This window comes from Blastococcus sp. SYSU D01042 (assembly GCF_054050515.1).
Window position 1 is genome coordinate 54585 of record NZ_JBJGZM010000003.1, and the last position, 55906, is coordinate 110490.

Below are 55906 nucleotides of genomic sequence, written 5' to 3' on the forward strand. Positions count from 1 at the left end.
GACCAGCAGCGCCGGGCCGTACTCGGCGGAGAACTCCTCGGCGAGCGCGGGGGCAGCGGCGGCCAGCTGCTGGAACTCCGCGTCGCTGACCGACCGGGGGGTGCCCGAGCGGTGCACCTCGCGCAGGAGCCCCTCCAGCGGTACCACCACGCCCTCGGCGTCCGCACCGTTCGGGCCGATGGCCGCCGTCACCCGCAGCACCTCGTCGTCGCCGGGCACGGGGACGAGGATCCCGGCCGCCTGCGCGGCCGACAGCTCCGCGATCCGGGCGGCCGCCGTGCTCATGACCTCCTGCGGGTCGCCGCCGGCCAGCAGGGAGGTGGAGAGGTCCATGCCGGTCTGCGCCCAGGCGCGCCGGCGCTCGGCCCGCTCCAGCAGCCGGGCGTTGTCGAGGGCCAGCCCGGCGACGGCCGCCAGCGCCTGGGTGACCTCCTCGTCGGCCTCGGTGAACGGCCCGCCGGAGCGCTTCTCGGTGAGGTAGAGGTTGCCGAAGACGGCGTCGCCGACGCAGACCGGGACGCCGAGGAACGAGCGCATCGGCGGGTGCCCGTCGGGGAAGCCGCGGAAGGCCGGGTGGTCGGCCAGGTCGTCCAGGCGCAGCGCGACCGGCTCGGCGACCAGCAGCCCGAGCAGGCCCTCGCCGGCGGGCGGCGAGCCGATGCGCCGGCGGGCCTCCTCGTCCATGCCCTCGATGACGAACCGGTCCAGCCGCCGTCCGTCGACGCTGAGCACGCCCAGCGCCCCGTAGGTCGCGTCCACGTGCCGGACCGCGGCCCGGACGACCTCGTGCAGCGTCGCCTCCAGGTGGCTGCCGGAGGCGGCGGCGAGGACGGCGGCCGCGAGCTCGGGTGCGCTGCGCGGTGGGTCGGTCACCCGCCCACCGCCCCGTCGGGCGGGGTCACGGCCCGACGGTAGGGGGGTCCGCCTCCGGCGGGAAGGGGGCGCTGCGGGGCCTCGGGCAGCTCAGGCGCCACGGGCGATGCGGCGGTGCGGCTGGCGCGGGACGGCGGGGCGGAGCAGGCGCTTGCCGTCGGCGCCCACGACCACGAGGTCGGCGCCGTGCATGGCGGCGTGGAGGGCGTCGAACACGGGCCGCTCGAGGATGGCGGTCCGGGTGCGGGCGGCGATGCCGGTCTCGGCGACGGCCCGCAGGACGGTCGCCTCGAGGAAGTCGCGGGCGGCCGTCTGCGTGCGCAGCGGCAGCCGGGCGGTGCCCTCGAGCGGGTCGCCGTCCGGGGCGTCGAGGACCGCGACGGCGACGACGGTCGCCTCGCGGCGGGCGGCCTCGCGGACCGCCCAGACGAGGGCGCGGTGCCCTTCGGGGGTGCCGTCGACCTCGACCAGCAGCCACGGGCTCTGCCGGCGGGGCGTGAGGGGGACCAGCTGGAGGTGCTCGACCGCGGTCGGGGGGAACGGGGCGGGAGCGGGATCGGGGGCGGAGTCGGGGGCCTGTCCCACGGCGCGCGGGTCGGCGTCGGGGAACCGGTACTGGCTCATGCCCGAATCGTGCAGTGCTGTCCAGCTCGCTCCCAGGGACCAAGGGCCCGCGGCCGGGAACTCGGCTGTGAGGGAGGGCGGCCGCGGCCGCGGCCCGGCGCGTGCGTGCGCTGCGTGAGCGCCGGCGTACGGAGCGCTCGAGGGGGACGCGCTGGAGTGAGGAGGGAGAGCGGGTGACGAGAATCGAACTCGCACTGTCAGCTTGGGAAGCTGATGTTCTACCATTGAACTACACCCGCGTACCGCTCTGACCTGCGCTTTCGCGGCGCCTGCCCTCGGCCGGCGGCCGAGCGAGCGATCGCGGAGAGACTACACGGTGCGTGTCGCCGACCGGGTCACGGGTGCGCTGGATGAGAACCGTCTCATCCACTTCTCACCCGGCGGTCACCCGCCCGGTGCAGGCTGTGCGGGTGCGGACCCGCCCGGCCCTCCTCCTCGCCTCGGCGGTCGTGCTCCTCGCCGTCGTGGCCGGCGGGTGGCTGCTGCTGCGCCCGGTGGACCCGGCCGGCCGCTCCGTGCCGTCGCCGATCACCGTGACCGAGCCTTCTCCCGGGCCGTCGCCCGTGCCCACCGAGCCGGCGCCGCCCCCGCCCACCCCGGACCCCGCCCCGCCGACGGCCGGCCCGAGCGACGTGGTCCCGCCGCCCCCGATCGACGACGACGACGATGACGACGACGGGCCCGACGATGACGACTGACCGCCGCTCCCTGCGGCGGTGGGGGCCGCGGGCCGCCCGCACGCGCATCATCGGCTGGGTCCTGCTGCTGGTGCTGCTCGCCGTCGCGCTGCTGACCTTCGTGACCTGGCGGCTGCTGGTGCGGTCGGTCGACGAGCGCATGGACACCGCGCTGCGGGCGGAGGTCGAGGAGTTCACCGCCATCGCCTCGGCCGACGTCGACCCCGGCACGGGCCGGCCCTTCGCATCGGTGGCCGACGTCCTGCAGACGATGATCACCTACAACCTGGCGCGGCCCAACGAGAAGTTCCTCGGCTACGTCGACGGCCGGTACCGGTTCCAGAGCCGGATCGAGGCGCCGGTCCTGCTGAGCCGGGACGCGGCCTTCACCGAGATCGTCGGCTCGGTCACCGAGACCGCGGCCGGCGCCTACGGCAGCGCTGCCGGCGAGGTGCGGTACCTCGCCGTCCCCGTGACGCTGGAGGGCGACCCGTCGCGGGGCGTCGCCGTCGTCGCCTACTTCGCCGACCAGGAGCGGGCGTCCGCCGACGACGCGGCCCGGATCATGCTGGCCGTCGGCGCCGGGACGGTGCTGCTCGCCGCGGCCGGCGCGTGGGTGGTCGCCGGCCGCGTGCTCCAGCCGGTCCGCGACGTCGCGACGACCGCGCAGGGCATCACCGAGACCGATCTCTCCGGCCGGATCCCGGTGGAGGGCCGGTCCGGGGACGAGCTCACCGAGCTGGCGCGGACGGTCAACGCCATGCTCGACCGCGTGGAGCGCGGCGCGGCCGCCCAGCGCCGCTTCCTGGACGACGCCGGGCACGAGCTGCGGACGCCGATCACCATCGTGCGCGGCCATCTCGACGTGCTCGACCCCGCCGATCCGGTCGACGTCGCCGAGACCGTGGCCCTGGTCGACGACGAGCTCGACCGGATGAACCGGCTGGTGTCGGACCTGCTGCTGCTCGCCCGCGCCGAGCAGCCGCAGTTCGTGCGGCCGCAGCCGGTCGACGTCGCGGAGCTGACCGCCGACGTCTTCGGCAAGGTGCGCCGCCTCGCCGAGCGCGAGTGGGTGCTCGAGACGGCCGCGGACGCCGACGTCGTCCTCGACCCCCAGCGGCTGACCCAGGCGCTGGTCGCCCTGGCCGACAACGCCGCCCGGTACACCGCGCCCGGCGACCGCATCGCGCTGGGCAGCCAGGTGTCGGGCGGGGAGCTGCGGTTCTGGGTGGCCGACACCGGGCCGGGGGTCGCCGAGGAGGACCGCGGCCGGGTGTTCGAGCGCTTCGCCCGCGGCGAGGCCGGTGCCCGCCGTTCCGACGGCGCCGGGCTGGGCCTCTCCATCGTCCAGGCGATCGCGTCCGCCCACGGCGGCCGCGTCCTGCTCGACAGCCGGCCCGGCGCCGGCGCCACCTTCACCGTCGTGCTCCCGGCCGACGTGCAGCCCCCCGAGGAGGACGACGCATGAGTCGCGTGCTGATCGCGGAGGACGAGCCCCGCATCGCCTCGTTCATCGAGAAGGGCCTGCGGGCCAACGGCTTCTCGACGGCGGTCGCGGCCGACGGCGCGACCGCCCGCGCGCAGGCCGCCAGCGGTGAGTTCGACCTGCTCGTCCTCGACATCGGCCTGCCGGCCATGGACGGCTTCGAGGTGCTGCGCCGGCTGCGCGCGGAGCGCAACCCCATCCCGGTGATCATCCTGACGGCGCGGGACAGCGTGCGGGACACCGTTGCCGGCCTCGAGGGCGGCGCGGACGACTACATGCCCAAGCCGTTCCGCTTCGAGGAGCTGCTGGCCCGGGTGCGGCTGCGGCTGGCCTCCGACCGGACCGCCGAGCTCACCGTGCTCGCCTGCGGCGACCTGTCGCTGGACCTGCGCACCCGCCGCGCCCGGGTGGGGGAGGCGACGGTCGACCTGTCCGCGCGCGAGTTCGCCCTCGCCGAGACCTTCCTGCGGCACCCGGGCCAGGTGCTGGCCCGCGAGCAGCTGCTCAGCCACGTGTGGGGCTACGACTTCGACCCCGGCTCGAACGTGGTCGACGTCTACGTGCGGTACCTGCGCCGCAAGATCGGCGCCGACCGGATCGAGACGGTGCGGGGGATGGGCTACCGCCTCGTCGAGGGCTGAGCCGGCCCGCACGCACGCGTGCCCGGCGGGTCAGTTCGGCGAGGCGGCCGACTGCGCGGACTGGGCGGTCTGGACGTCGTCCGGGGTCGCGTCGTCGGGGGTGGCGTCGTCCGGCGTCGCGGTGTCGGGGGTGTCGACGGCGCTCTCGTTGGGGGAGTCCGCGCTCTCCGGCGAGGCGTCCACGGGCGCGTCGACGGGGACGTCGGCCGGGGCGTCCGCCGCGGCGACGGTGATCCCGGCGGGGCGCGAAGCGTTCCGGTCGTCGTCGCCTGCGGCCGCGACGCCGATGCCGGCGGCACCCAGGCCGGTCAGCGCGGCGCCGAAGGTGACGATCTTCCAGGTGGCGGGGCGGTTGCTCATGTCGTTCTCCTCGCGGTGCGGGGGCTTCTCTCTCGGACGACTCCAGGTTGTCCACCGGAGGTGAGGGATCCGGGAGAGCTCGATGAGGGCCCTCTCATCCGCCGTCGGGTGCGGCCCAGCGCTCGGCGAGGGCGACGCGGGCCTCCGTGCCGGCCGCCCAGTCCGGCTGCAGCACGCGGAAGGGGCCGGTGGCCAGGCCGAGCAGCACGGCGGCCACGCGCGGCCGGAGCTGCGCGGCCGGCCAGCGCCGCAGCGCCGCCTCCTGGAGCTCGGTGCCGTAGCGGGCGGCCGTGGCCGGCGCCGGCAGGATGGTCTCCAGCAGCGCGAGGTGGCCCAGCAGCGTCGCCCAGTCGTCGATGCGGTGGCCGCGCCCGACGGTGTCGACGTCCAGCAGCCCGACCACCGACCCGCCGTCCACCAGCAGCTGCGACTCGTAGAAGTCCCCGTGCACCGGCACCGCGGGGTGCTCGCCCCGGTCGGCGGAGGCGAGCACGTCGACCAGCCGGTCCAGCCGCGGCGCGAGCTCCGGCGCGACCAGCGACAGGACGGCGGCGTGGTCGCCGACCCGCCCGTGCGCGTCACCGGGCCGGCTGCGGCCGGCCGGGGTCACCCGGGTCGCCGCCTCCGGCAGTGCGTCGAGCAGCGCGTCGAGCGTCCGGGCCCCCGGCAGGCCGTCGCCGTCGCCGGCCACGAGCCGCCGCATCGGCGTGCCGGGGAGCCCCGGGAGCACGACCACGCCGTCGTCGGTGCTCGCCAGCACCGACGGCACGGGGACCGCGCCGTGCAGGATCGCGTGCCGCTCCACCAGCCGCGCCACGGCGGAGGGCCGGACCACCTTGAGGAACAGCGTGCCCGTGCCGGTGGTCGCCTCCACGACCGCCCGCCGGCCGGGCCGGTACGCGCGCAGCCGCAGGCGCACGGGGCCCTCGGCGAGCCCCAGCCCGGCGAGCCGGGCGCCGGCGTCAGCGGCGCGGCTGGCCCAGGCCAGGGCCGGGAGGGCGGGGTCGAGCGGCCAGCGCCAGACGCCCACCGCGACCCGTTCGCCGGCGCTCTCGCCCTCGAGCACGGTGGCGCCGACGGGGATGCGCGCGCCGGTGGTGGCCGCCAGCGACTCGCGGGTCCGCCGTCCGCCGGGCCAGTGGACCTCGGCGCTGTACTGGACCGTCGCGGACCCGCCCGGCTGCACGGTCGTGCCGGTCGGCCGCAGCGCGGCCAGCCGCCCGCCGGCCGGCGCGAGGGCGGCGTCCCAGAGGGGGCGCGCCTCCTCGCCCAGCAGCAGGCGGAGGGCCGGCGGCCAGTCGGGGCGGACCACCGCGGGCAGGTCGAGCACGGGAGGCACCCGGCCACGCTAGGGGTCGTCGATGGCAGCAGGATGAGAAGCGGATGAGCCGCCCGGGACGACACCGCGCCCCGTCCGCATGGGGAAGTCGGACGGGGCGCGGTGGTCAGGGGGCGCCCGGGCGGGCGCGCGGCGCGATCAGATCGCGACGCCGGTGCAGGACGCGGAGCAGTTCACCGACCAGATCCCGCGCAGCGCGGAGAAGGTCGCCGACTGCACCAGCCGCTCACCGGACGGGCCGGTGCGCTCGGCGGGCCCGCTGGACCCCGGCGTGCTCGGCGGGGTGCCGGGCGCGGGGGTGCCCCCGGTCGGCGGGGTCGTGCCCGACCCCGGCGAGCTCCCGCCCGGCGTGGAACCGCCGCCGGGAGCCGTACCGCCCCCTGGCGAGCCGCCGGTCGGGGCGTCGGCGCGGTAGGTGAGCGCCTGCCCGAGCGTCGTCGAGCGGTCGCCGGCCGCGTTGAAGACCGTGACGTCGTAGACGCCGGCCACCCGGCTGGGCACGCTGAACCGGACCTGCGTGCTCGTCGACGAGACGACCGTCGCCGTCGCGCTGTCGCCGATGCGGACCCTCGCCCCGGTCGGCAGCGCGGTGCCGGTGATGGTCACCAGCGTGCCGCCGCTCGTCGAGACGGTGTTCGGGCTCAGCGAGGTGATCTTGAACTCGCCCACCGACGGGTAGGTCGTCGTGCCGTTGCCCGGCGTCGCGGGCGACGTGGGCGTGCTCCCGCCGCCGGAGCCCGGCGGGGTCGTCGGCGTGGTCGGGGCCGGCGTGGACCCGCCCGGGGTCGTGCCGGGCGCCGGGGTGCCGGGAGCGGGCGTACCCGGAGCGGGCGTGCCGGGCGCCGGGGTGCCCGGAGCGGGCGTGCCGGGGGTGCTCGGCGTGGTCGTGCCCGGAGCGGGCGTGCCCGGCGTGGGCGCCGGAGCGCCCGGGGTGCCGGGAGCGGGCGTGCTCGGCGTCGAGCCGCCCGGGGGCGGGGTGCTCGGCGTGCCCGGGGTGCCGCCGGACAGCGGTGGGGTGCCCGTGCCGGGCGAGGTGCCCGGCGCGGGGGTCGAGCCGCCACCGGAGCCCGGGGTCGTGCCGGGGGCCGGCGAGGTGGGCGTGGTGCCGCCGCCGGAGCCGCCGGTCGCCGACGTGCGGACCAGCAGCGGGGCGGCCGACGCGCGGCCGACGGGGGTGCCGTCGCGCAGGAGCTGGACGGTGAGCACGTAGCGGCCGTCGGCCAGCGGCACGGTCGGCGAGAGGCCGAGGCCGTCGAGCCGGGCGAGGGTGCCGAGCTCGAACACGGCGCTGCCGGTGTCGTCGGTCTCGACGGTGGTGCCCCCGAGGGTGACCGGCTTGTCCGCCAGGGCCCAGATGTCGCCTTCGTGCTCCATGCCCAGGCCGAGCGCGACGCTGTAGTCGCCGCCGGCCGCGGTGCCGCTGACCCCGATCCGGGGGGCGATCGTGCCGGCGGGGGCGGTCATCGAGGTGAAGGCGTACCGGACCGACTCGGCCGGGGTGCCGGTCAGGTGGCTGAGGGTCAGCCGGCCACCCGTCACCGACCGGCCCGTGAAGGCGGGCTTCGGGTCGACGTCGTCCAGGAGGGCCTGCTTGATCTCCGCGGCCGTCGCGCCCGGCATCGCGGCGCGGTAGAGCGCCACCGCGCCGGAGACGATCGGGGCGGAGAACGACGTCCCGTTCACCGGCTCGTAGCCGCCGGTGTTGGTCGTCGTGGTGACCCACGAACCGGGCGCGAAGAGGTCGACCGACGAGGCGCCGTAGGCGGAGAAGTCGCTGACCGTGTCCGCGGCGGTCGACGACCCGACGGTGATGACGTTCCACTCCGTGAGGCTGCCGGGGTACCGCAGGCTCGAGTCGCGGTCCGCGCTGTCGTTGCCCGCCGAGGCGATCACGAGGACGTCGTGGGCGGCGGCGTAGGCGACGGCCGAGCGGAGGGCGTCCAGGGCGTACCCGCTCATGGCCCCGCCCCACGAGGCGTTGATGACGTCCGCGCCGTTGTCGACGGCGTAGCGGATGGCCTCGATGGCGGCGGCGAGGTCGAGGGTGGAGCCGCCGCCGGTGACCAGCGGCATGATCGTGACCTCGGGGGCCACGCCGGCGAGGCCGACGCCGTTGTCCGCCCGCGCCCCGACGCTGCCGGAGACCATCGCGCCGTGGCTGCCGTAGCTGCCGTTGTCGATGTCGGGGCTGTTGGCGTACCAGTTCCAGCCGTGGCAGTCGCCGGCCTTGCCGTTGCCGTCGGTGTCGACCGGGATGCAGGGCTGGTCGGGGTTCACCCACAGCGAGCCGGCCAGGTCGGGGTGGTCGGAGTCGAAGCCGGAGTCGATGACGGCCACGGTCAGGCCGCCGCCCCGGCTGACGGCCCAGCCCTCGGTGATGTCGATGTCGGCGTCCGCGACGATCGGCCACTGGTGCACCGCGTTGGACCCGGTGTTCTCCAGGTGCCAGCCCCGGGTGTCGAAGTACGGGTCGGTCACGACCGAGTCCAGCTGCACCGACGGGCTCAGCGCGACGTCCGAGACGCCGGCCACCGCCGAGAGGTGCGCGGGCGAGAGCTCGTCGGTGGCGACCAGCGCCTTCCCGTCGCTCAGCGGCTGGGCGCTGACCACGCCGTCGACGGCGGAGAGACCGGCGAGGACGTCGCCGCCCACGGTCCCGGCGTCCGCGCTCACCACGTAGCGGGTCAGGCCGTCACCCGGGCCGAAGTCCGTGACCGTCGGGGTCGTGGCGGACGGGGCCGCCAGCGCCGAGTAGGCCGCCGCGCCGCCGTAGCCCGCCACCAGGGCCGCCGCCAGGACCAGTGCCTGGAGCCGCTTGCTCTTCATCCGTGGGTCCCCCGCACGCCCCCGGCTCCGGTCCGTCCGGAGCGCCCGGCGGCCCTCGCGGGCCGACGGCAGGCGTCTTCCCGCTGGCAGACGGCACGTGGGTGCGCCGGCTTGAGGGCAGCGGGCCGGGCTTCACCCGGAGGAGGTGGGCGGCGCGTTCCCTAGACTCCGCGGCATGCTGCTGAGCGACCGCGACATCACGGCCGCGATCGCCGAGGGACGCCTCGGCATCGAGCCCTACGACCGGGGTCTGGTGCAGCCCTCGAGCATCGACGTCCGCCTGGACCGGTACTTCCGCGTCTTCAACAACTCGCGGTACACCCACATCGACCCGGCCGAGCAGCAGGACGACCTGACCACGCCGGTCGAGCCCGAGGGCGACGAGCCCTTCGTGCTGCATCCCGGCGAGTTCGTGCTCGGCTCCACCCTCGAGGTGATCAGCCTCCCCGACGACCTCGCGGCGCGGCTGGAGGGCAAGTCCTCGCTCGGCCGGCTCGGGCTGCTCACCCACTCGACCGCCGGCTTCGTGGACCCCGGCTTCTCCGGGCACATCACGCTGGAGCTCTCCAACGTGGCCAACCTGCCGATCACGCTGTGGCCGGGCATGAAGATCGGCCAGCTGTGCATGTTCCGGCTGACCAGCCCGGCCGAGCACCCGTACGGCTCCGCGGTCTACGGCTCGCGGTACCAGGACCAGCGCGGGCCGACGCCGTCGCGGTCGTTCCGGAACTTCACCCGCGCGGAGACCCGTCGGCCGGGATGACCTGGGCGCTCACCGGCGCCTCGGCGCCGGCGCTCTCCAGCACCTCCGTCTCCTCGCGGGTGCGCCCCGCCGTCGACCAGCCCGGGACGGACCGGTCCACCTCGTCGTCGACGAACCGCGGCCGGGTGACCAGCCGGCCCAGCACCCACAGCCCCGCGACGCCGGCCAGCACGAGCACGAACATCCCGTCGTAGCCGCCGGTGGCCCCGCGCAGCACGCCCACCAGCAGCGGGCCGGCGCCGGCGATGAGGTAGCCCCAGCCCTGGGCGACCGTGGACAGCGCCGCGGTCGTCTCCGGCGTCCGGGCCCGCAGCCCGAACAGGGTGAGCACCATCGAGAACGTGCCCAGCCCGAGGCCGAGGAGCACCATCCACAGCCAGGGGGCGGCCAGCGGTGCCGTCCACAGCCCGACCCAGCCGGCCACGTAGCAGCACATGAAGAACGACAGCAGCGGCCACTGCGCGCGGGGGCGCACGGTCAGCGCGGGCACGATCGCGTTGACCGGGATGGCCACGATCGAGTTCACGCCGAGCAGCAGCCCGGCCGTGGCGGCGGACAGCCCCGCGTCGCGCAGGTACTGCGCCGACCAGCCGACGATCACGTAGGCCTGCATCGCCTGCAGGCCGAAGAACACCGTCAGGGCGATCGCCAGCCGGCTGTGCACCAGGTCCCGCATGCGGACGGTGACGTGCGAGGCGCGGGACACCCCGGGCGTGGCCCGGACGAACAGCCAGGAGACGGCGGCGAGCAGCGCGAGCGCGGCCCACACGCCCAGGCCCCACCGCCAGCCGTCCTCGGTGCCCACGGCGTCGGCGATCGGCTGCGTGCTCACCGAGACGACGGCGGCGCCGGCGCTCAACGCCGTGCCGTAGGCGCCCACCATCAGGCCGGTGCGGTCGGGGAAGTAGCGCTTGACCAGGCTGGGCAGCAGCACGTTGCCCAGCGCCCCGCCGGCCATGGCCAGCACCGTGCCGACGAGGAACAGCCAGAAGGAGCCGGCCACCGAGCGCAGCACCAGCCCGGCGGCCATCGTGAGCAGCGCCCCGCCCAGCACGTGCGCGTCGCGGAAGCGGGCCGACAGGGGCGGGCCGGCGAAGCCGATGGCGGCGAAGCAGAGCACCGGCAGCGAGGTGATCAGGCCGGCAACGCTGCTGGAGACGCCGAGCGCGGTCTCGATCTCCTCGAGCACGGGGCCGACGCTGTTGACGGCGGTCCGCAGGTTGAGCCCGGTGAGCACAATCGCGGTGCCGATGAGCACCAGCCCGGCGCTGCTGCTGCGGTCGCGGGGAGGGCGGTCGGCGGTGCGGGTCACGCGGGAATGGTCCACCGCCCCGCCTCCCGCGCCGTGCGCGGGGTCAGGCGCGCGTGCGGACCCGCGCCACGTCGGGCACCACCGTGGGCACCCGGTGCCAGACGGCCTTCTGCAGCGCGAGCGTGGCCATCGCGGCGGCGAGGATGCCCAGCAGGTTGATGCCCAGCTGGGTGGCCGCCCGGGAGAACTCGTGGCCGCCGCCGAGGGCCAGCGCGACGGCCATGTCGGCCGCCGCGGGCACCGTGGTGACCGAGATGAAGACGCCGACCAGCGCGCCGCTGCGCGCCGCGGTGAGCGAGAGGACGCCGGCGATCCCGGCGAGCACCGCCACCACGACCGACCACCGGTCGGGCTGGGTGATGAAGCCGGTCTCCGGCCGCTCGGCGCTGAGCACCTCGACGCCGAACCAGCCCAGCCAGCGCCCCACGAGCACGACCAGCGCGGTGACGGCGATGGCGACGAGGAACCCGACGACCAGCGAGACGGCGGCCCGACGGGCGATCGACGGGCGCCGGTGGACCACGGCGACCGCCAGCGCGGCCAGCGGTGCGAACTCCGGGCCCAGCACCATCGCGCCGATGACGAGGATGGCCGAGTCGTTGATGATCGCCGCCGCGGCCAGCAGCGTGGCGATGGTCAGGAACGCCAGGTAGGAGGCCGACAGCGAGGACTCGGCGTCCGTCGTCCGCACCACCTGCTCCCACACGACGGCGTCCGCGCCGTCGCCGGGGGAGCGCTCCTCGGCGCGGCGGGCGGCGCTGGACACGGCGGCGTCGACCGGCACCAGGACGATGCCGCCGTCCTCCGCCGCCCCGAGGCGCTTCAGCCCGTCGATGAGCCCGTCGGCCGCCTCGCGGGCGACCTCGGCGACCACCAGGTCGCCCTCCGGGCGCACCGAGGCGCCGGGGACGACCGAGAGGTGCGCGGTGCCGGCGTCGCCGGTGAAGAGCTCGAGCACCTGCGCCGTCCGGTCGGCCGGGACGGAGACCCGCAGCTGGATGAGCATGCGGCGATCCTGCACCGCAACGGCGACGGCGCGCGTCCCCCTCGCGGGGAACGCGCGCCGTCGGTCGGGCTCCGGTGCTGCTACTTCGGGTCGTGCTCCGTCGCGGCGGAGTCCAGGCCCACGACGTCGTCGGCCTTGGTGCCGACGTCGGCACCCTGCTCGGCGCCCTGGGCGCCGACCGCCACCGGCTGCATCGAGCGCAGCAGGATCTGGCTGACGTCGAGCACCTCGACGTGCTCGGGGGCCTCGCCGTTCTGCTTCTTCGACGTGAGGGCGTCGGAGAGCATCGTGATGCAGAACGGGCACGCGGTGGAGATGACGTCCGGGTCGAGCTCGAGCGCCTCCTCGGTGCGCTCGACGTTGATCCGCTTGCCGATCTTCTCCTCCATCCACATGCGGGCACCGCCGGCGCCGCAGCAGAAGCCGCGGTCCTTGCAGCGGTGCATCTCCTGCGTGGACAGGCCCTGGACGGACTCGAGGATCTCGCGCGGGGGTGTGTAGACCTTGTTGTGCCGGCCCAGGAAGCACGGGTCGTGGTAGGTCACCTTGCGGTCGATCGGGGTGACCGGGGTGAGCCGGCCCTCCTCGATCAGCTGGCCGAGCAGCTGCGTGTGGTGGATGACCTCGTACTCGCCGCCGACCTGCGGGTACTCCTTGCCCAGCGAGTTGAAGCAGTGCGGGCAGGTGGCCACGATCTTGCGGGTGCCGGGGACGCGGCCCTCGAAGACGCCGTTGAGGGTCTCGACGTTCTCCATGGCCAGCTGCTGGAACACGAACTCGTTGCCGAGGCGACGGGCCGGGTCACCGGAGCAGGTCTCCCCGTTGCCGAGGACGGCGAACTCGACGCCCGCGGTGTGCAGCAGCTCCGCGACGGCCTTGGTGACCTTCTTGGCGCGGTCGTCGACGGCGCCGGCGCAGCCGACCCAGAACAGGTACTCGACCTCGTGGGGCAGCGGGCCGTCGGCCATGCGGACCTCGAAGTCGAGCTCCTTGATCCAGTCCTCGCGGACGTTGCCGCCCATGCCCCACGGGTTCCCGCGCTTCTCCAGGTTGGTCAGCATCACGCCGGCCTCGCTGGGGAAGTTCGACTCGATGAGCACCTGGTAGCGGCGCATGTCGTCGATGTGGTCGATGTGCTCGATGTCCACCGGGCACTGCTCGACGCAGGCGCCGCAGTTGGTGCAGCTCCACAGGACGTCGGGGTCGATGACCCCGCCCTCCTCGAGGGTGCCGACCAGCGGGCGGTGCGCCTGCGCGTCGTTGGTGCCCTCGATGCGGGCGTAGCCGCTGGCCCAGACCTGCTCGTCGCTGGGCTTGAGGATGTCGTAGTCCGGCGCGGTCTCCGACGCCGTCTTCTCACCGAGGAGGTAGGGGGCCTTCGCGTAGAGGTGGTCGCGGAGGTCCATGATCACCATCTTCGGGCTGAGCGGCTTGCCCGTGTTCCACGCCGGGCACTGGCTCTGGCACCGACCGCACTCCGTGCAGGTGGTGAAGTCCAGCATCCCCTTCCAGGTGAAGTCCTCGATCTTTCCGCGGCCGAAGACGTCGTCGTCGCCCGGGTCCTCGAAGTCGATCGGCTTGCCGCCCGACGTCATCGGCAGCAGCGGGCCGAGCGCGGGCGCGCCGTCGGCGTTGCGCTTGGCGTAGATGTTCAGGAACGCGCTGAACCGGTGCCAGGCGACACCCATGTTCAGGATGCGGCTGATGACGACCAGCCAGGTGAGGCTGACGACGATCTTGACGAACGCGACGACGGTCAGCAGGTCGGGGCTGTCCGGGAGGATGTTCGCCAGGGCACCGGAGACCGGGTGCGACCAGCCGGGGGCGTCGGTGAGGTCGGAGGAGACCTTGAGCGCGCGGATCAGCAGGATGCAGACGCCGACCGTGGCGACGATGAACTCGACGAAGTAGCCGCGGCCCTCGTTGCTGCCCGCGAAGCGGCTCTTGCGGCCCTGCCGGCGCGGGTGGTCCTTCTGGCGCCGGTAGATCAGGTAGACGATGCCGAGGATCGTGCCGGTGCCGATGATGTCGGCGAACAGGTTCCAGATGCCCCAGTTGCCGATGAGCGGCAGGTGGAACTCGGGGTTCCAGACCTCGCCGAACGCCTCGACGAGCGTCAGGAACAGCCCGTAGAAGCCGACGAACACGAACCAGTGCGCGACACCGATGGACGACCACTTGAGCATCCGGGTGTGGCCCAGCGACTCGACCGCCGTCGTCTTCAGGCGGGTCTTCACCGGCCCCCAGCGGGTGCCGTCGGGCTGGCCGATCTGGATGATCCGCACCATCGCCCGGACGGCCCGGTAGGCCATCACGGATGCGACGATCAGGAACAGGACGCTGATCGTCCCGAGGACGATCTGCAGCGGGCCCGTCATCTTTTCCTCCCCCGCACGCCTGGCGGCGTCGGTTGACTCCCGTGCGCCGTTGCGCGACGGCGAAGCTGTGGTGGCACGCGCCGTCGTCCGCGCCGGTCGGGACCGGCGCGCGGAACGCATGCAGGCACGGCGTGCCTGCACGGATCGCACGATAGCTGGCGCGTCCGCAGGCTACTCGCGGCCGAGGAAGGGGCGGCGATCACGATCCGGACACCGCCCGTCCAGGCGCCCGTCACCGCCTCTCCCGGATCGTGATCGGGAGCTCGTCCGCGCGGTGTGGCAGCCGAGTGCGCGGTCGACGCCGCACCTCCCTGCGATGGGGCGAGGTCGAGGTCAGCCGGCGCGGACGAGGCCCTGCGTGCGAGCCGCCGTCGTGAAGCGGCGGCGGTCGGGGCCGGGCACGGCGAGCAGCGCGCGCAGCCGGCCCTCCACGGCAGCCCACCCGGGCTCGTCGTCGAGGTCCGCGTCGACGATGCGCACCACGCGGATGTCCTCCGAACGCATCCGGTCCTCTCGCCGCTTCTCCTCCCAGAGCACCTGCTCCGGCGAGCGGCCCCGCCACGGATCGGAGTACTTGACGCGGCCGTCGAACTCGACAGCCACGGCGGCCTCCTCGAACCACGCGTCGGCCACACCGAGCAGGCGACCGTCCAGGCGGATCTCGACCTGCAGTTCCGGGACGGGGAAGCCCGCGCCCAGCATGCGCAGCCGGCCGCGTGTCTCCAGCGGTGATTCCGCCCGCCCGTCGGCGAGGCCGGCGGCCCGTGCCGCCCGCGGCGCTCCGGGCCACGACCGCGCTGCGGCCACGGCGGCCGTGAGGTCGGCAGGGGTGACGAGCCCCTTCAGCAGCGCCGCGTCCATCGCGATGACGGTGTCCTCGAGCGGCCACTGGCGTGCGCAGTCGACCAGCGTGCGCGCCGGCGTCGTGAGCCGGAGCGGACCGCGCATCTCCACGTCACCCAGCGCGAGCGGCGCCCTGTTGACGGTGAAACCCTTGCCGCGCCGGTACAGCTCCGGATCGGTCAGCCGCACGGTGTCGGGCAGCAGCGCACGACGGGCGGGCAGGCCCACGAGGCGGAGCGCCGAGGAGTGGCTGACGGCGAGGGCGGGGCGGCCGAGGTCGAGGACCACGGCGGTGCAGTCGACGGCGTGCGCCCGTCCCGCGGCGCGCGCCACCGCCAGCTCGCCGGTCAGGGCGTAGACGCCGCGCCGCACCCGCGTCCACGCGCCGGACGAGCACAGGTGGCGGATCTCGCCGTGCTCGTAGCCCGCACGGCGGGCGTCGAGCGCGGTGAACAGGCCGAACTGGCGGTCGGCCCGGGCGCGCAGGAGTGGATGCACGGCCGGAAGTGTGGCGGCCAGGGTGCGCCTGCGGGGCGGGCCTGTGGACAGCCGTCGGCGCTCAACCGCGCGGGTCCGCCCCAGGTGCGCCGTGCGGTAGCCGACCGCGCCGTCGACCGCGAGCTCGGCTGCCACACCGCGAGGTCGAGGCCGCGCTGCGCAGGCGTCGACGGGAAGCCGTCCACGCCCCGGGAACACGTCGCCGGACCCTGCCGTTATGGTGGGCAGGAAAGTTGAGCGGACCCCGCGCAAGGCGTCACGCCCGACTCCCGTACACGGACCAGCACCACCCCAGCACACGGAAGAGAGGCCATCCCCATGGCTCGAGCGGTCGGTATCGACCTCGGCACCACGAACTCCGTCGTCACCGTCCTGGAGGGCGGTGAGCCCACGGTCATCGCGAACTCCGAGGGTTCGCGCACCACCCCGTCGGTCGTCGCGTTCGCCAAGAACGGCGAGGTCCTCGTCGGCCAGTCGGCCAAGAACCAGGCCGTCACCAACGTCGACCGCACCATCCGGTCGGTCAAGCGCCACATGGGCACGACCTGGACCACCGACGAGATCGACGGCAAGAAGTACACCGCGCAGGAGATCAGCGCCCGCACGCTGCAGAAGCTGAAGCGCGACGCCGAGACCTACCTGGGCGAGCCGGTCACCGACGCCGTCATCACGGTGCCCGCCTACTTCGAGGACGCGCAGCGCCAGGCCACCAAGGAGGCCGGTGAGATCGCGGGCCTCAACGTCCTGCGCATCGTCAACGAGCCCACCGCGGCCGCGCTGGCCTACGGCCTGGACAAGGGCGAGACCGAGCAGACGATCCTCGTCTTCGACCTCGGTGGTGGCACCTTCGACGTCTCCCTGCTCGAGATCGGGGACGGCGTCATCGAGGTGAAGGCCACCGCCGGTGACAACCACCTCGGTGGTGACGACTGGGACCAGAAGGTCATGGACCACCTGGTCAAGACCTTCAACGCGTCCAACGGCATCGACCTGTCCAAGGACAAGCTGGCCATGCAGCGCCTCCGCGAGGCCGCCGAGAAGGCCAAGATCGAGCTGTCCGGCGCGCAGTCGACCAACATCAACCTGCCCTACATCACGGCCGGTGCCGAGGGCCCGCTGCACCTCGACGTCACCATCACCCGCGCCGAGTTCCAGCGCATGACGCAGGACCTGCTCGACCGGTGCCGCGCGCCGTTCAACCAGGCCGTGCGCGACGCGGGCATCTCGGTCGGCCAGATCGACCACGTCGTCCTGGTGGGTGGCTCGACCCGCATGCCCGCCGTCACCGACCTGGTCAAGGAGCTGACCGGCGGCAAGGAGCCCAACAAGGGCGTGAACCCGGACGAGGTCGTGGCCATCGGTGCCGCGCTGCAGGCCGGTGTCCTCCGCGGCGAGGTCAAGGACGTCCTGCTCCTCGACGTCACCCCGCTGTCCCTGGGCATCGAGACCAAGGGCGGGATCATGACCAAGCTCATCGAGCGCAACACCACGATCCCGACCAAGCGCTCCGAGATCTTCACGACGGCCGACGACAACCAGCCCTCGGTGCAGATCCAGGTCTTCCAGGGCGAGCGCGAGATGGCGATGTACAACAAGAAGCTCGGCATGTTCGAGCTGACCGGTCTGCCGCCGGCGCCCCGCGGCGTCCCGCAGATCGAGGTCGCCTTCGACATCGACGCCAACGGCATCGTGCACGTCCACGCGAAGGACCTGGGCACGGGCAAGGAGCAGTCGATGACCATCACCGGCGGCTCGGCCCTCCCCAAGGAGGACATCGAGCGGATGATGAAGGACGCCGAGGCGCACGCCGAGGAGGACAAGAAGCGACGCGAGGAGGCCGAGACCCGCAACCTGGCCGAGTCGCTCCAGTACCAGACCGAGAAGTTCCTGGCCGAGAACGGCGAGAAGATCCCGGCCGACAAGAAGGAGGAGCTCGGCGAGGCGCTGACCGAGCTGCGCAGCGCCCTCGGCGGTTCCGACATCGAGGCGATCAAGACCGCGCAGGAGAAGGTCGCCCGGGTCTCCCAGGAGGTCGGCGGCGCGCTCTACGCCCAGGCCGGCGGCGAGGCCGGCGACGCCGGTGCGCCGGGTGCCGAGGCGGGTGGCGCGACCGGCGCCCCCAGCGGTGACGACGACGTCGTCGACGCCGAGATCGTCGACGACGAGGACACCGACCGCCGATGACCACCGGGGAGGAGCAGCCGCGCGTCGTCATCCGCGACAAGCGGCGCATCGACCCGATCAGTGGTGAGGTGCGGGCGCCGGCCGGCGAGCAGCCGGCCGGCGCCCCGCCGGGCCCGACCGTCTCAGGGGAGCAGATGAGCGAGCACGAGATGCCCGTGGACGACCAGCCGCAGGACCAGGCGCCGCCGGCCGCAGCAGCGGGCGGGGACGACCTCGCCCAGCAGCTGGCCGAGCGGACCGAGGACCTCCAGCGGGTCACCGCCGAGTACGCCAACTACCGGCGCCGGGTCGATCGCGACCGGACGCTGGTCGTCGACCAGGCGGCCGAGCGGTTCGCCACCGGCCTGATCCCGATCGTCGACGACATCGAGCGGGCGCGGGACCACGGCGACCTGACCGGCGCGTTCAAGCTGGTCGCCGACCGCATCCTGGGGCTGCTCGACGGGCTCGGCGTCGAGGCCTTCGGCACGGCCGGCGACGCGTTCGATCCGGCGTTGCACGAGGCGGTCATGCACGACACGTCCGCCGACGTGGCGGTCCCGACCGCGACGACGGTCCTGCGGCAGGGTTTCCGCCGCGGCGACCGGGTGCTGCGGACGGCGATGGTCGCGGTCACCGACCCGGAGAGCCCGGCACCGGCCGGCGACGGCGTGCCGGCCGACCCGGGCGCCGCGGCCACCGACTGACCCACGGAGAGGGGGGCACCCGATGAGCACCCGGGACTTCATCGAGAAGGACTACTACGCCGCACTGGGCGTCTCCCAGAGCGCCGACGCGGCGGAGATCAAGAAGGCCTACCGCAAGCTGGCGCAGGAGCTCCACCCCGACAAGAACCCCGGCAACGCCGAGGCCGAGTCGCGGTTCAAGGACGTCTCCGAGGCCTACGACGTCCTCTCCGACCCGAAGCGGCGCGGCGAGTACGACGAGGCGCGGCGGCTGTTCGGGGCCGGCGGCGCCGGCGCGCGCGCCGGCTTCCCCGGAGGCGGCGGCGGGTTCCCCGGCGGCGGGCAGACCTTCGACTTCGGCGACCTGTTCAACGCGGGCGCCGCCGGCGGGCCCGGTGCCGCCGGCGGTGGCCGCGGCCCCGGGGGGCTCGGCGACCTGCTCGGCGGCCTCTTCGGGGGCGCCGGCGGTGGTGCCCGGGCCCGCAGCCAGGCCGCCTCCGGCCCGGCCCGCGGTCAGGACGTCGAGACCGAGGCGACGCTCTCCTTCGAGGAGGCCGTCCTGGGCGTCACCGTGCCGCTGCGCATGCAGAGCCCGGGCAGCTGCCCGACCTGTGCCGGCAGCGGCGCCAAGCCCGGCACCAGCCCGCACACCTGCCCGGTGTGCCAGGGGGCCGGCGTGACCAGCCGCAGCCAGGGGGCGTTCGCGTTCTCCGAGCCGTGCCGCAACTGCCGCGGCACCGGCTCGGTCGTCGACGACCCTTGCCCGACGTGCTCGGGCAGCGGCATCACCAGCCAGACCCGCACCATCACCGTCCGCATGCCGGCCGGCGTCAAGGACGGCCAGCGCATCCGGCTGGCCGGCAAGGGCGCACCCGGTCGCCGCGGAGGGCCCGCGGGCGACCTGTTCGTCGTCGTCCACGTCGCCGAGCACGCCCTCTTCGGCCGCAAGGACGACGACCTGACGCTCACCGTGCCGGTCTCCTTCGCCGAGGCGGCGCTGGGGACGACGCTGACGGTGCCCACCCTCGACGGGACGGTCTCGCTCAAGGTGCCGGCGGGGACGGCCAGCGGCCGGACCCTGCGCGTGCGCGGCCGCGGCGTCCCCGCCAAGGGGCGCACCGGTGACCTGCTGGTCACGCTCGACGTGGCGGTCCCCGTGCGGCTCAACGCCGCCCAGCGGAAGGTCATCGAGAACCTCGCCGAGGAGATGGACGAGGACCCGCGCCCGCAGATCACCGCGGCGCTGCAGGCGGGAGCCGAGCGATGACCGGCCCGGCCGACCAGGGCGCCGCGCGCCCGGTCGCCGAGGACGCGCCGGTCTTCGTCATCTCCGTGGCCGCCGAGCTGGCCGGCATGCACGCGCAGACGCTGCGCCAGTACGACCGCCTCGGCCTGGTCAGCCCGGGCCGCACGGCCGGCGGCGGCCGGCGCTACTCGCCGCGCGACGTGGCGCTGCTCCGGGAGGTCCAGCGGCTGTCCCAGGAGGACGGCGTGAACCTCGCCGGGATCAAGCGGATCATCGAGCTCGAGTCGCAGGTCGAGGCGCTGCAGGAGCGGGTGCGCGAGCTGCTCGACGAGCTCGGGCGCAGCGAGCACCGCCGCGTGGCCGCCGAGACGGCGCTGGCGACCGGCTACCGCGCCGACCTCGTGCCGCAGGCACGGCCGGGCAACGCCCTGGTCGTCTGGCGCCCGCGGAGCGGCCGGTGACCGAGGTGGACGCGCACGAGGCCTTCGTCTCCCTGGAGCGGGAGATCGGGCTGCTGCTGCGCCGCTCGCGGGCGATCTCCTCGCGGCTGGCCGGCCAGCTGCACCCCGACCTGGACGGCGCCGCCTTCGGCCTGCTGGCGCTGCTCCAGGACGCCGGCCCGCTGCGCGCCAGCGACCTCGTCGCCCGGCTGGGCCTCGACAAGAGCACGGTGAGCCGTCAGGTGGCCAGCCTCGTGGGGCTCGGCCTGGTCGACCGCAGCGCCGACCCGGACGACGGCCGGGCGCAGGTGCTCACGCCGTCGGCCGAGGGGGCCGCCCGGCTGGCCGAGATCCGGGACGCTCGCCGCGAGCGCTGGGAGTCCGACCTCGGCCACTGGCCGGCGCAGGACGTCGCGACGCTGGCCGAGCTGCTGCACCGGCTGAACCGGCTCGGCGACGCGCGCGAGCGCGAGGCGGGGGACGAGGGCCCCGGCTAGGGGTTGCCCTGGCAGTCGGAACGTGACGGCGGTTTCGTTGCAGACCGCAACCAACAGGTTTATGGTTGCAGTCTGCACACGTCTCCGTCGTCAGGAATGCACCTCATGTCCATCAGCGCCGACACGCGGGACCGGCTGACGGCGAGCATCGCCCAGCTGATCCGCACGGGCCGCCACGTCAGCGCGCGCGCCGCCGCGCAGCTCTACGGCGAGCTGCCGTCCTTCGGCTCGCCGCTGCTGCTGCCGCTCGAGCAGGACGGTGACCAGCGGTGCAGCGCGCTGGCCGCTCGGGCCGGCATCGACGTCTCGGTCGCCAGCCGGCAGCTCGCCGCCCTGGAGCGGTCGGGCTACGTCGAGCGCCACCCCGATCCGCGGGACGGCCGGGCGTCCCTGCTCAGGCTGACCGCGCAGGGGGCGGAGGCGCTCGCCGGGACCCGCGCCGTGCGCGCCGACTGGGCGCTCACCGCGCTGTCCGGCTGGGACGAGCAGGACGCCCGCCGGCTCACCGAGCTGCTGGACCGGCTGCGCGCCGACATCGAGGTGGCCGCGCCGATCACCCGCGAGCCGCAGGGTGCCGCCCGGTGACCCGCGCCCGCCCCGCCACCCACGACCGTCCCGCCGCGCAGTCCAGGAGGACCATGACCAGCACCGTCGACCGGCCCGCCGTCGGCACCGCGCCCGGCGACGTCGCCCCCGTCGAGCAGCAGGGGCGCATGTCGCACCAGCAGATCCTGTCGGCGCTGTCCGGGATGATGCTGGCGATGTTCGTGGCGTTCCTGTCGGGGACGATCGTCTCGAACGCCCTGCCCACGATCATCACCGACCTGCGCGGCTCCCAGGGCCAGTACACCTGGATCGTCACGGCCACCCTGCTGTCCTCGACGGCGTCGACCCCGATCTGGGGCAAGCTGGCCGACCTGTTCAGCAAGAAGCTGCTGCTCCAGCTGGCGATCGTGGTGTTCATCGTCGGCTCGATGCTCGCCGGCCTGGCGCAGTCGGTGGAGACGCTGATCGCCTGGCGGGTGCTGCAGGGCCTGGGCCTGGGTGGCCTGCAGGCGCTCGTGCAGATCGCGATGGCGGCGATGATCAGCCCGCGCGAGCGCGGCCGGTACTCCGGCCTGCTCGGCAGCGTCATGGCCGTGGCCACCGTCGGCGGCCCGCTGATCGGCGGGCTGCTCGTGGACACCAGCTGGCTCGGCTGGCGCTGGTGCTTCTACGTCGTCGTCCCGTTCGCGCTGGCCGCGCTGGTGCTGCTGCAGCGCACGCTGCACCTGCCGGTGACCAAGCGCGACGTGCACATCGACTACATGGGCGCGGCCTTCCTGACCGCCGGCGTCTCGGCGCTGCTCATCTGGGTGACCCTCGCCGGGAACAGCTTCGCCTGGGCATCGACCGAGACCGCCTTCTACGTCGGTGGCGGCGTCCTGGCCGTGATCGCGTTCGTCGTGGCCGAGCTGCGCGCGAAGGAGCCGATCGTCCCCCTGCGGCTCTTCCGCGACCGGACGACGACGCTGGCCATCTCCGCGAGCGCGGCGATCGGTGTCGCGATGTTCGGGTCGACGGTCTTCCTGGGCCAGTACCTGCAGATCTCGCGCGGCTACTCGCCGACGGCGGCCGGCCTGCTCACCGTCCCGATGGTGGGCGGGATCCTGATCTCCTCCACCGGGTCGGGGCTGATCATCACCCGGACCGGGCGCTGGAAGCGCTTCCTGGTCGGTGGCTCGCTGCTGGTCGTGGCCGGGTTCGCGCTGCTCTCCACGCTCGACCACGACACGCCCATCGTCGCGATGTGCGGCTTCCTGTTCGTCCTGGGCATCGGCATCGGGGCGACCATGCAGAACCTGGTGCTCGCGGTGCAGAACACGGTCGCCGCGAAGGACCTGGGCGCGGCGAGCTCGGCGGTGGCCTTCTTCCGCAGCCTGGGCGGCACCGTGGGCGTCTCCGTGCTGGGCGCCGTGCTGTCCAGCCGGGTGGGCAGCATCATCGCCGACGGGCTCAGCGGCATCCCGGGCGCGGCCGAGGCGGCCAGCTCCGGCGACGTCGGCCTGGCCGACCTGGCGGACGCGCCGCCGGCGATCCAGACGCTCATCCGCGCCTCCTACGGCGACGCGACCGGCCGGATCTTCCTGATCTCCGCGGTCGTCGCGGTGGTCGCCGTCGCGGCCATCCTGCTCATCCGCGAGATCGCGCTGGGCACCGAGAGCGGCGAGGAGCGGCTCCAGCGGGAGACCGCGGGCTCCGGGCGCTGACCCCCGCACGACGACGGCCCGCTCCCCCCGGGGGGAGCGGGCCGTCGTCGTCGGTCCGGACTCAGCTCTCCAACGAGGCGTCCAGGCTGATCTCGGTGCCGGCGAGGGCCTTGCTCACCGGGCAGCCCACCTTGGCGGCCTGCGCGGCGGTCTGGAAGGCGTCGGCGTCCAGGCCCTCGACCTCGCCGCGGACGGTGAGCGCGATGCCGGTGATGGCCGAGGCGCCGTCCTTCTGGCCGAGGGTGACCTCCGCGGTGACCTCGAGGGCCGTCGGCGTCCCGCCCGCCTTGCCGATCTCGTTGGACAGCGCCATCGCGAAGCAGGACGAGTGGGCCGCCGCGATCAGCTCCTCGGGGCTGGTCGTGCCACCGGCCTCGTCGGCGGCGCGCTTCGGGAACGAGACCTCGTAGGTGCCGATCTTCGAGCTCGAGAGCTCGACCTGGCCGGAGCCCTCCTGCAGGGTGCCGTTCCAGGCGGTGCGTGCGGTGCGAGTGGGCATGTCACTTCTTCCGTGCCGGGCGCCGCCCGCTCCTGGACGGCGCGTCGACGCGGCCCATACCCGCGGTCGTGCCTGGTCAACGCCCGTCAGCAGACGGCTTCGCCGCCGTTCACCCGCTGGGTCAGGAGCTCGAGCCGGCCCTTGAGCTCGGAGAACTCGCCCGAGTCGAAGCCGATGGCGCCGATCATCTCCCCGGAGATGGCGGTGGCCTTCGCCCGCAGGGCGCGTCCGGCGTCGGTGAGCGCGATGGCGACCGAGCGCTCGTCCTCGACGCGGCGGTGGCGGGTGACCAGCCCGGCCGCGGTCAGCCGCTTGAGCAGCGGCGAGAGCGTGCCGCTGTCCAGGGCCAGCCGGGAGCCCAGCTGCCCGACGGTCTGGTGGTCCTCTTCCCAGAGCAGCATCATGACCAGGTACTGCGGATAGGTCAGCCCGATGGCCTCGAGCATGGGCCGGTAGCGCGCGGTCACCGCGCGGGAAGCGGCGTACAGCGCGAAGCAGAGCTGGTCGTCGAGCGCAACGCTCGGCGACGGCAGGGCGGTCATGGGACGAGTCTAGGGCGCCCGGCCGAGGAAGCGAGCGGTCTGCGCCGATACGACCCGACCGGGTCCGCTCCGGGGTGGACGACCGGGGTTGAGCGGAACAGACTCAACTCCTGGCTCGTTGCACCCACCGAGGCACGAGCCCCCGTCCGGGCGGCCCGTGCACGAACGGACGAGCGACGACACGAGAGGACGCGCGCCGCGACCATGGAGAGCAAGCTGACCACCCGATCGCAGGAGGCCATCGCCGCCGCGCAGCGGCTGGCGGTCGCCCGCGGGCAGGCCGCCCTGGAGCCGCTGCACCTGCTGGCAGCGCTGCTCGAGCAGGACGACGGCATCGCCGGCCCGCTGCTGAAGGCCGTCGGGGCCGACGCCGCCGACGTCCGCGCCAAGGCCGAGGCCGCCGTGCGCCGGCTGCCCAGCGTCACCGGGGCCACCGTGCCCGCGCCGTCGCCCAGCCGGGAGTTCCTGCGGGTCATGAACGACGCCGGTGAGCAGGCGGGGGCCCTGGGTGACGAGTACATCTCCACCGAGCACCTGCTGGTCGGCCTGGCCGGCTCGGGCGGCGAGGCGGGCGGGGTGCTGACCGGCGCCGGGGCGACCCGCGACGCGCTGCTCGCCGCCTTCCGCACCGTCCGCGGCACCCGCAAGGTCACCACCGCGGACCCCGAGGGCACCTTCCAGGCGCTGGAGAAGTACGCCGTCGACCTCACCGAGCGCGCCCGCGAGGGCAAGATCGACCCGGTCATCGGCCGGGACACCGAGATCCGCCGGGTGGTGCAGGTGCTGTCCCGGCGGACCAAGAACAACCCGGTGCTCATCGGCGAGCCCGGCGTCGGCAAGACCGCGATCGTCGAGGGGCTCGCCCAGCGCATCGTCGCCGGCGACGTCCCGGAGAGCCTCAAGGGCAAGCGGCTCATGGCGCTGGACCTGGGCGCGATGGTCGCCGGCGCGAAGTACCGCGGCGAGTTCGAGGAGCGGCTCAAGGCCGTCCTCCAGGAGATCACCGACGCCGAGGGGCAGGTCGTCACGTTCATCGACGAGCTGCACACCATCGTCGGGGCCGGCGCGACCGGTGACTCGGCCATGGACGCCGGCAACATGATCAAGCCGATGCTCGCCCGCGGCGAGCTGCGCATGGTCGGCGCCACCACCCTGGACGAGTACCGCGAGCACATCGAGAAGGACCCCGCGCTCGAGCGGCGCTTCCAGCAGGTGCTGGTGGGGGAGCCCAGCGTCGAGGACACCATCGGCATCCTGCGCGGGCTCAAGGAGCGCTACGAGGTCCACCACGGTGTCCGCATCACCGACACCGCGATCGTCGCCGCGGCCACCTTGTCGGACCGGTACGTCACGGCCCGGTTCCTCCCCGACAAGGCGATCGACCTGGTCGACGAGGCCGCCAGCCGCCTGCGGATGGAGATCGACAGCCGCCCGGTCGAGGTCGACGAGGTCGAGCGGGCCGTGCGCCGGCTGGAGATCGAGGAGATGGCGCTGTCCAAGGAGGACGACCCGTCGTCGGTCGAGCGGCTGGCGGCCCTCCAGGCAGACCTCGCCGACAAGCGCCAGGAGCTCGCGGAGCTGACCGCCCGCTGGCAGCAGGACAAGAGCGCGATCGGCCGCATCCAGGCCATCAAGGAGGAGCTGGAGCGGCTGCGGCTGGAGGCCGAGCGCGCCGAGCGCGACGGCGAGCTGGCCCGCGTCGCGGAGCTGCGCTACGGCCGGCTGCCGCAGCTGGAGAAGTCCCTCGCCGAGGCCGAGACCTCGGTCGAGACCGGCGACTCCATGCTCAAGGAGGAGGTCGGCCCCGACGACATCGCCGAGGTCGTCCAGGCCTGGACCGGCATCCCGGCCGGCCGCCTGCTCGAGGGCGAGACGCAGAAGCTCCTGCGCATGGAGGACGAGCTCGGCCGCCGGGTCGTCGGGCAGCCCGACGCCGTGCGCGCCGTCTCCGACGCCGTCCGTCGGGCGCGCTCCGGTGTCGCCGACCCCGACCGGCCCACCGGCTCGTTCGTGTTCCTCGGGCCCACCGGCGTCGGCAAGACCGAACTGGCCAAGGCGCTGGCGGAGTTCCTCTTCGACGACGAGCGGGCGATGGTCCGCGTCGACATGAGCGAGTACTCGGAGAAGCACTCGGTGGCGCGGCTGGTCGGGGCGCCCCCCGGCTACGTCGGCTACGAGGCCGGCGGCCAGCTCACCGAGGCGGTGCGGCGGCGTCCGTACACCGTCGTGCTGCTCGACGAGGTGGAGAAGGCCCACCCCGACGTCTTCGACGTGCTGCTGCAGGTGCTCGACGACGGCCGGCTCACCGACGGCCAGGGCCGGACGGTCGACTTCCGCAACACGATCCTGATCCTGACCTCGAACCTGGGGTCGCAGATCATCGCCGACCAGTCGGTGCCCGAGGAGCGCCGCCGGGCCGCGGTGATGGACGTGGTCCGCACGCACTTCAAGCCGGAGTTCCTCAACCGGCTCGACGACGTCGTCCTGTTCCGGGCCCTGGGCAGCGACGAGCTGACCGGGATCGTCGACATCCAGGTCGGCGTCCTGGCGCGGCGGCTGGCGGCGCGGCGGCTCACGCTGCGGGTCACCGACGCCGCCAAGGAGTGGCTGGCGCTCAACGGGTTCGACCCGGTCTACGGCGCCCGGCCGCTGCGCCGGCTGGTGCAGTCGGCCATCGGCGACCAGCTGGCCCGGGCGCTGCTGTCCGGCGAGATCCGCGACGGCGACGAGGTCGTCGTCGACTGGCCGGCCGACGTCGCCGACGGCGACGCCGGGCTGAAGGTCACGCGCGGCTGAGCGCGGGGCCCGTCGGATCCCCCCGGTGGTCCGGCGGGCCCGGCCTCGGCCATGATCGGGGCACACCGAGGCCGGGAGGCAGCACGATGACGTCCGACCAGGGGGGCCGGTACGGCGATCCCGCGGGCCGGCCCGAGGACGGCGCCGACGCGCCGCAGCAGGGCTGGGACGCGCCGCCTCCGCAGGGCTGGAACGCGCCGCCTCCGCAGGGCTGGGGCCCGCCCCCGCAGGGGTGGGAGGCCCCGGGGCAGCAGTGGGCCGGCTACGGCGCGCAGTACGTGCCGCCGCCCCCGCCCGGGTCGGCCGAGCAGCCGCTGACGGTGCGGGCGGGCATCGGCGCGTTCGTCGTGAACTTCGTGCTCGGCCTGGTCGTCTCGCTGGTCTCCTTCGCCGACATCGACGAGCTCGTGCGCGAGGCGGTGGCCAGCACCCGGGACCCCGAGATCACCGAGGAGGTGCTGCGGACCGCGATCCTCGTCGGCGCCGTCATCGGCCTGGTGCTGGTCGTCCTGCACGCGCTGTTCATCTGGTGGGCGTGGCGAGGCCGGCACTGGGCCCGCGTGACGCTGTGGGTGCTCGGCGGCCTCAACGTGCTGGCCGGGCTCACCACGCTGGGCGCCGACACCGCCGGCACCGACTTCCTGACCGCGCTCAGCGCCTTCCAGCTGCTCGCGCTGGTCGCGGGCATCGTGCTGCTGGCGCTGCAGCCCAGCAACCAGTGGTACCGGTACATGGGCTGGGCGCGCACCTACGGCCAGCAGCGCTGATCAGGCTGCCGGGGTCGCCCCCGGCAGCCACTCGCGCGTGCTGCGGGCCATCAGGCTCGTCACCCCCGCGATCGAGAGCACGAGCAGCAGCAGCGAGATCACGCTGAGCCCGCCGGTGGCCAGCACGCTGGTGACCGTGAGCAGGCCGAGCAGCGCGGTGGCGGCCAGCCCGGCCCAGCGCGCCCAGGTGCGGCGGCGGGGGAGGAACACCGCGGCCACCGCCTGCACCAGGCCCAGCAGCGCGTAGGGCACCAGCGACAGGACGACGAAGCGCTGCGCCTCGGCGCGGGTGACGTCGTCGAAGTCCTCGACGATCCGGTCGACGGCGGTGCCGAAGCCGAAGCCGAGCAGGGCGGCGTTCGACAGCAGCAGCACCGCCAGGACCGCCAGGACGACGACGGCGACGCGCACCGAGGAGGGCATGACCGGCGTCGCCGCGGGGTCACCGGCGGGAGGGGGCTTCGGCACGGGGCCCACGATCCCAGACCCGCTGCCCGCGGCGCCGCACGTCGCCCTCCGTGCGGCGGGCGATGATCGCCCCATGCATCCCGATGGGCCCGGCGCGCGAAGACAGGGCGTGACGACGTCCCCGCGCCGCCCGGAGAGCGCGACCGCGCCGGGCCGGGGGCGCCGGGTCCTCGCGGCCACGGCCGGGCTGCTCGCCGCTGCCGTGGCCCTCGGCGTCGCCGAGCTGGTCGCGGGCTCCGTCGGGGCGTCCTCGCCGGTCCTCGCCGTCGGCGACGCGGTCATCGCGCTGGCCCCCCGGCCGGTCACGGCCTTCGGCATCCGGACCTTCGGCGAGGACGACAAGACCGCGCTGGTCGTCGGCACCCTGGTGGTCGTCGCCCTGTACGCGCTGCTCGTCGGCCTGCTGGGGCTGCGGGACCGCCGGCTCGGCCTCCTCGGCGTGGTGCTCCTCGGGGCGGTCGGCGTGCTGGCCGCGCTGACCCGTCCCGCCGCCGAGGCGCTCGACGCGCTGCCGACGCTGCTCGGCACGGCCGCCGGCGCCGTCGCGCTGCCGGCGCTGCTCGCCCCCTTGACGGCGGCCGCGCCGGCTCCGGCGCGCGAGCCGGGAGCCACCGAGCACGCCCCGGTCGTCGACCGGCTGCGCGCGGCGCTGGGCTCCGGCGACCGGACCGGCCTGGACCGCCGCCGGTTCCTCCTGACCGGCGCGGCCGCCGTCGGGGTGGCCGCCGTGACCGGGGGCGCCGGCCGGGTGCTGCAGCGCGACACCGAGGTCACGGCGGTCCGGGCCGGCATCCGGCTCCCGGTGCCGGCGTCCCCCGCCCCGCCGCTGCCCCCGGGCGCCGACCTCGCCGCGGAGATCGAGGACCTGACGCCGCTGGTGACGCGGAACGGCGACTTCTACCGGATCGACACCGCGCTCGTCGCGCCGCGGATCCGGCCCGCGGACTTCCGGCTGGAGCTGTCGGGGATGTTCGACTCGCCGCGCACCTACACGCTCGAGGACCTGTTCGGGCGCGACGACCTCATCGAGCGGGACATCACGCTGACCTGCGTCTCGAACGAGGTGGGCGGGGCCCTGGCCGGCAGCGCCCGGTGGCTCGGCGTCCCGCTGGCGCCGTTCCTGCAGGAGAACGGTCTCCGGTCCGGCAGCGACCAGCTGCTGTGCCGGTCGGAGGACGGCATGACCATCGGCGCGCCCACCCGCAGCGCGCTCGAGGTCGAGGACGCGATGCTCGCCTTCGGCATGAACGGCGAGCCGCTGCCGGTGGTGCACGGCTTCCCGCTGCGGATGATCATCCCGGGGCTCTACGGCTACGTGTCGGCGTGCAAGTGGCTGACCCGCATCGAGGCCACGACGTTCGACGCCGTCGACGCCTTCTGGATCGAGCGCGAGTGGGCGGTCGACGGGCCCATCCGGATCGCCTCGCGCATCGACACCCCGGCGCTGCTGGCCGAGTTCCCGGCCGGGCGCCGGGCCGTCGCCGGTGTCGCCTGGGCGCAGACGCGGGGGATCGCCGCGGTCGAGGTCCGGGTGGACGACGGCGACTGGGTGCAGGCGCGGCTGTCCCCGCCGGTGGACGCCGACGTCTGGCGCCAGTGGGTGCTGCCCGTCGACTTCGCGCCCGGTCGGCACACCGTCACCGTGCGCGCGACGGGTGCCGACGGCGAGGTGCAGACCGACGCGCGCGCCACCCCGTTCCCGGCGGGCTCCACCGGCTGGCACTCGATCGAGGTCACGGCGCGCTGAGCCCTTAGGGTCGGTTCCATGACGGCCCCCGTTGCCCTGCCCGACCGCGACCGCCTGCTCGAGCTCATCGTCGACCTCGCGGTGGTGCACGGGAAGGTGACGCTCTCCTCGGGGCGCGAGGCCGACTGGTACATCGACATGCGCCGCCTGACCCTCCACCACGAGGGCGCGCCGCTGGTCGGCCGCGTGATGCGGCAGCTGACCGGCGACCTGCGCTACGACGTCGTCGGCGGGCTGACCCTGGGCGCGGACCCCGTGGCGACGGCGATGCTGCACGCCGCCGCGGCCGGCGAGGGCTTCCTCGACGCCTGCGTCGTCCGCAAGGAGGGCAAGGCGCACGGCCTGCAGCGGCGGATCGAGGGGCCCGACGTCGCCGGACGCGCGGTCCTGGTCGTCGAGGACGTCTCGACCACCGGCGGCAGCCCGCTCACCGCCGCCCAGGCCCTGCAGGAGGCCGGCGCCGAGGTGATCGCCGTCGCGGTGATCGTCGACCGCGGCGCCCGTGCGGCGGTCGAGGCGGCCGGCTTCGAGTACCGCGCGGCCTTCGACCTCGCCGACCTCGGCCTCGCCTGACGCCCGCTGGGATCAGGTGACCTGATCCGCGTCGCTACGGTGTGACGGTGACCACCGCGTGGCTGGCCGACCTGCAGGACGCGCTCGGTGCGGACGCGGTCCTCACCGACCCCGACGTCACCGCCGGGTACGCCCGGGACCAGGCGATGATGGCGCCCGCGGGCACGCCGGCCGCCGTCGTCCTGCCGCGGAGCACCGAGGACGTCGTCGCGGTCATGCGGGTGGCGAGCCGGCACGGCGTCCCGGTCGTGCCGCGCGGCGCGGGCTCCGGGCTGGCCGGGGCGAGCAACGCCGTCGACGGCGCGATCACGCTGGTGATGACCCGGATGGACGCCGTCCTCGAGGTCTCGCCCGCCGACCGGCTCGCCGTCGTGCAGCCGGGCGTGGTGAACAAGGCGCTGCGCGACGCCGTCGCCGGGGCCGGGCTGTTCTACCCGCCGGACCCCTCCAGCTACGACTGGTGCACGATCGGTGGCAACCTCTCGACCGGCTCCGGCGGCCTGTGCTGCGTGAAGTACGGCGTCACGACCGACTACGTCATGGGCCTGGAGGTCGTGCTCGCCGACGGTCGGGTGCTGCGCACGGGGCGGCGCACGGTCAAGGGCGTCGCCGGCTACGACCTGCCGCGGCTGTTCGTCGGCTCCGAGGGGACGCTCGGCGTCATCACCGAGGCGACGCTGGCGCTCCGCCCGGCCCCGCAGCGGCCGGTCACCCTCGCCGCCTCCTTCGCGACGACGGCGCAGACCGGCCAGGTGGTCGAGCGCGTCGTCACCAGCGGCCTGGTGCCCAGCCTGCTCGAGGTCATGGACAACACCTGCATCTGCGCGGTCGACGACCTGCTCAGGGCCGACCTGGACCGCGGCGCGCACGCCCTGCTGGTGGCGCAGTCGGACGCCGGGGGCGCCGTCGCGGCCGCCGAGATCGAGGCGCTCGCGCAGCTGTGCCGCGAGGCCGGCGCGGAGCTCGTGCACACCACCGACGACCCGGCCGAGGGCGACCTGCTGCTGCAGGCCCGCCGGATGGCGCTGCCGGCGCTCGCGCAGCTGGGCAGCACGATGATCGACGACGTCGCCGTCCCCCGGTCGCACATCGCCGCCTTCCTCGACCGCTGCGACGCCATCGCCCGGGACCGCGGGCTCACCATCGGCGTCGTCGGGCACGCCGGCGACGGCAACATGCACCCGACCATCTGCTTCGACGCGGCGGACGCCGACCAGCGGGAGCGCGCCTACGCCGCCTTCGACGACATCTGCGAGCTGGGGCTCTCCCTCGGCGGCACGATCACCGGCGAGCACGGCGTGGGCTCGATCAAGGTCGACTGGCTCGAGCGGGAGATCGGGCCGGTCGCCCTCGACGTGCACCGCGCGATCAAGGACGCGCTCGACCCGCAGGGCCTGCTCAACCCGGGCAAGGTCTTCCGCCGCGCGAGCGTCCGCGACCTCACCGCCGTCAGCGAGCTGACCGCGACCTGAGGGCCCTCAGGTCGGGTGGTCCAGGGACTGCCGGAGCACCTCGATCCACATCGCCTGGTCCGGCACCAGCTCCTGCGCGGCCTCGTCCAGCGCGAGCCAGCGGAGCGCGAAGCGGTGCTCCACGACGTCGCCGCCGGAGCGTTCGGCCCACTCCCAGCGCTCGCGGTCCGGTGCGTGCGGGAGCGCCAGGTGGACGGCGTGCTGCACCCGTTCCTCCAGGCCGGCGGGCACCAGACCCGGCCGGACGCGTGCCCACGACTCCCCGAGCTTCCGGACGACGACGGCGGACCGCAGCCCCGACTCCTCCTCGAGCTCGCGCAGGGCAGCCAGCTGGGCCGACTCCGCGGCGTGGATGCCGCCCGCGGGCACCTGCGTGCCGGCGTCGACGTCGACGTGGTCGAACACGAGCAGCCGGCCCCGCGGATCGGTGAGGAAGGCGGCCGCGCGCTGGTAGCAGTCCGGGTGCCAGTCGGCTCCAGCTCCACCGTCGGCCACCCGGCGACCCTAGGGGCGTCCGCGGAGGGCGCGCACGCCGTGGCGCGGCGGGTGCTGCGGGTCGTCGGTCCCGGGTGACACCCTGTCGCGGTGAGCACCGATCGGCTGGTCGTCATCGGCGGGGACGCCGCAGGGATGTCGGCCGCCGCGCAGGCACGGCGGCTGCGGCCGGGGTCGGACCTGGAGATCACCGTCCTGGAGCAGGGCCCGGACATCTCCTACTCCGCGTGCGGCATCCCGTACTGGATCGGCGGCCAGGTCCCCGACCGCGACGCCCTGCTCGCCCGCACCCCCGCCCAGTTCGAGGCCGACGGCATCACCGTGCACACGCACGTGCGCGCCGAGGAGATCGACCTCGACGCCGGCAAGGTGCGCGGCTCGGACGGCCGGCAGTACGGCTACGACCACCTGGTGGTGGCCACCGGAGGCCGCCCCGCGCGCCCGTCCGTGCCCGGCCTCGACGCCGACGGCGTCTTCGGGGTGCACCGGCTCGCCGACGGCGCCGACATCCGGGCCGCGATCGCCGCGGGTGCGCAGCGCGCGGTCGTCCTCGGCGGCGGCTACATCGGCCTGGAGATGGCCGAGGTGCTGCTGACCCGCGGGCTGTCGGTGACCGTCGTCCTCGCCGACCCCTTCCCGATGGGCCAGCTCGACGCCGACATGGGTGAGCGGATCTGTGCGGCCATGGGCGACATGGGCATCGACGTGCAGAACGACCAGCCGGTGCGCGAGATCGAGGTCGACGCCGACGGCGTGGCGCGGGCGGTCCGCACCGACGAGGGCAGCTACCCGGCCGACCTCGTCGTCCTCGGGCTCGGCATGGGCCCGGAGGTGGAGCTGGCGCGCGCGGCGGGCCTGCAGATCGGCGTCACCGGCGCCATCGACGTCGCGCACACCCAGCGCAGCCGCTCGCACCCGGAGGTCTTCGCCGCCGGCGACTGCGCGCAGACCTTCCACCGGCTGACCGGCGAGGCGATCCACGTCGCGCTGGGCACGCACGCGAACAAGCAGGGCCGCGTCGCCGGATCGGTCATCGGCGGGCGCGCGGCCCGCTTCGCCGGCGTCCTGGGGACGGCCGCGACCAAGGTGGGCGACCTCGAGATCGCGCGCACCGGCCTGTGCACGACCCAGGCCGAGGAGGCCGGGTTCGACTGCCGCACCGAGACCATCGAGGCGACGACGAGGGCCGGCTACTACCCCGGCGCCGAGCCCATCGCCGTCAAGATCATCACCGAGCGCGGCTCCGGCCTGCTGCTCGGCGCCCAGGTCGTCGGCGGCCCGGGCAGCGCCAAGCGCATCGACGTCCTGGCGACCGCCATCTGGGCCGGCATGACCGCCGAGGAGCTCGCCGGCTCCGACCTCTCGTACGCGCCGCCGGTCTCGCCCACCTACGACCCCGTGATCGTCGCCGCGCGGGTGGCCAGCCGGATCGAGACGGGCTGACCGGTGGGCGGCCCGACGCAGACCGAGGTCCACGACGCCGACTGGTATGGCGAGGACCTCTCCGGCCGCGAGCACACGGGGGTCCGGTTCACCGGCGTGGACCTCACCGAGGCCACCGGCACCGGCGCCGTCTTCACCGGGTGCACGTTCGTCGACTGCCGGCTCACCGCCACCCGCTTCACCGACTCGGCCTTCGTCGGGTGCACCTTCACCGGCTGCTCGTTCTCCCAGGCGGAGCTCACGCGGTGCAAGTTCGTCGGCAGCCGCTTCCAGCGGTGCTCGTTCGACCTGCTGTCCGTCGACGGCGGCGACTGGTCGTTCACCGTGCTGGCCGGCGCCGACCTCTCCCGCACGACCGTCACGGGGGCGCGCCTGCGCGAGGCCGACCTCACCGGGGTGCGCGCCGCGGGCGCCGCGCTGCGCAGCCTGGACCTCTCCGCCGCCGAGCTGGCCGGCGTCGACCTCCGCGAGGCGGACCTCCGCGGCAGCGACCTCAGCGCGCTGGACCCGCGCGACGCCGAGCTCGCCGGCGCGCGCATCGACGTCACCCAGGCGGTCGTCCTCGTCACCACCCTGGGGCTGGTCGTCGCCCCCGACGCCCCGGAGTAGCGGGGGCGACGCGATACTGGGCGCCAGCCAGCCCGGACGCCGCACGGAGGAGTGCCCCGCATGCCCATCGCGACCCCCGAGGTCTACGCCGACATGATCAGTCGGGCCAAGGAGGGCGGCTTCGCCTACCCGGCGATCAACTGCACCTCCTCGGAGACCATCAACGCGGCCCTGCGCGGCTTCGCCGACGCCGGCAGCGACGGCATCATCCAGTTCTCCACCGGGGGCGCGGAGTTCGGCTCGGGCACCAAGGTCAAGGACATGGTCACCGGCGCGGTGGCGCTGGCCGAGTTCGCGCACGTCGTCGCCGAGAAGTACCCGGTCAACGTCGCCCTGCACACCGACCACTGCCCCAAGGACAAGCTCGACGGCTACGTCCGCCCGCTCATCGCGCTGTCGCAGGACCGCGTGGACGCCGGCCAGGAGCCGCTGTTCCAGTCGCACATGTGGGACGGCTCGGCCATCGAGCTGGGCGAGAACCTCGACATCGCCGAGGAGCTGATGGAGAAGTCCGCCGCGGCCAAGCTGGTGCTGGAGCTGGAGATCGGCATCGTCGGCGGCGAGGAGGACGGCGTCGTCGCCGAGATCAACGAGAAGCTCTACACCGCCGACGGCGACTTCCTGCGCACCGCCCAGAAGCTGGGCCTCGGCGAGCGCGGCGTGTACCTGCTGGCCGCCACCTTCGGCAACGTGCACGGCGTCTACAAGCCGGGCAACGTCAAGCTGCGGCCGGAGATCCTCAAGCAGGGCCAGGACGTCGTCGCCGCGGAGTTCGGCCTGGGCGAGGGCGCGAAGCCGTTCAACCTGGTCTTCCACGGGGGCTCGGGCTCCGCGGAGTCGGAGATCCGCGAGGCCATCTCCTACGGCGTCGTGAAGATGAACGTCGACACCGACACCCAGTACGCCTTCACCCGCCCGGTCGCCGCGCACATGTTCAGCAAGTACGACGGCGTCCTCAAGATCGACGGCGAGGTCGGCGACAAGAAGGCCTACGACCCGCGCAGCTACCTCAAGGCCGCCGAAGCGGGCATGGCCGCCCGCGTCGTCGAGGCGTGCAAGCACCTGCTGTCCGCCGGCCAGTCGCAGGGCGCCTGAGATGACCCACTCGCACAACCTGCTGGGCGAGCCGCCGGCCACGCTGCTGCCGGCGAACCCGGAGGCCGACGGCGAGCTGGCCGCCGGCACCCCGGCCGCCGAGGTCGCCGCCCACCACCCCACCGTCAGCGCCGCCTGGGCGGCGCTGGCCGAGGCGGCGCTGAACCGGACCGAGCGGCAGCTCACCGACACCATCGAGGCCTACGCCTACGCCCGCACCGGCTACCACCGCGGGCTGGACGCGCTGCGCCGCAACGGCTGGAAGGGCTTCGGCCCGGTGCCGTGGTCGCACGAGCCCAACCGCGGCTTCCTGCGCTGCGTCACGGTGCTCGCCGCGGCCGCCGAGGCGATCGGGGAGCACGACGAGCAGGAGCGCTGCACCCAGCTGCTGCGCGACTGCGACCCGAGCCTGGCGCCGTAACGCAGAGTCACAGTAACCGGGGCTGAGGCGGGGCTCCGACCAGCACATTCGGCGACGACGTTTCGTTGTTGATCGTGATGGACATCACCGTCCGTGCCCGGCGCCGTGTCCCGGCGCCCGTTCGGACGGAGACATCGCATGGAACTCCTGCTGTGGATCCTCGCTGTCGTCCTGGTCGTGGCGGGCATCCTCGCCATCGTCCGCAGGCAGATGCTGTGGGGCATCGTCCTCATCGTGGTCGGGCTGCTGGTCGGCCCGGGCGGGGTGAGCGTCTTCACCTGACCGAGGGCCCCGGGTCCGGCTCGCGCCGGGTCCGGGGCCCCGCTCGTCTCAGCGCTCGCCCAGCTCCGGGTGCAGCGCGGTCAGCGCCTCGGTGAGGACGCTCAGCTGGTCGCCGCCGGCCATGAGCGCGGTGAGGCCGTCGGCGTCGACGTCCTCCCGCGAGAGCGTGCCGGCCACGTGACCGCCGGCCAGCAGCAGGAACCGGTCGCCGACGAGGTGCGCGTAGCGCGGGTTGTTCGTGATGACGACGACGGCCAGCCCCTGCGCGCGGGCGTCGAGGATGGTCTGCCCGAAGAGGGTCTGGCGGGCCACCGTCATCGGCGTCGTCGGCTCGTCGATGACCAGCGCCCGCGCGCCGAAGTGCAGCGCCCGGGCCACCGCCAGGCTCTGCCGCTCGCCGGCCTGCAGGCGGCTCGCGGGCTGGTCGGGGTCCAGGCCGGGGACGCCCACGCGCGCCATCGCCCGCACCGTGGTGGCGCGCGCCGAGTCCAGGTCGAGCCGGCGCAGGGGCCACACGCCCCGCGTCGGCTCGGCACCGAGGAAGAAGTTGCGCCAGACCGACAGCAGCGGGGCGACCGCCAGGTCCTCCCACACCGTCGCGATCCCGGCGGCGCGCGCCGCCGTGGGCGAGCGGAACCGCACCGCCGTGCCGTCGACGAGCAGCTCGCCCTCGTCGTGGCGTCGCAGCCCGGACAGCAGCTGGACCAGCGTCGACTTGCCCGAGCCGTTCTCGCCCAGGACGCAGCTGATCTCGCCGGCGGGGAAGACCGCGCTCACCCGCGACAGCGCGGGCACGCTGCCGTGGCGCACGGTGACCCCGCGCAGCTCGAGGCCGCCGCTCACGAGCGGGGCACCCCCTTGAGCCGGTGGCCGACGACGCCGTTGGCGACCAGGGCCACCACGAGCAGCACGCCGAGCAGCGCCTGGAACCACGGCGGGTCCCAGCCGGCCAGTGCGATCCCCTGCCGGGCGACGGCGTAGAGCAGCGCGCCGATGGAGGCGCCCAGCGCCGAGCCGTAGCCGCCGGCGAGCAGGCAGCCGCCCAGGACGGCCACCACGATGAAGTCGATGCCGGTCGCCAGCCCGCCGGTGCCGACCTGCACGCCCGCGAACCGGACCAGGCTCAGCGTGCCGATCAGCCAGCCGGCGGTCGCGGACAGGCAGAAGAGGGCGACCGTGGTGCGGCGGACCGGCACGCCCAGCTCGCGCGCGGCCGTGCGGGCGCCGCCGCTGGCGAAGACGGCGTTGCCGAACTTGGTGCGCCACAGCGCCCACGTCGCGAGCGCGGTGACGCCCAGCCACCACAGCAGCGAGACGCGGAAGCGCCCGTCGCCCAGCTGCTGGGTCGAGCCGAAGACCGCGGCGGCCGACGTCCAGCCCGGGGCGTCGTCCAGCCCGGCGATCCGGCTGGACCCGGCGAACGCCTGCACGCCGGCCAGCGTCGTCCCCTGCAGGACGAGGAACGTCGCGAGCGTGACCAGGAAGCTGGGCAGCCCGGTGTTGACGACGAGCACCCCGTTGACGACGCCGACCAGCAGCGCGGCGACCAGCGAGGCGATGAGCGCGGGCCAGGTGCCCCAGTCAGCGTGCCCGACCAGGAGCGCGGTCATCGCCGCGCTGGAGATGGCCAGCACCCCCACGGAGAGGTCGAACTGCCCGGCGATCAGCAGCAGGGCGACGGCGACGCCGCCGATGCCGAGCGTCGCCGCGACGTCGAGCACACCGGCCAGGCCCTGCGCGGTGAGGAGCTCCGGCGCCCGGACGGCGAAGAACGCGAGCACCAGCGCCAGGCCGACCAGCGCCGGCAGGCTCGGCCGGGTGAGCGCCCGCCGGAGCACCCACCGCCCGCGGGCGGCCGGCGGCGTCGCGGTGCGGGAGATCCCGGGCGCGGTGAGGCGGTCGACCATCACCGGCGGCGACCGGCGGGGCGGGGGGACGACGGCAGCGGATCCTCCTCGACGAGCGTGCCGCCCAGTGTCCACCACCTCAGGGGTGGAGCAGCCAGCGGACCCGGTCGTCGGCGTACCAGGTCCAGCGCTGCACGGCCCGCGGGTAGCGGACGCCGTCCCGGATGATGCGCGCCGGGTCGGAGGCCACCTGCAGCGCGCGCCCGCTGGTCCGCCGGGTCGGGCGCAGCGGCTGGGTCATGACGGTGACGCCGATGGTGTCGACGGCGGTCCAGTCGGGCCGCACGTCGATGCGGGTGATCTCCCCGTCGGCCACCCGGATGTCGTCGTGGTGGGCCTGCAGGCCCAGCCGGCGGCTCAGCGACCGGCGGCCGTCGCCGTCGGCCTCGATCCGGCCGTGGTGCAGCAGCACCCCGCCGTGGTCGTCGCGGACCAGCGTCAGCTCGCGCGGCCCGCCGGTGCCGATGCCCAGCTCGCGGGCCAGGCCGGTGGAGTCCTTGTCGGCGGCCGGCTCCCAGGACACGGGGACCTCCGCCGTCCGCCCGGCCTTGAGCAGCACGCCGAGGACGGCGGCCAGCCCGGCCACGGGCCCGCGCACCCGCACGGCGGTGGCCTCGGCGGCGCCCGCCACGGAAGCGGCGCGCGGGGCCTCACCGGCCGCCAGCCGCCGCAGGTCCAGCTCCACCGACGCCATGCGGATACCCTGCCATCCGATCGGTCCGCCAGCCCCGAAGCACCCGAGGAGACCTTCCCCCATGCCCGCAGTCGTGCTGATCGGCGCCCAGTGGGGCGACGAGGGCAAGGGCAAGGCCACCGACCTGCTCGGTGGGCGCGTGCCCTACGTCGTCCGGTACCAGGGCGGCAACAACGCCGGCCACACGGTGATCACCCCGGACGGCGAGAAGTACGCGCTGCACCTGATCCCGTCGGGGATCCTGACGCCGGGCTGCACGCCGGTCATCGGCAACGGCGTGGTCATCGACCCCGAGGTGCTCATCCGCGAGCTCGCGGGCCTGGAGGAGCGGGGCGTGGACACCTCGCGCCTGACCATCTCCTCGGACGCGCACCTGATCATGCCGCACCACCGGGCGCTGGACAAAGTCACCGAGCGGTTCCTCGGCAAGCGCAAGATCGGCACCACCGGCCGCGGCATCGGCCCGGCCTACGGCGACAAGGTCGCCCGCACCGGCATCCGCGTGCAGGACCTGCTGGACCTCTCGATCCTGCGGCAGAAGCTCGAGGGCACGCTGCAGGAGAAGAACCAGATCCTGGTCAAGGTCTACAACCGCAAGGCGATCGACGTCGACGAGGTCGTCGAGGAGTACGCCGCCTACGCCGAGCAGCTCAAGCACCGCATCGCCGACACCCGGCTCATGCTGGGCCGGGCCCTCGACGCCGGCGAGTGGGTGCTGCTCGAGGGCTCGCAGGGGACCCTGCTCGACGTCGACCATGGCACGTATCCCTTCGTCACGTCGTCCAACCCGACGGCGGGCGGCGCGGCGGTCGGCGCGGGGATCGGCCCCACCCGCATCGAGCGGGTGGTCGGCATCCTCAAGGCGTACACGACCCGGGTGGGCTCGGGTCCCTTCCCGACCGAGCTGTTCGACCAGTGGGGCGAGTACCTGCGCAAGCAGGGCGGCGAGGTCGGCGTGACCACCGGCCGGGACCGCCGCTGCGGCTGGTTCGACGCCGTCGTCGCCCGCTACGCCAGCCGCGTCAACGGCATCACCGACTACTTCCTCACCAAGCTCGACGTGCTCTCCGGCCTGGAGACGGTGCCGATCTGCGTCGCCTACGAGATCGACGGCGTCCGGCACGACGAGATGCCCATGACGCAGACCGACTTCCACCACGCGAAGCCGGTCTACGAGGAGATGCCGGGCTGGTTCGAGGACATCCGGCACTGCCGGACCTTCGACGAGCTTCCGGCGAACGCCCAGGCCTACGTGCGGCGGCTCGAGGAGCTCGCCGGCGCGCGGATCAGCGTGATCGGCGTCGGCCCGGGCCGCGACGAGAACGTGGTCGTCCACGACCTGATCGGCTGAGCCGCCCGCGGAGCGGGACCCACCGGTCCCGCTCCGCGGCTCAGGCGGCCGCGGACTGGCGGGTGCGCGACCGCAGCGCCGTGACGGCGTGGTCGGGGGAGTCGGTGATCAGGCCGTCGAGCCCCAGCTCGAGCAGCCGCCGCGCCTCGCCGACGGCGTCCCCGTGCGCGCCCGGCAGGTCGCCGCGGCGGAAGGGGGCCGGCAGGAAGGCGTTCTCCGCCCGGAGCGTCCAGCAGAAGACCGACAGCGCGGCGCGGTGGGCCTCGTCCACCAGCGGGCAGCTCGTGGCCGCCGCGGCCTGCAGGATTCGCCGTCGGCTCGGTGCGATGCCCTGGGCGTAGGTGGAGATCTCGCGCAGCCCCGAGGGGGTGACCATCCGGTCGCCCTCGGCGCAGTCGTCGACCAGCTGGACCAGGCGGACGCCGCGGGGGCCCAGCCGCTCGCGCAGCTCCCGGAGCAGGCCGGCGTCGAAGGCCTGCACGATCACCGGGCCCGCCGCGTGCGCGGCGCCCAGCCGCTGCAGCTCGGCGGCGGCGAGGGCGCCCAGGGTGGGCCCGTCGCCGTCGGGCCAGGTGACGCACTTGAGCTCCACCAGCACCTGCACGGGCCGGGCGGGGGTGGACCGGCGGCGCGCGAGCTCGACGACCTCCGCCAGGGTCAGGATGCCGAAACGGCCGTCGTAGGCGGTGTTGAGCGGCCGCACCGTCGGCATCCGCTCGACCGCCCGCAGGCGCTGCAGCTCGGCGAGGGTGAAGTCCTCGGTGAACCAGCCGGTGACCGGCTCGCCGTGCACCACGCGGGTGGTCCGGCGGTCGGCGAACTCGGGGTGGTCGGCGACGTCGGTCGACAGCGACAGCTCGCTCTCGTGGCGGACGACCAGCACGCCGTCGCGGCTGACCACGACGTCGGGCTCGATGAGGTCGGCGCCCTGGTCGATCGCCAGCTCGAAGCTGGCCGACGTGTGCTCGGGGCGGTAGGCGGGGGCACCGCGGTGCCCGATGACGACGGGCCGGGGAAGGCGGGTCACGGGCGGCATGGCCAGCGACTCGGTCGCGTGCATGCGTTCCATGCCACCCCACCGAGGTGGCCGAGAGGCGAACGCCGAGGGACGTGTTGCGCACCACCGGGCGCACAGCTCGCTGACCAGCGGAAGTGCATGCCGGTAGTGACGCATGTCTCGTCTTTGAGATCGTGTTGCGCCGCGGGTCGTGCGCACCCCGCCCTCCCCGCCCGTCCCAGCGGTCCCGCACGGCCGCACCCGCCCCGCCCGTGCCGGCCCGGAAAACCGCATGACGCCGGGCGAGGAGCGCGCCCACCATGGCCGTCGTGACCTCTCTGCTCTCCCTGGGCTGGCGGCCGGAGCTGGCCGGCCAGCTGCCCGCCGGCACCGTGCCCGCGCGCGTGACGCGCGTGGACCGGGGCCGCCTCGGCGTGCTCACCGAGGACGGTGAGCGGCGCGTGCACCCCGGCACCGGCCTCTACGCCGACGGCGCCCTGGGCGGACCGGCGGTGGGGGACTGGGTGGCGCTGCGCGACGAGCTCGCGGTCGCCCTGCTGCCCCGCCGCAGCGCGTTCACGAGGACCGTCGCCGGGCGCAGCTCCGCCGCGCAGGTGGTCGCGGCCAACCTCGACGTCGTCCTCGTCGTGGACGCGCTGGCCGGGCCCTCCCGGCTGCGGCGGGTGGAGCGCTACCTGGCCGTGGCGTGGAGCAGCGGGGCCACCCCGGTCGTGGTCCTCACCAAGGCCGACCTGTGCGACGACGTCGCGGCGGCGGTCGCGGAGGTGGCCGAGGACGCGCTCGGCGTCGAGGTGATCGCGGTCAGCGCCGTGACCGGGGAGGGCCTGGACGCCGTCCGCGCCGTGCTCGCCCCCGGGGCCACCGCGGCGATGGTCGGCCCGTCCGGGGTCGGGAAGTCCAGCCTGGCCAACGCGCTGGCGGGGCGGGAGCTGGCGGCCACCCGCGGGATCCGGGACGACGGCCGCGGCCGGCACACGACGACCGCGCGCGAGCTGCACCTGCTCCCCGGCGGTGCGCTGCTCGTGGACACCCCGGGGATGCGCGAACTGGGTCTGTACGACGACGCCGAGGGCATCGAGGCGGCGTACGCCGACGTGACCTCGCTGGCCGGGGAGTGCCGGTTCCGGGACTGCGCGCACCGCACCGAGCCCGGCTGCGCCGTCGCCGCGGCCATCGAGGACGGCCGGCTCGACCCCGCCCGTTTCGCCGCGTGGCGGAAGCTGCAGGCCGAGGCGCACCGCCAGCTGCTGCGCGTCGACGCCCGGGCCCGCGCCGAGGAGCGCGCCCGGCTGCGGACCCTGCACCGCTCGCTGCGCGACCAGCCGTCCCGGCCGCGCTGACCCGCCGTCGGTAGCGTGCGCCCCGTGCGCGTGCTCGTGATCGGCTCCGGTGCCCGGGAGCACGCCCTGTGCGTGGCTCTGACCTCCGACCCCGCCGTCGAGGCGCTGGCCTGCGCGCCCGGCAACGCCGGCACCCGCGCGCTCGCCGAGCCGTTCCCGCTCGACGTGCGCGACCCGGACGCGATCGCGGCGCTGGCCCGCACGTGGGGCGCCGACCTCGTCGTCGTCGGCCCGGAGGTGCCGCTGGTCGCCGGGGCGTCCGACGCCGTCCGCGACGCCGGCATCGCCTGCTTCGGTCCGTCGGAGCAGGCTGCGCAGCTGGAGGGCAGCAAGTCCTTCGCCAAGCACGTCATGACCGCCGCCGGCGTGCCCACGGCGCAGGCCTGGCCGGTCGGGGGCCCCGCCGAGCTCGAGACGGCGCTGGACGAGGTCGCCGCGCTGACCGGCGGCGCGCCGTACGTGGTCAAGGACGACGGCCTGGCCGCGGGCAAGGGCGTGCTCGTGACGCCGGACCGCGACGCCGCCGTCGCGCACGGCCGGGCGGTGCTCGACGCCGGGGGAGCGGTGCTGGTCGAGGAGTTCCTCGACGGCCCGGAGGTCTCGCTGTTCGCCGTCACCGACGGGACGACGGTGCTGCCGCTGGTGCCCGCGCAGGACTTCAAGCGCCGCGACGACGGCGACGGCGGCCCCAACACCGGCGGCATGGGCGCCTACGCCCCGCTGCCCTGGGCGCCGGCCGGGCTGGTCGACGAGGTGCTGGCCACCGTGCTGCAGCCGACGGTCGACGAGATGGCCCGCCGCGGCGAGCCGTTCAGCGGCCTGCTCTACGCCGGGCTGGCGCTCACCTCGCGCGGCGTGCGGGTCGTGGAGTTCAACGCCCGCTTCGGCGACCCCGAGACCCAGGTCGTGCTGCCGCTGCTGGCCACGCCCCTGGCCGGGCTGCTGCACGCCGCCGCGACCGGCACGCTCGCCGCGCACCCGCCGCTGGAGTGGCGCCCCGGCTCCGCCGTCACCGTGGTGGTCGCCGCCGCCGGCTACCCCGAGGCGCCGCGCACCGGCGACCCGGTGACCGGAGCCGACGGCGAGGGCGTGCTGCACGCCGGCACCGCCCTGGCCGACGACGGCACGGTGGTGTCGGCCGGCGGCCGGGTGCTCGCGGTGACCGCCGTGGGCGCGGACCTCGCCGCCGCGCGGCAGACCGCCTACGAGCGGGTGGCCGGCGTGCGGCTGGCCGGCGCGCACTGGCGCACCGACATCGCCCTGGGCGCCGTCGAGGGGCGGATCGTCCTGCCCTGACCGGCCTGCGGGAGACTGGGGGCGTGCTGATGGCGACGAGGTGGCCCCGATGATCGAGCGCTACACGCTCCCCGAGATGGGGCGGGTCTGGAGCGACCAGCACAAGTACGAGCTGTGGTGCCGCGTGGAGACCCTCGTGCTCGAGGCGCACGCCGCCGCGGGCCGGGTGCCGGCCGAAGTGGTCGAGCCGGTGCGCAACGCGGCCCCGCCCACCCCGGAGCGCGTCGCGGAGATCGAGGAGACGACGCAGCACGACGTCATCGCCTTCCTCACCGCGTGGGCCGACAACACCGAGCCGCGCTCGGCCGCCGCGTACGTGCACCACGGCATGACGTCGTCGGACCTGCTCGACACCGCGCTGGCCGTGCAGCTCACCGACGCGACCGACGTGCTGCTGGCCAAGGCCGACCGGCTGGTGGCCGCGCTGCGGGACCACGGGCTGGCGCACCGGTCGACGATCCGGGTCGGGCGCACGCACGGCGTGCACGCCGAGCCGGTCGTGTGGGGGCACCGCGTCGCCGACCTCGCCTTCGCGGCCGCCCGGTCGCGGGACCGGCTCCGGGCGGCCCGCGAGCGCGTCGGCGTCGTCGCCATCTCCGGCGCCGTCGGCACGTACTCGCTGATCGACCCCGCGGTCGAGGTGACGGTGGCCGAGGCGCTGGGCCTGCGACCGGCTGACGCGTCGACGCAGGTGGTGCTGCGCGACTCGATCTCGGAGTGGGTGTCGGCGCTCGCCGTCCTCGCCACCGTGTGCGAGACGGTCGCCCTGGAGGTCCGGCACGGCCAGCGCACCGAGGTGCGTGAGCTCTCCGAGGCGTTCGGCTCGGGCCAGAAGGGCTCGAGCGCGATGCCGCACAAGAAGAACCCCATCCGGTCCGAGCGGATCGCCGGCCTCGCGCGGGTCGTGCGCGCCGCCATCGTGCCGGTGATGGAGGGCATCCCGCTCTGGCACGAGCGCGACATCTCGCACTCGTCCACCGAGCGGGTGTTCCTGCCCGACGCCGCGATCACCACCGACTACCTGCTGCACCTGACCACCGGCCTGGTCGAGAACCTGGTGGTGGACGCCGACCGGATGCGGGCCAACCTGGAGTCGACCGGCGGGCTGATCTACACCTCGTCGGTGCTGCTGGAGCTGGTCGAGGGCGGGCTGTCCCGCGAGGACGCCTACGCGCTGGTGCAGGCGGCGGCGATGGAGACGTGGAACAGCGGCACGCCGTTCCAGGAGACGCTGCGCGCCCGGGCCGCCGCGTCGGACGTGGCGCTGGACGAGGCCCGGCTGGACGAGATCTGCCGGCCCGAGCGCTACGTCGCGAACCTCGGCCCGCTGTTCGACCGGCTCGCGGCGCTGTCGTGAGCGTCGACCTGCCCCTCGTCGCCCGCGGCAAGGTGCGGGAGGTCTACGACGCCGGGTCCGACCGGCTGCTGCTGGTGGCCTCGGACCGCATCTCCGCCTACGACTGGGTGCTGCCCACGCCGATCCCGGACAAGGGCCGGGTGCTCACGCAGCTGTCGGTGTGGTGGTTCGAGCAGCTGACGCCGGTGCTGGCGCAGTTCGGGGCGACGCACCACCTGGTGTCGGCGACCGACGTGCCCGCCGACGTCGCCGGGCGGGCGATGCTCGTGCGCCGGCTGGAGATGCTGCCCGTCGAGTGCGTGGCCCGCGGCTACCTTTCCGGCGGCGGGACGGCGGAGTACCAGCGCACCGGCTCGATCCGCGACGTCGTCCTCCCCGAGGGGCTGGTCGAGGGCTCGCAGCTGCCGGAGCCGGTGTTCACGCCCTCGACCAAGGCCGGGATCGGCGACCACGACGAGCCGATCGACTTCCCGCGGGTGGTGGCGCTGGTCGGCGCCGAGCGGGCCGAGGAGCTGCGCGAGCTGACGCTGGCGCTGTACCGGCGGGGTGCCGAGATCGCCCGGGATGCCGGCATCGTGCTCGCGGACACGAAGTTCGAGTTCGGGACCGGGGGCGGTGCCCTCGTGCTCGGCGACGAGGTGCTCACGCCCGACTCGTCCCGCTTCTGGCCGGCGTCGTCCTGGTCGCCCGGCTCCGTGCAGCCCTCGTACGACAAGCAGTTCGTCCGCGACTGGCTGACCTCGTCGGGCTGGGACCGCGCCTCCGAGCCGCCCGAGCTGCCCGCCGACGTCGTCGCCGCCACCCGCGAGCGGTACGTGACCGCCTACGAGCGCCTCACCGGGACGCCCTTCGCCTGACCCCCGGCGAGATCGCCGTCCTCGCACGCTTTCCGCGACGAAGGCGTGCGAGATCGCCGATCTCGTCGCGGCCTGTGGACGACGGCGACGCCGGTGGCCGTCCAGTCGGCAGGCTGCCCGGATGCCCGGCCGCCGACCTCGGTCCCGTCTGACCTCACCCGCGACGCGTTCCATGGCCCACGCGGCCGGTATCAACGACCGGCAGTTGCGGCACCCCGCCGTCGAACGGCTGTCCCGCGACACCTACCTGCCCCGGGCGCTCGCGGGTGATCTGCGCCAGCGCCTCGCGGCGATCATGCTCACGGCCCCGGAGGGCGCGGTCCTCAGCCACGTCACGGCCGCCGTGCTCTGGGGCATCCAGATCCCGCTGCAATCGGCGCAGGACCGGCGCGTCGACCTCATCGTGCCGGCCGCATCGCGAGCCGAGAGCCGCCGGGACCGGCGCGTCCACCGCATCCCGCTCGCCGACGAGGAGGTCACCCGGGCCGGGCCCTTCCCGGTGACCGTGATGGCGCGGACCTGGCGCGATCTCGCCGCGCGCCTCGAGCCGCCCGCGCTCCTGGCGGTCACCGATCAGCTGCTCGCCCGCGGTTGCCCGGCCGGCGAGCTGCGAGCGCAACTGGAGCGCCGGCCCACCGGGCGGGGGTCCGCCCGGGCGCGTTCGGTGCTGCCCGTCGCCGACCCGCGGGCCGAGTCGCCGATGGAATCGGTCCTGCGGTGGCTGATGCACGTGGCCGGACTGCCGGTGCCGGACCTGCAGTTCACGGTCCGGTCGGCGGGCGGCACCTTCCTCGCCCGCGCTGACCTCGCCTGGCCGGACCGCCGGGTGGTCGAGTTCGACGGCGACGTGCACCGGGAGCGGGACGTCTTCGTCAACGACGTCCGTCGCCAGAACCAGCTCGTGGCGGAGGGGTGGGTGGTGCTGCGCTTCACCTCGGCCGACGTGCTCGGCCGGCCCCATGAGGTCGTCGCGCAGGTCCGTCGGGCTCTCGCCGGCTGACGAGATCGGCGATCTCGTACGGACGGGGCCGGCAAACCGTGCGAGATCGGCGATCTCGCCGCTGGGAGGGGGGAGACGAGGGTCACCGGGGACGGCGGGGCGGCCCCGGTACCCTCGTCGGCGTGTCCCGGGTCGTCGTCGATGTGGTCCTCAAGCCGGAGATCTCCGACCCCCAGGGGCAGGCGGTCCTCGGCGCGCTCGGCCGGCTGGGGCACGACAGCGTGCGCAGCGTCCGCCAGGGCAAGCACTTCGTGCTCGAGGTCGACGGGACGCCCGACGAGGCTGAGCTGAAGCAGATCGCCGAGACGCTGCTGGCCAACCCGGTCATCGAGGACGTCGAGCTGCACCTCCCCAAGGACTGAGAGAGCAGAACCGTGCGCATCGGTGTCATCACCTTCCCGGGCTCCCTGGACGACGTCGACGCGGCCCGTGCGGTGCGGCTCGCCGGGGGTGAGCCGGTCGCGCTCTGGCACGGCGAGCACGACCTCAAGGACGTCGACGCCGTCGTCCTGCCCGGCGGCTTCTCCTACGGCGACTACCTGCGGGCCGGCGCCATCGCCGCCCGCTCGCCCCTGATGCAGGACGTCGTGGCCGCCGCCAAGGGCGGCCTGCCGGTGCTCGGCATCTGCAACGGCTTCCAGGTGCTCTGCGAGGCGGGCCTGCTGCCGGGTGCGCTGACCCGCAACAGCCACCTGCACTTCCGCAACCGCGACCAGCTGCTCCGCGTCGAGCGAGCCGACACCGCGTGGACCGGCGACTACGCCGACGGCCAGGAGATCCTCATCCCGGTGAAGAACGGCGAGGGCCGCTACGTGGGCTCCGACGCCGACCTCGACCTCCTCGAGGGCGAGGGCCGCGTGGTGTTCCGCTACGTCGGCGGCAACCCGAACGGCAGCAGCCGCGACATCGCCGGCGTGACCAGCGAGAACGGCCGGGTCGTCGGCCTGATGCCGCACCCCGAGCACGCGGTCGAGGACCTCACCGGCCCGAGCACCGACGGGCTCGGTTTCTTCACCAGCGTCCTGAAGGCGGTCGTTTCCGCGTGAGTATCGACACCGTCGACCTCGCCGCCCAGCACCCCGACGACGAGCAGCCCTGGGCCGAGCTCGGGCTGAAGGAAGACGAGTACGCCCGCATCAAGGAGATCCTCGGCCGCCGCCCCACCACGGCCGAGCTGGCGATGTACAGCGTCATGTGGAGCGAGCACTGCTCCTACAAGAGCTCCAAGGTCCACCTGCGTCAGTTCGGCGATCTCCCGCCGAGCGACGCGCTGCTGGTCGGCATCGGCGAGAACGCCGGGGTCGTCGACGTCGGCGACGGGCTCGCGGTCACCTTCAAGGTGGAGAGCCACAACCACCCCAGCTACGTCGAGCCCTACCAGGGCGCGGCCACCGGCGTGGGCGGCATCGTCCGCGACATCCTGACCATGGGCGCCCGCCCGATCGCGGTCATGGACTCGCTGCGTTTCGGCCGGGCCGACGCCCCCGACACCGCCCGCGTGCTGCCCGGCGTCGTCGCCGGGGTGGGTGGCTACGGCAACTGCCTGGGCCTGCCCAACGTCGGCGGCGAGCTGCTGTTCGACGAGTGCTACACCGGCAACCCGCTGGTCAACGCCCTGTGCGTGGGCGTGATGAAGCACGAGGACGTCCACCTGGCCAAGGCCGAGGGCGCCGGCAACAAGGTCATCCTGTTCGGCGCCCGCACCGGCGGCGACGGCATCGGCGGCGTCAGCGTCCTGGCGTCGGAGACCTTCGACGCCGAGGGCCCGGCCAAGCGCCCGGCGGTGCAGGTGGGCGACCCGTTCACCGAGAAGCTGCTCATCGAGGCCTGCCTGGAGCTCTTCGCCCAGAAGCTGGTCACGGGCATCCAGGACCTCGGCGGCGCCGGCCTGTCCTGCGCCACCTCCGAGCTGGCCAGCGCCGGCACCGGGGGCATGCACGTCGACCTGGACACCGTCCCGCTGCGTGACAGCACCCTGACGCCCGCCGAGATCCTGATGAGCGAGTCGCAGGAGCGCATGTGCGCGATCGTCGAGCCGGACAAGGTCGAGCAGTTCCTCGCCGTGTGCCGGAAGTGGGACGTGCGCGCCGCCGTCATCGGTGAGGTCACCGACGGCGACCGGCTCACCGTCGACTGGCACGGCGAGCGCATCGTCGACGTCCCGCCGCGGACCGTCGCCCACGAGGGCCCGGTCTACCAGCGCCCGATGCGGCGCCCGGCCGACCTCGACGCGCTGCAGGCCGACGACCCGGCCCGCCTGCCCCGGCCCACCACCGCGTCCGAGCTGCAGGCGCACTGGCTCGCCGTCGTCAGCAGCCCGGACGGCGCGGACAAGAGCTGGGTCACCGAGCAGTACGACCGCTACGTCCGCGGCAACACCGTCCTGGCCCAGCCCGAGGACGCCGGCGTGATCCGGATCGACGAGCAGAGCAACCGCGGCATCGCCCTGGCGCTGGACGGCAACGCCCGCTTCGCCCGGCTCGACCCCTACCTCGGTGCGCAGCTCAACCTCGCCGAGGCCTACCGCAACGTGGCCGCCACCGGCGCGAAGCCGCTGGCGGTCACCAACTGCCTGAACTTCGGCTCGCCGGAGAACCCCGAGGTCATGTGGCAGTTCGCCGAGGCCGTGCGCGGCCTGGCCGACGGCTGCCGCGCGCTGGGCCTGCCGGTCACCGGCGGCAACGTGAGCCTCTACAACCAGACCGGCGACGTCGCGATCAACCCGACCCCGGTCATCGGCGTGCTCGGCGTGCACGACGACGTGCGCACCCGCGTGCCCTCGGGCTGGCGGACGGCGGGCGAGACCGTCCTGCTCCTCGGCGAGACCCGGCCCGAGTTCGGCGGCTCCGCCTGGGCCGGCGTCGTGCACGGGCACCTCGGCGGCAGGCCGCCCGCTGTCGACCTCGCGGCCGAGCGGGCGCTGGCCGAGCTGCTGGCCGCCCTCGGGAAGCAGGGGCTGGTCGGCTCCGCCCACGACCTGGCCGACGGCGGCCTCGCGCAGGCGCTCACCGAGTCCGCGCTGCGGTACGGCACGGGCGCGCGGCTGGCGCTCGGCGAGGACGCGTTCACCGCGCTGTTCAGCGAGTCCGCCGGCCGCGTCGTCGTCACCACGTCGGACCCGGGCGGCGTGAAGACGACGGCGCGCTGGGCCGGCGTCCCCGTCACCGAGCTGGGGACGACGGGCGGCGACGCGCTCGTGCTCGAGGGGCTGCTCGAGCTGCCGCTGGCCGAGCTGCGGGCCGCGTGGAGCGCCACCCTGCCGGCGCTGTTCGGCGGCCCGGAGCACAGCACCCCGCTCACCGTCCCGGCGGGCACCGTCCCGACCAGCTGATGGCCGGCACCGCGCCCATCCCGGCCGACGAGCTGCGCGCCGTCCTGGAGCCGGTGCGCGCCTGGCTGGACGGCGAGGCGGAGCAGCCCCCGCGGTCGGTCGTGGGTGCCGCGGTGAAGACCAGCGCCCGCTGGCTGGCCCAGCAGGTGCCCGGCCGCTCGGTCGAGCTGCGGGTGCCGCCGCACGTCGCCGTCCAGTTCATCGAGGGCCCCCGGCACACCCGGGGTACGCCGCCGAACGTCGTCGAGACCGACGCTGCGACCTGGCTGCGGATGGCCCGCGGCGACCTGAGCTGGGCCGACGCCCTGGCCCAGGGCGCGGTGACCGCCAGCGGCAACCGCGCGGACCTCGCCGCCCACCTCCCCCTGCGGCCGCTCACCCGGGCCTGAGCGCCGTCGGGCATGCTCGACCCCCGGGCGGATCGGCCGCCGGAGCGCACGGAGGTGTCATGCAGGCGTCGTTCACGCCGGACGGGGACCGGCTGGTGCCGTCGCCGACCGCGGCCAGCCCGTGGTCGGACGAGATGCTCAACGGCCACCACATGGGCGGTCTGATCGGGTGGGGCGTCCAGCGCGACAGCGGCGACCCGGAGTTCCAGCTCTCCCGCATGACGGTGGACATGGTCCGTGCCGTGCCGATGCGCCCGCTGCGCGTGGAGACCCGGCGCACCCGCGACGGGCGCCGGCTGCGCGCCGTCGACGTGAGCGTGCTGGCCGACGACGTCGAGGTGCTGCGCGGCTCGGCGGTGCTGCTGCGCCGCTCCGAGCACCCCGACTCGGAGCCGTGGACGCCGGAGCCGTGGGACGTCCCCCCGCCCGAGGAGATCGAGGGACCGCCCGGTGGACCCATGTCGTGGGAGATCCGGCGGATCAACCCGTGGGGGGCGGCCGGGCCGGGCCGGGTCTGGATGCGCGAGACGGCCGACTTCGTGGCCGGCGAGCCGCTCACCCCGCTGCTGCGCGCCGCTCTGATGGCCGACTTCACGAACCCGCTGTCGAACTCGGGCCCCGACGGGCTGGCCTTCATCAACACCGACGTGACCATGTACCTGACCCGCGATCCCCGGGGCGAGTGGATCGGGATGGAGAGCGCCGGGCACCTCGGCGCCGACGGCGTCGCGTTCGGCACCACCTGGATGCACGACCGCGACGGGCTCATCGGGCACTGCGTGGCCGGGGCGCTGCCCGACCCGCGGATCCAGGCCCGGCACGCCGCCCGCTGAGGCCCGGACGGCACAGGGCCCCGTCCGCCGGTGGCGGACGGGGCCCTGTGCTGGTGCGGAGGTCAGCCGCCGAACAGCGAGCTGGCCGTCTTCACGGTCTGGTACAGGCCGTAGGCCAGCGGCACGCCCACGAAGGTCCACGCGAACGCGATGAGCGCGGTGGGGGTGTGGGTCGGCCGCTGGTCCCCGGTGGAGCCCGGGGTGCCGGTCGACGCGGAGGAGCTCATCGGACGGCGCTCGCTTCCTTGGTCTCGGGGGTGGGGGCGGACGTGGGCTCGTGCCACTTGTCGGCGACCGGCTTGACCAGCAGGTTGGCGACGAACCCGATCGCCAGCAGCCCGACCATGATGAACAGCGCGGGCCGGTAGTCGCCGGCGACGAGCTCGCCGGGCTCGCCCTCGGCCATGTCGAGCACGCCGTTGATGATCAGCGGGCCGGCGATGCCGGCTGCCGACCACGCGGTCAGCAGGCGGCCGTGGATGGCGCCGACCTGGAACGTGCCGAAGAGGTCGCGCAGGTACGCCGGGATGGTGGCGAAACCGCCGCCGTAGAAGCTGATGATGATCGCCGCGGTGAGGACGAAGATCCAGGTCGCGCTGCTCCCCAGCGTCGCCAGGATCAGGTACAGCACGATGCCGACGCCGAGGTAGACCATGTAGATCGGCTTGCGGCCGATGTAGTCCGACGTGGACGACCACACGAACCGGCCACCCATGTTGAACAGCGACAGCAGCCCGACGAAGCCGGCCGCCGTCGCAGCGGCCACGGCCGAGGTCTCGCCGTCGCGGAAGAAGTCCTGGATCATCGGCGCGGCCTGCTCCAGGATGCCGATCCCCGCGGTCACGTTGCAGAACAGCACGATCCACAGCAGCCAGAACTGCGGGGTCTTGATCGCGTTGTCGGCCGAGACGTTGTCGGTGGTGACCAGGGCCTTCTGCTTGACCGTCGACGGGTCGAAGCCGGCGGGCTTCCAGCCGTCGGCGGGCACCCGCACGATCAGGGCGCCGAACGACATGAAGATGGCGTAGAGCACGGCGAAGGTCAGGAAGAGCAGGGCCACGGACTCCCCGCTGGGCACGGTGCCGGCGGTGCCGTCGTAGTCGGAGTCGTAGAAGTTCATCAGCTGGCGGGACAGCGGCGAGGCGATCAGCGCGCCACCACCGAAGCCCATGATCGCCATGCCGGTGGCCAGGCCCGGGCGGTCCGGGAACCACTTGATCAGGGTCGAGACCGGTGAGATGTAGCCGATGCCCAGGCCGATGCCGCCGATGACGCCGTAGCCGAGGTACAGCAGCCACAGCTGCTCGGTGGCGATGCCGAGCGAGCCGACGAGGAAGCCGGTCACCCAGAAGGCGGCGGAGGTGGCCATCGCCGCGCGGGGGCCGTTGCGGTCGACCCACTTGCCGAAGACGGCGGCGGAGAGCCCGAGCATCACGATCGCGATCGAGAAGATGATCCCGATCGAGGTGAGGCTGGCGTCGAAGTGCTCGACCAGCGCGGTCTTGTAGACGCTGGTGGCGTACGCCTGGCCGATGCACAGGTGGACGGCGAGGGCGGCCGGCGGGATCAGCCACCGGTTGAAGCCTGGGCGGGCGATGATGCGCTCGCGCGCCAGGAAGGCGGGTACGGCCACGGACGGGACCTCCGGGGGCGGGGGAGCGGTGCGACCGGTCGGACGCGACCCGGCCGCGCACCGTCGTCTGTGCCGCAGCCGTGGGGAACGTACGTCCGCGCCGGGTTACCCGCAGGTTCAACCCGCATCCGTGACGTGCGCGTGACCCGGGGGCTCACCGGGAACGCGGCCGCGTTCGCCCTTAGGCTCGCGCCATGGCCTACGAGGTGAAGGGCGTCGTCGCCCGCAGCAAGGGTGCTTCGGTGACCATCGAGACGATCGTGGTGCCCGACCCCGGCCCCGGGGAGGCGGTCGTCGACATCGCGGCGTGCGGGGTCTGCCACACCGACCTGCACTACCGCGAGGGCGGCATCAACGACGACTACCCCTTCCTGCTCGGCCACGAGGCCGCCGGCACCGTCGCCGCCGTCGGCGAGGGCGTCACGAACGTCGCCGTCGGCGACTACGTCGTCCTCAACTGGCGGGCCGTCTGCGGGCAGTGCCGCGCCTGCCTGAAGGGTGAGCTGAAGTACTGCTTCAACACCCACAACGCCGCGCAGAAGATGACGCTGGCCGACGGCACCGAGCTCTCCCCGGCGCTGGGCATCGGCGCCTTCGCGGAGAAGACGCTGGTGCACTCGGGCCAGTGCACGAAGGTCGACCCGGCCGCCCCGCCGGCGGCCGCGGGCCTGCTCGGCTGCGGCGTCATGGCCGGCGTGGGTGCGGCGATCAACACCGGCGCCGTGCAGCGCGGCGAGAGCGTCGCCGTCTTCGGCTGCGGCGGCGTGGGCGACGCCGCGATCGCCGGGGCGAAGCTGGCCGGGGCGGCCACGATCATCGCCGTCGACATCTCCGACACCAAGCTCGAGTGGGCGAGGAAGTTCGGCGCCACGCACACGGTGAACTCGAAGGAGGGCGACCCGGTCGAGGCGATCAAGGCGCTCACCGGCGGCTTCGGTGTGGACGTCGCGATCGACGCCGTCGGCCACCCCGCCGTCTTCGAGCAGGCGTTCTACGCCCGCGACCTGGCCGGGCGGGTGGTGATGGTCGGCGTCCCGACGCCGGGCATGGAGATCACGCTGCCGGCCATCGAGGTCTTCGGCCGGGGCGGGTCGATCAAGTCCTCCTGGTACGGCGACTGCCTGCCCAGCCGCGACTTCCCGATGCTCGTCGACCTCTACCTGCAGGGCCGGTTCGACCTCGACGCGTTCGTCTCCGAGACCATCGGGCTCGAGGACGTCGAGGAGGCCTTCGAGAAGATGCACCGCGGCGAGGTGCTGCGCTCCGTGGTGGTCCTGAAGTGAGCGCCCGCATCGAGCAGGTCGTCGTCAGCGGCGTCTTCAGCCTGGACGGGCGGGACTTCGACGTCGACAACAACGTCTGGCTCGTCGGGGACGACGACGAGGTGCTCGTCATCGACGCACCGCACGACGCCGCGCCCATCGTCGAGGCGATCGGCGGCCGGAAGGTCACCGCGATCGTCCTGACCCACGGGCACAACGACCACATCACCGCCGCGCCCGCGCTGCGCGAGGCCACCGGCGCGCCGATCTGGTTCCACCCGGCCGACCGGATGCTCTGGGACATGACGCACGCCGACGCCGTCCCCGACCGGGAGATCGCCGCGGGGCTGCAGTTCCGGGTGGCCGGGACCTCGCTCACCGCCCTGCACACGCCGGGCCACTCGCCGGGGAGCACCTGCCTGCACTCGGCGGACCTGGGCACCGTCTTCAGCGGCGACACGCTGTTCTGCGGCGGACCCGGGGCCACCGGCCGCTCGTTCAGCGACCACCCGACGATCCTCGCCTCGATCCGCTCGCAGCTGTTCAGCCTGCACGGCGACACGGTGGTGAGGACCGGCCACGGCGACGACACGACGATCGCCGCGGAGCTCCGCAACCTCGGCTGACGCGACACGGGCCGTGAGCAGCGCGGACACGCCGCGGCGTGACCCGGACCACCTCGCCCGGGCTGGGCATCGGGCCGAGCACCGGTACGGTAGGGCAGTGCCTCGCGGTGATGGACGGCTCACGCACGACCTCGACCCCCACTCTCCCGGACCCCAGGACGCCTGCGGCGTCTTCGGCGTCTGGGCCCCGGGCGAAGAGGTCGCGAAGCTGACCTATTTCGGTCTGTACGCCCTCCAGCACCGCGGTCAGGAGGCGGCCGGGATCGCGGTGTCCGACGGCACCTCCGTCGTCGTCTACAAGGACCTCGGGCTGGTCAGCCAGGTCTTCGACGAGGCCACGCTGGGCAGTCTCCGCGGCCACCAGGCCGTGGGCCACACCCGCTACTCCACCACCGGCGCCTCCACCTGGGAGAACGCCCAGCCGACGTTCCGCACGACCGAGGCCGGCACCGGCCTGGCGCTGTGCCACAACGGCAACCTGGTCAACACCGCCGAGCTGGCCGTCAAGGCCGCCGACGCCGGTGTGCCCGGGGCGTTCGTCGCCACCAACGACTCCGACCTCGTCACCGCGCTCATCGCGGCCCGCCCCGACCTCTCCGTCGAGGCCGCCGCGATGGAGGTGCTCCCGCAGCTGCGCGGCGCCTTCAGCCTCACCTTCATGGACGAGGACACGCTCTACGCCGCCCGCGACCCGCAGGGCGTCCGCCCGCTGGTGCTCGGCCGGCTCGAGCGCGGCTGGGTCGTCGCCAGCGAGACCGCGGCCCTGGACATCGTCGGCGCCTCGGTGGTCCGCGAGGTCGAGCCCGGCGAGCTGATCGCGATCGACGAGAACGGGCTGCGCAGCCAGCACTTCGCGCCGGCCGAGCCCAAGGGCTGCGTCTTCGAGTACGTCTACC

General features: G+C 74.4%; 54 protein-coding genes and 1 tRNA gene (2 of these 55 only partly in view). 35 read left to right on the forward strand and 20 right to left on the reverse strand.

Annotated features, from left to right (window positions below; translation table 11 throughout):
- The 3 genes from ACI79H_RS06850 to ACI79H_RS06860 all read right to left on the reverse strand — a co-directional run.
- A protein-coding gene (locus ACI79H_RS06850; protein ID WP_456553631.1) for a GAF domain-containing protein crosses the window boundary here: on the reverse strand, positions 1 to 873 show its 5' portion. Its footprint begins 756 nt before the window's first position; only the first 873 of its 1629 coding nucleotides appear in the window; the start codon lies at positions 871 to 873; the stop codon falls past the left edge of the window.
- A gap of 90 nt (positions 874 to 963) precedes the next feature.
- Positions 964 to 1497 carry a universal stress protein gene (locus ACI79H_RS06855; RefSeq protein ID WP_456553632.1) on the reverse strand — a complete coding sequence of 178 codons (534 nt, stop codon included), beginning with the start codon at positions 1495 to 1497 and terminating at the stop codon, positions 964 to 966.
- Positions 1498 to 1665: 168 nt separating this feature from the next.
- A tRNA-Gly gene (locus ACI79H_RS06860) sits at positions 1666 to 1736 on the reverse strand.
- 171 nt (positions 1737 to 1907) lie between these two features.
- Here ACI79H_RS06860 and ACI79H_RS06865 point away from each other — a divergent pair.
- The 3 genes from ACI79H_RS06865 to ACI79H_RS06875 are packed head-to-tail and all read left to right on the forward strand — an operon-like array spanning position 1908 to position 4301.
- A complete protein-coding gene (locus ACI79H_RS06865; RefSeq protein ID WP_456553633.1) occupies positions 1908 to 2195 on the forward strand; it encodes a hypothetical protein in 288 nt (95 codons plus the stop codon).
- The gene (locus ACI79H_RS06870) at positions 2185 to 3642 is read left to right on the forward strand and encodes a sensor histidine kinase (RefSeq protein WP_456553634.1); all 1458 of its coding nucleotides are present in this window, start codon (positions 2185 to 2187) and stop codon (positions 3640 to 3642) included. Before ACI79H_RS06865 ends, ACI79H_RS06870 begins: the two co-directional genes overlap by 11 nt.
- The gene (locus tag ACI79H_RS06875) at positions 3639 to 4301 is read left to right on the forward strand and encodes a response regulator transcription factor (protein WP_456553635.1); all 663 of its coding nucleotides are present in this window, start codon (positions 3639 to 3641) and stop codon (positions 4299 to 4301) included. The genes ACI79H_RS06870 and ACI79H_RS06875 overlap by 4 nt, the downstream gene beginning before the upstream one ends.
- Positions 4302 to 4331: 30 nt before the next feature.
- Here the strand turns inward: ACI79H_RS06875 and ACI79H_RS06880 are convergent, their stop codons facing one another.
- The 3 genes from ACI79H_RS06880 to ACI79H_RS06890 all read right to left on the reverse strand — a co-directional run bounded on the left by ACI79H_RS06880 (position 4332) and on the right by ACI79H_RS06890 (position 8826).
- Positions 4332 to 4661, reverse strand: coding sequence for a hypothetical protein (locus tag ACI79H_RS06880; protein ID WP_456553636.1), 330 nt, complete (start codon positions 4659 to 4661; stop codon positions 4332 to 4334).
- A 94-nt stretch (positions 4662 to 4755) separates the two neighbouring features.
- On the reverse strand, positions 4756 to 6000 hold the full coding sequence (locus tag ACI79H_RS06885; protein WP_456553637.1) for an aminoglycoside phosphotransferase family protein: 1245 nt from the start codon (positions 5998 to 6000) through the stop codon (positions 4756 to 4758).
- Between the two features lie 138 nt (positions 6001 to 6138).
- Complete coding sequence (locus tag ACI79H_RS06890; protein WP_456553638.1) at positions 6139 to 8826, reverse strand: S8 family serine peptidase; 2688 nt, start codon at positions 8824 to 8826, stop codon at positions 6139 to 6141.
- Between the two features lie 175 nt (positions 8827 to 9001).
- Between ACI79H_RS06890 and dcd the strand changes: the two genes are divergently transcribed.
- Positions 9002 to 9589, forward strand: coding sequence for a dCTP deaminase (dcd, locus tag ACI79H_RS06895; RefSeq protein WP_456553639.1), 588 nt, complete (start codon positions 9002 to 9004; stop codon positions 9587 to 9589).
- Here the strand turns inward: dcd and ACI79H_RS06900 are convergent.
- The 4 genes from ACI79H_RS06900 to ACI79H_RS06915 form a co-directional block, all read right to left on the reverse strand.
- Positions 9558 to 10901: a CynX/NimT family MFS transporter gene (locus tag ACI79H_RS06900; protein ID WP_456553640.1), complete on the reverse strand. Its 1344-nt coding sequence runs from the start codon at positions 10899 to 10901 to the stop codon at positions 9558 to 9560. The two genes, dcd and ACI79H_RS06900, sit on opposite strands and share 32 nt — an antisense overlap.
- A 43-nt stretch (positions 10902 to 10944) precedes the next feature.
- The gene (locus tag ACI79H_RS06905) at positions 10945 to 11907 is read right to left on the reverse strand and encodes a DUF389 domain-containing protein (protein ID WP_456553641.1); all 963 of its coding nucleotides are present in this window, start codon (positions 11905 to 11907) and stop codon (positions 10945 to 10947) included.
- An 80-nt stretch (positions 11908 to 11987) separates the two neighbouring features.
- On the reverse strand, positions 11988 to 14285 hold the full coding sequence (locus tag ACI79H_RS06910) for a (Fe-S)-binding protein (RefSeq protein WP_456553642.1): 2298 nt from the start codon (positions 14283 to 14285) through the stop codon (positions 11988 to 11990).
- Positions 14286 to 14618: 333 nt separating this feature from the next.
- Complete coding sequence (locus ACI79H_RS06915) at positions 14619 to 15626, reverse strand: type IV toxin-antitoxin system AbiEi family antitoxin domain-containing protein (protein WP_456553643.1); 1008 nt, start codon at positions 15624 to 15626, stop codon at positions 14619 to 14621.
- Between the two features lie 318 nt (positions 15627 to 15944).
- On the opposite strand from ACI79H_RS06915, the gene dnaK reads away from it, so the two are divergent.
- The 7 genes from dnaK to ACI79H_RS06950 all read left to right on the forward strand — a co-directional run bounded on the left by dnaK (position 15945) and on the right by ACI79H_RS06950 (position 22907).
- Positions 15945 to 17810 (forward strand): molecular chaperone DnaK, encoded by a 1866-nt coding sequence (dnaK, locus tag ACI79H_RS06920; protein WP_456553644.1) that lies wholly within the window; start codon positions 15945 to 15947, stop codon positions 17808 to 17810.
- Complete coding sequence (gene grpE / locus ACI79H_RS06925; RefSeq protein ID WP_456553645.1) at positions 17807 to 18496, forward strand: nucleotide exchange factor GrpE; 690 nt, start codon at positions 17807 to 17809, stop codon at positions 18494 to 18496. The genes dnaK and grpE overlap by 4 nt, the downstream gene beginning before the upstream one ends.
- Positions 18497 to 18518: 22 nt before the next feature.
- Entirely contained in the window at positions 18519 to 19742 is a 1224-nt protein-coding gene (gene dnaJ, locus ACI79H_RS06930; RefSeq protein WP_456553646.1) for a molecular chaperone DnaJ, read from the forward strand.
- Complete coding sequence (locus ACI79H_RS06935) at positions 19739 to 20182, forward strand: heat shock protein transcriptional repressor HspR (RefSeq protein ID WP_456553647.1); 444 nt, start codon at positions 19739 to 19741, stop codon at positions 20180 to 20182. Before dnaJ ends, ACI79H_RS06935 begins: the two co-directional genes overlap by 4 nt.
- Positions 20179 to 20658: a MarR family winged helix-turn-helix transcriptional regulator gene (locus ACI79H_RS06940; RefSeq protein ID WP_456553648.1), complete on the forward strand. Its 480-nt coding sequence runs from the start codon at positions 20179 to 20181 to the stop codon at positions 20656 to 20658. The genes ACI79H_RS06935 and ACI79H_RS06940 overlap by 4 nt, the downstream gene beginning before the upstream one ends.
- Before the next feature lie 105 nt (positions 20659 to 20763).
- Positions 20764 to 21243: a MarR family winged helix-turn-helix transcriptional regulator gene (locus ACI79H_RS06945; RefSeq protein WP_456553649.1), complete on the forward strand. Its 480-nt coding sequence runs from the start codon at positions 20764 to 20766 to the stop codon at positions 21241 to 21243.
- 53 nt (positions 21244 to 21296) lie between these two features.
- Positions 21297 to 22907 (forward strand): MFS transporter, encoded by a 1611-nt coding sequence (locus ACI79H_RS06950; protein WP_456553650.1) that lies wholly within the window; start codon positions 21297 to 21299, stop codon positions 22905 to 22907.
- Between the two features lie 61 nt (positions 22908 to 22968).
- On the opposite strand, the gene ACI79H_RS06955 is transcribed toward ACI79H_RS06950, so the two are convergent.
- Positions 22969 to 23406: an OsmC family peroxiredoxin gene (locus ACI79H_RS06955; RefSeq protein WP_456553651.1), complete on the reverse strand. Its 438-nt coding sequence runs from the start codon at positions 23404 to 23406 to the stop codon at positions 22969 to 22971.
- An 86-nt stretch (positions 23407 to 23492) separates the two neighbouring features.
- Entirely contained in the window at positions 23493 to 23948 is a 456-nt protein-coding gene (locus ACI79H_RS06960) for a MarR family winged helix-turn-helix transcriptional regulator (protein WP_456553652.1), read from the reverse strand.
- 204 nt (positions 23949 to 24152) lie between these two features.
- On the opposite strand from ACI79H_RS06960, the gene clpB reads away from it, so the two are divergent.
- Both clpB and ACI79H_RS06970 read left to right on the forward strand, forming a co-directional pair.
- The gene (clpB, locus tag ACI79H_RS06965; RefSeq protein ID WP_456553653.1) at positions 24153 to 26744 is read left to right on the forward strand and encodes an ATP-dependent chaperone ClpB; all 2592 of its coding nucleotides are present in this window, start codon (positions 24153 to 24155) and stop codon (positions 26742 to 26744) included.
- An 86-nt stretch (positions 26745 to 26830) separates the two neighbouring features.
- Positions 26831 to 27511 carry a hypothetical protein gene (locus tag ACI79H_RS06970; protein WP_456553654.1) on the forward strand — a complete coding sequence of 227 codons (681 nt, stop codon included), beginning with the start codon at positions 26831 to 26833 and terminating at the stop codon, positions 27509 to 27511.
- On the opposite strand, the gene ACI79H_RS06975 is transcribed toward ACI79H_RS06970, so the two are convergent.
- Positions 27512 to 27979, reverse strand: a complete 468-nt coding sequence (locus ACI79H_RS06975) for a hypothetical protein (RefSeq protein ID WP_456553655.1) — start codon at positions 27977 to 27979, stop codon at positions 27512 to 27514. It abuts the gene before it with no gap.
- 109 nt (positions 27980 to 28088) lie between these two features.
- On the opposite strand from ACI79H_RS06975, the gene ACI79H_RS06980 reads away from it, so the two are divergent.
- The 3 genes from ACI79H_RS06980 to ACI79H_RS06990 are packed head-to-tail and all read left to right on the forward strand — an operon-like array spanning position 28089 to position 31771.
- The gene (locus ACI79H_RS06980; RefSeq protein ID WP_456553656.1) at positions 28089 to 29726 is read left to right on the forward strand and encodes a molybdopterin-dependent oxidoreductase; all 1638 of its coding nucleotides are present in this window, start codon (positions 28089 to 28091) and stop codon (positions 29724 to 29726) included.
- A gap of 18 nt (positions 29727 to 29744) precedes the next feature.
- Positions 29745 to 30299, forward strand: coding sequence for an orotate phosphoribosyltransferase (pyrE, locus tag ACI79H_RS06985; RefSeq protein WP_456553657.1), 555 nt, complete (start codon positions 29745 to 29747; stop codon positions 30297 to 30299).
- Positions 30300 to 30346: 47 nt separating this feature from the next.
- Positions 30347 to 31771: an FAD-binding oxidoreductase gene (locus ACI79H_RS06990; protein WP_456553658.1), complete on the forward strand. Its 1425-nt coding sequence runs from the start codon at positions 30347 to 30349 to the stop codon at positions 31769 to 31771.
- Between the two features lie 6 nt (positions 31772 to 31777).
- On the opposite strand, the gene ACI79H_RS06995 is transcribed toward ACI79H_RS06990, so the two are convergent.
- Positions 31778 to 32266 carry an NUDIX domain-containing protein gene (locus ACI79H_RS06995; protein ID WP_456553659.1) on the reverse strand — a complete coding sequence of 163 codons (489 nt, stop codon included), beginning with the start codon at positions 32264 to 32266 and terminating at the stop codon, positions 31778 to 31780.
- 90 nt (positions 32267 to 32356) lie between these two features.
- On the opposite strand from ACI79H_RS06995, the gene ACI79H_RS07000 reads away from it, so the two are divergent.
- The 5 genes from ACI79H_RS07000 to ACI79H_RS07020 all read left to right on the forward strand — a co-directional run bounded on the left by ACI79H_RS07000 (position 32357) and on the right by ACI79H_RS07020 (position 36116).
- On the forward strand, positions 32357 to 33709 hold the full coding sequence (locus tag ACI79H_RS07000; protein ID WP_456553660.1) for an FAD-dependent oxidoreductase: 1353 nt from the start codon (positions 32357 to 32359) through the stop codon (positions 33707 to 33709).
- A gap of 3 nt (positions 33710 to 33712) precedes the next feature.
- A complete protein-coding gene (locus tag ACI79H_RS07005; protein WP_456553661.1) occupies positions 33713 to 34318 on the forward strand; it encodes a pentapeptide repeat-containing protein in 606 nt (201 codons plus the stop codon).
- 60 nt (positions 34319 to 34378) lie between these two features.
- Positions 34379 to 35413 (forward strand): class II fructose-bisphosphate aldolase, encoded by a 1035-nt coding sequence (gene fbaA, locus ACI79H_RS07010; protein WP_456553662.1) that lies wholly within the window; start codon positions 34379 to 34381, stop codon positions 35411 to 35413.
- Position 35414: 1 nt separating this feature from the next.
- On the forward strand, positions 35415 to 35834 hold the full coding sequence (locus ACI79H_RS07015) for a DUF3151 domain-containing protein (protein WP_456553663.1): 420 nt from the start codon (positions 35415 to 35417) through the stop codon (positions 35832 to 35834).
- Between the two features lie 138 nt (positions 35835 to 35972).
- Positions 35973 to 36116 carry a GPGG-motif small membrane protein gene (locus tag ACI79H_RS07020; protein ID WP_456553664.1) on the forward strand — a complete coding sequence of 48 codons (144 nt, stop codon included), beginning with the start codon at positions 35973 to 35975 and terminating at the stop codon, positions 36114 to 36116.
- Positions 36117 to 36164: 48 nt separating this feature from the next.
- Here ACI79H_RS07020 and ACI79H_RS07025 read toward each other — a convergent pair whose 3' ends face one another.
- The 3 genes from ACI79H_RS07025 to ACI79H_RS07035 all read right to left on the reverse strand — a co-directional run bounded on the left by ACI79H_RS07025 (position 36165) and on the right by ACI79H_RS07035 (position 38717).
- The gene (locus tag ACI79H_RS07025; protein WP_456553665.1) at positions 36165 to 36959 is read right to left on the reverse strand and encodes an ATP-binding cassette domain-containing protein; all 795 of its coding nucleotides are present in this window, start codon (positions 36957 to 36959) and stop codon (positions 36165 to 36167) included.
- On the reverse strand, positions 36956 to 38023 hold the full coding sequence (locus ACI79H_RS07030) for an ABC transporter permease (RefSeq protein WP_456554013.1): 1068 nt from the start codon (positions 38021 to 38023) through the stop codon (positions 36956 to 36958). The genes ACI79H_RS07025 and ACI79H_RS07030 overlap by 4 nt, the downstream gene beginning before the upstream one ends.
- Positions 38024 to 38102: 79 nt before the next feature.
- Entirely contained in the window at positions 38103 to 38717 is a 615-nt protein-coding gene (locus ACI79H_RS07035; RefSeq protein WP_456553666.1) for a hypothetical protein, read from the reverse strand.
- A gap of 61 nt (positions 38718 to 38778) precedes the next feature.
- Here ACI79H_RS07035 and ACI79H_RS07040 point away from each other — a divergent pair, with 61 nt between their 5' ends.
- Positions 38779 to 40068 (forward strand): adenylosuccinate synthase, encoded by a 1290-nt coding sequence (locus tag ACI79H_RS07040; protein WP_456553667.1) that lies wholly within the window; start codon positions 38779 to 38781, stop codon positions 40066 to 40068.
- 40 nt (positions 40069 to 40108) lie between these two features.
- Here the strand turns inward: ACI79H_RS07040 and ACI79H_RS07045 are convergent, their stop codons facing one another.
- Positions 40109 to 41128 carry a glycerophosphodiester phosphodiesterase family protein gene (locus ACI79H_RS07045; RefSeq protein WP_456553668.1) on the reverse strand — a complete coding sequence of 340 codons (1020 nt, stop codon included), beginning with the start codon at positions 41126 to 41128 and terminating at the stop codon, positions 40109 to 40111.
- Between the two features lie 257 nt (positions 41129 to 41385).
- Between ACI79H_RS07045 and rsgA the strand changes: the two genes are divergently transcribed.
- The 10 genes from rsgA (at position 41386) to ACI79H_RS07095 (ending at position 51489) form a co-directional block, all read left to right on the forward strand.
- A complete protein-coding gene (gene rsgA / locus ACI79H_RS07050) occupies positions 41386 to 42426 on the forward strand; it encodes a ribosome small subunit-dependent GTPase A (RefSeq protein ID WP_456553669.1) in 1041 nt (346 codons plus the stop codon).
- A gap of 24 nt (positions 42427 to 42450) precedes the next feature.
- Positions 42451 to 43722 (forward strand): phosphoribosylamine--glycine ligase, encoded by a 1272-nt coding sequence (gene purD, locus ACI79H_RS07055; RefSeq protein ID WP_456553670.1) that lies wholly within the window; start codon positions 42451 to 42453, stop codon positions 43720 to 43722.
- A gap of 49 nt (positions 43723 to 43771) precedes the next feature.
- Entirely contained in the window at positions 43772 to 45079 is a 1308-nt protein-coding gene (purB, locus tag ACI79H_RS07060) for an adenylosuccinate lyase (RefSeq protein WP_456553671.1), read from the forward strand.
- The gene (locus tag ACI79H_RS07065; RefSeq protein ID WP_456553672.1) at positions 45076 to 45936 is read left to right on the forward strand and encodes a phosphoribosylaminoimidazolesuccinocarboxamide synthase; all 861 of its coding nucleotides are present in this window, start codon (positions 45076 to 45078) and stop codon (positions 45934 to 45936) included. Before purB ends, ACI79H_RS07065 begins: the two co-directional genes overlap by 4 nt.
- A 172-nt stretch (positions 45937 to 46108) precedes the next feature.
- On the forward strand, positions 46109 to 46936 hold the full coding sequence (locus tag ACI79H_RS07070; RefSeq protein WP_456553673.1) for a DUF559 domain-containing protein: 828 nt from the start codon (positions 46109 to 46111) through the stop codon (positions 46934 to 46936).
- A 122-nt stretch (positions 46937 to 47058) separates the two neighbouring features.
- Positions 47059 to 47298: a phosphoribosylformylglycinamidine synthase subunit PurS gene (purS, locus tag ACI79H_RS07075; protein ID WP_040338692.1), complete on the forward strand. Its 240-nt coding sequence runs from the start codon at positions 47059 to 47061 to the stop codon at positions 47296 to 47298.
- A gap of 12 nt (positions 47299 to 47310) precedes the next feature.
- Entirely contained in the window at positions 47311 to 47982 is a 672-nt protein-coding gene (gene purQ, locus ACI79H_RS07080) for a phosphoribosylformylglycinamidine synthase subunit PurQ (protein WP_456553674.1), read from the forward strand.
- Complete coding sequence (gene purL, locus ACI79H_RS07085; protein WP_456553675.1) at positions 47979 to 50267, forward strand: phosphoribosylformylglycinamidine synthase subunit PurL; 2289 nt, start codon at positions 47979 to 47981, stop codon at positions 50265 to 50267. The genes purQ and purL overlap by 4 nt, the downstream gene beginning before the upstream one ends.
- On the forward strand, positions 50267 to 50656 hold the full coding sequence (locus ACI79H_RS07090; protein ID WP_456553676.1) for a sterol carrier family protein: 390 nt from the start codon (positions 50267 to 50269) through the stop codon (positions 50654 to 50656). Before purL ends, ACI79H_RS07090 begins: the two co-directional genes overlap by 1 nt.
- 59 nt (positions 50657 to 50715) lie before the next feature.
- Positions 50716 to 51489: an acyl-CoA thioesterase domain-containing protein gene (locus ACI79H_RS07095; protein WP_456553677.1), complete on the forward strand. Its 774-nt coding sequence runs from the start codon at positions 50716 to 50718 to the stop codon at positions 51487 to 51489.
- 62 nt (positions 51490 to 51551) lie between these two features.
- On the opposite strand, the gene ACI79H_RS07100 is transcribed toward ACI79H_RS07095, so the two are convergent.
- Positions 51552 to 51716 (reverse strand): MFS transporter small subunit, encoded by a 165-nt coding sequence (locus ACI79H_RS07100; RefSeq protein ID WP_456553678.1) that lies wholly within the window; start codon positions 51714 to 51716, stop codon positions 51552 to 51554.
- On the reverse strand, positions 51713 to 53122 hold the full coding sequence (locus ACI79H_RS07105) for an OFA family MFS transporter (protein ID WP_456553679.1): 1410 nt from the start codon (positions 53120 to 53122) through the stop codon (positions 51713 to 51715). The genes ACI79H_RS07100 and ACI79H_RS07105 overlap by 4 nt, the downstream gene beginning before the upstream one ends.
- A gap of 194 nt (positions 53123 to 53316) precedes the next feature.
- Here ACI79H_RS07105 and ACI79H_RS07110 point away from each other — a divergent pair, with 194 nt between their 5' ends.
- From ACI79H_RS07110 to purF, 3 genes are all read left to right on the forward strand, one after another.
- Positions 53317 to 54405 (forward strand): S-(hydroxymethyl)mycothiol dehydrogenase, encoded by a 1089-nt coding sequence (locus ACI79H_RS07110; protein WP_456553680.1) that lies wholly within the window; start codon positions 53317 to 53319, stop codon positions 54403 to 54405.
- A complete protein-coding gene (locus tag ACI79H_RS07115; RefSeq protein ID WP_456553681.1) occupies positions 54402 to 55010 on the forward strand; it encodes an MBL fold metallo-hydrolase in 609 nt (202 codons plus the stop codon). Before ACI79H_RS07110 ends, ACI79H_RS07115 begins: the two co-directional genes overlap by 4 nt.
- A gap of 97 nt (positions 55011 to 55107) precedes the next feature.
- Positions 55108 to 55906, forward strand: the 5' portion of a protein-coding gene (gene purF / locus ACI79H_RS07120) for an amidophosphoribosyltransferase (RefSeq protein ID WP_456553682.1). It continues 740 nt past the right edge of the window; only the first 799 of its 1539 coding nucleotides appear in the window; its start codon is at positions 55108 to 55110; its stop codon lies beyond the right edge, outside the window.

What these genes read in the sequence shown, in the direction of transcription:
- ACI79H_RS06855 (WP_456553632.1), bottom strand. Translation starts at nt 1,497, where the DNA reads ATGAGCCAGTACCGGTTCCCCGACGCCGACCCGCGCGCCGTGGGACAG.
- ACI79H_RS06870 (WP_456553634.1), top strand. Translation starts at nt 2,185, where the DNA reads ATGACGACTGACCGCCGCTCCCTGCGGCGGTGGGGGCCGCGGGCCGCC.
- ACI79H_RS06875 (WP_456553635.1), top strand. Translation starts at nt 3,639, where the DNA reads ATGAGTCGCGTGCTGATCGCGGAGGACGAGCCCCGCATCGCCTCGTTC.
- ACI79H_RS06880 (WP_456553636.1), bottom strand. Translation starts at nt 4,661, where the DNA reads ATGAGCAACCGCCCCGCCACCTGGAAGATCGTCACCTTCGGCGCCGCG.
- ACI79H_RS06890 (WP_456553638.1), bottom strand. Translation starts at nt 8,826, where the DNA reads ATGAAGAGCAAGCGGCTCCAGGCACTGGTCCTGGCGGCGGCCCTGGTG.
- dcd (WP_456553639.1), top strand. Translation starts at nt 9,002, where the DNA reads ATGCTGCTGAGCGACCGCGACATCACGGCCGCGATCGCCGAGGGACGC.
- ACI79H_RS06905 (WP_456553641.1), bottom strand. Translation starts at nt 11,907, where the DNA reads ATGCTCATCCAGCTGCGGGTCTCCGTCCCGGCCGACCGGACGGCGCAG.
- ACI79H_RS06910 (WP_456553642.1), bottom strand. Translation starts at nt 14,285, where the DNA reads ATGACGGGCCCGCTGCAGATCGTCCTCGGGACGATCAGCGTCCTGTTC.
- dnaK (WP_456553644.1), top strand. Translation starts at nt 15,945, where the DNA reads ATGGCTCGAGCGGTCGGTATCGACCTCGGCACCACGAACTCCGTCGTC.
- grpE (WP_456553645.1), top strand. Translation starts at nt 17,807, where the DNA reads ATGACCACCGGGGAGGAGCAGCCGCGCGTCGTCATCCGCGACAAGCGG.
- dnaJ (WP_456553646.1), top strand. Translation starts at nt 18,519, where the DNA reads ATGAGCACCCGGGACTTCATCGAGAAGGACTACTACGCCGCACTGGGC.
- ACI79H_RS06935 (WP_456553647.1), top strand. Translation starts at nt 19,739, where the DNA reads ATGACCGGCCCGGCCGACCAGGGCGCCGCGCGCCCGGTCGCCGAGGAC.
- ACI79H_RS06945 (WP_456553649.1), top strand. Translation starts at nt 20,764, where the DNA reads ATGTCCATCAGCGCCGACACGCGGGACCGGCTGACGGCGAGCATCGCC.
- ACI79H_RS06950 (WP_456553650.1), top strand. Translation starts at nt 21,297, where the DNA reads ATGACCAGCACCGTCGACCGGCCCGCCGTCGGCACCGCGCCCGGCGAC.
- ACI79H_RS06955 (WP_456553651.1), bottom strand. Translation starts at nt 23,406, where the DNA reads ATGCCCACTCGCACCGCACGCACCGCCTGGAACGGCACCCTGCAGGAG.
- ACI79H_RS06960 (WP_456553652.1), bottom strand. Translation starts at nt 23,948, where the DNA reads ATGACCGCCCTGCCGTCGCCGAGCGTTGCGCTCGACGACCAGCTCTGC.
- clpB (WP_456553653.1), top strand. Translation starts at nt 24,153, where the DNA reads ATGGAGAGCAAGCTGACCACCCGATCGCAGGAGGCCATCGCCGCCGCG.
- ACI79H_RS06970 (WP_456553654.1), top strand. Translation starts at nt 26,831, where the DNA reads ATGACGTCCGACCAGGGGGGCCGGTACGGCGATCCCGCGGGCCGGCCC.
- pyrE (WP_456553657.1), top strand. Translation starts at nt 29,745, where the DNA reads ATGACGGCCCCCGTTGCCCTGCCCGACCGCGACCGCCTGCTCGAGCTC.
- fbaA (WP_456553662.1), top strand. Translation starts at nt 34,379, where the DNA reads ATGCCCATCGCGACCCCCGAGGTCTACGCCGACATGATCAGTCGGGCC.
- ACI79H_RS07015 (WP_456553663.1), top strand. Translation starts at nt 35,415, where the DNA reads ATGACCCACTCGCACAACCTGCTGGGCGAGCCGCCGGCCACGCTGCTG.
- ACI79H_RS07020 (WP_456553664.1), top strand. Translation starts at nt 35,973, where the DNA reads ATGGAACTCCTGCTGTGGATCCTCGCTGTCGTCCTGGTCGTGGCGGGC.
- ACI79H_RS07030 (WP_456554013.1), bottom strand. Translation starts at nt 38,023, where the DNA reads ATGGTCGACCGCCTCACCGCGCCCGGGATCTCCCGCACCGCGACGCCG.
- ACI79H_RS07035 (WP_456553666.1), bottom strand. Translation starts at nt 38,717, where the DNA reads ATGGCGTCGGTGGAGCTGGACCTGCGGCGGCTGGCGGCCGGTGAGGCC.
- ACI79H_RS07040 (WP_456553667.1), top strand. Translation starts at nt 38,779, where the DNA reads ATGCCCGCAGTCGTGCTGATCGGCGCCCAGTGGGGCGACGAGGGCAAG.
- ACI79H_RS07045 (WP_456553668.1), bottom strand. Translation starts at nt 41,128, where the DNA reads ATGCACGCGACCGAGTCGCTGGCCATGCCGCCCGTGACCCGCCTTCCC.
- rsgA (WP_456553669.1), top strand. Translation starts at nt 41,386, where the DNA reads ATGGCCGTCGTGACCTCTCTGCTCTCCCTGGGCTGGCGGCCGGAGCTG.
- purB (WP_456553671.1), top strand. Translation starts at nt 43,772, where the DNA reads ATGATCGAGCGCTACACGCTCCCCGAGATGGGGCGGGTCTGGAGCGAC.
- ACI79H_RS07070 (WP_456553673.1), top strand. Translation starts at nt 46,109, where the DNA reads ATGGCCCACGCGGCCGGTATCAACGACCGGCAGTTGCGGCACCCCGCC.
- ACI79H_RS07090 (WP_456553676.1), top strand. Translation starts at nt 50,267, where the DNA reads ATGGCCGGCACCGCGCCCATCCCGGCCGACGAGCTGCGCGCCGTCCTG.
- ACI79H_RS07095 (WP_456553677.1), top strand. Translation starts at nt 50,716, where the DNA reads ATGCAGGCGTCGTTCACGCCGGACGGGGACCGGCTGGTGCCGTCGCCG.
- ACI79H_RS07100 (WP_456553678.1), bottom strand. Translation starts at nt 51,716, where the DNA reads ATGAGCTCCTCCGCGTCGACCGGCACCCCGGGCTCCACCGGGGACCAG.
- ACI79H_RS07110 (WP_456553680.1), top strand. Translation starts at nt 53,317, where the DNA reads ATGGCCTACGAGGTGAAGGGCGTCGTCGCCCGCAGCAAGGGTGCTTCG.